The 57671-nt window shown below is 34.7% G+C and carries 56 protein-coding genes, 2 tRNA genes and 1 pseudogene (1 of these 59 running past the window's edge); 8 read left to right on the forward strand and 51 right to left on the reverse strand.

Annotated elements, in window-relative coordinates; genetic code table 11:
* Positions 1–303 precede the first annotated feature (303 nt).
* Positions 304–555, forward strand: coding sequence for a hypothetical protein (locus tag J3U35_RS04465; protein ID WP_267347839.1), 252 nt, complete (start codon positions 304–306; stop codon positions 553–555).
* 55 nt (positions 556–610) lie between these two features.
* On the opposite strand, the gene J3U35_RS04470 is transcribed toward J3U35_RS04465, so the two are convergent.
* The 17 genes from J3U35_RS04470 to J3U35_RS04550 form a co-directional block, all read right to left on the reverse strand.
* On the reverse strand, positions 611–2221 hold the full coding sequence (locus J3U35_RS04470) for a conjugal transfer protein TraG N-terminal domain-containing protein (RefSeq protein WP_267347841.1): 1611 nt from the start codon (positions 2219–2221) through the stop codon (positions 611–613).
* Positions 2222–2226: 5 nt separating this feature from the next.
* Positions 2227–2562: a hypothetical protein gene (locus J3U35_RS04475; RefSeq protein WP_267359823.1), complete on the reverse strand. Its 336-nt coding sequence runs from the start codon at positions 2560–2562 to the stop codon at positions 2227–2229.
* Positions 2563–2572: 10 nt separating this feature from the next.
* Positions 2573–3892: an integrating conjugative element protein gene (locus J3U35_RS04480; RefSeq protein ID WP_267347843.1), complete on the reverse strand. Its 1320-nt coding sequence runs from the start codon at positions 3890–3892 to the stop codon at positions 2573–2575.
* A gap of 1 nt (position 3893) precedes the next feature.
* Positions 3894–4826 carry a TIGR03756 family integrating conjugative element protein gene (locus tag J3U35_RS04485; RefSeq protein ID WP_267347845.1) on the reverse strand — a complete coding sequence of 311 codons (933 nt, stop codon included), beginning with the start codon at positions 4824–4826 and terminating at the stop codon, positions 3894–3896.
* Complete coding sequence (locus tag J3U35_RS04490; protein WP_267347847.1) at positions 4826–5230, reverse strand: TIGR03757 family integrating conjugative element protein; 405 nt, start codon at positions 5228–5230, stop codon at positions 4826–4828. Before J3U35_RS04490 ends, J3U35_RS04485 begins: the two co-directional genes overlap by 1 nt.
* Positions 5227–5619 (reverse strand): hypothetical protein, encoded by a 393-nt coding sequence (locus J3U35_RS04495; protein WP_267347848.1) that lies wholly within the window; start codon positions 5617–5619, stop codon positions 5227–5229. The genes J3U35_RS04490 and J3U35_RS04495 overlap by 4 nt, the downstream gene beginning before the upstream one ends.
* Positions 5619–8390, reverse strand: a complete 2772-nt coding sequence (locus J3U35_RS04500; RefSeq protein WP_267347850.1) for a conjugative transfer ATPase — start codon at positions 8388–8390, stop codon at positions 5619–5621. The genes J3U35_RS04495 and J3U35_RS04500 overlap by 1 nt, the downstream gene beginning before the upstream one ends.
* A complete protein-coding gene (locus J3U35_RS04505; protein ID WP_267347851.1) occupies positions 8390–8827 on the reverse strand; it encodes a TIGR03751 family conjugal transfer lipoprotein in 438 nt (145 codons plus the stop codon). Before J3U35_RS04505 ends, J3U35_RS04500 begins: the two co-directional genes overlap by 1 nt.
* Positions 8827–10251, reverse strand: a complete 1425-nt coding sequence (locus tag J3U35_RS04510; RefSeq protein WP_267347853.1) for a TIGR03752 family integrating conjugative element protein — start codon at positions 10249–10251, stop codon at positions 8827–8829. The genes J3U35_RS04505 and J3U35_RS04510 overlap by 1 nt, the downstream gene beginning before the upstream one ends.
* A gap of 1 nt (position 10252) precedes the next feature.
* The gene (locus J3U35_RS04515; RefSeq protein WP_267347855.1) at positions 10253–11077 is read right to left on the reverse strand and encodes a TIGR03749 family integrating conjugative element protein; all 825 of its coding nucleotides are present in this window, start codon (positions 11075–11077) and stop codon (positions 10253–10255) included.
* A complete protein-coding gene (locus tag J3U35_RS04520) occupies positions 11070–11738 on the reverse strand; it encodes a PFL_4703 family integrating conjugative element protein (RefSeq protein ID WP_267347857.1) in 669 nt (222 codons plus the stop codon). The genes J3U35_RS04515 and J3U35_RS04520 overlap by 8 nt, the downstream gene beginning before the upstream one ends.
* Entirely contained in the window at positions 11735–12097 is a 363-nt protein-coding gene (locus J3U35_RS04525) for a TIGR03750 family conjugal transfer protein (protein ID WP_267359827.1), read from the reverse strand. The genes J3U35_RS04520 and J3U35_RS04525 overlap by 4 nt, the downstream gene beginning before the upstream one ends.
* Positions 12098–12134: 37 nt before the next feature.
* Positions 12135–12497, reverse strand: a complete 363-nt coding sequence (locus J3U35_RS04530; protein WP_267347861.1) for a TIGR03745 family integrating conjugative element membrane protein — start codon at positions 12495–12497, stop codon at positions 12135–12137.
* A 23-nt stretch (positions 12498–12520) separates the two neighbouring features.
* Entirely contained in the window at positions 12521–12766 is a 246-nt protein-coding gene (locus J3U35_RS04535) for a hypothetical protein (RefSeq protein WP_267347862.1), read from the reverse strand.
* Complete coding sequence (locus tag J3U35_RS04540) at positions 12759–13073, reverse strand: RAQPRD family integrative conjugative element protein (RefSeq protein WP_267347863.1); 315 nt, start codon at positions 13071–13073, stop codon at positions 12759–12761. The genes J3U35_RS04535 and J3U35_RS04540 overlap by 8 nt, the downstream gene beginning before the upstream one ends.
* Positions 13074–13318: 245 nt before the next feature.
* Positions 13319–14179, reverse strand: coding sequence for a broad-spectrum class A beta-lactamase TEM-1 (locus J3U35_RS04545; RefSeq protein WP_000027057.1), 861 nt, complete (start codon positions 14177–14179; stop codon positions 13319–13321).
* 173 nt (positions 14180–14352) lie between these two features.
* Positions 14353–14910 carry a recombinase family protein gene (locus tag J3U35_RS04550; RefSeq protein ID WP_152953140.1) on the reverse strand — a complete coding sequence of 186 codons (558 nt, stop codon included), beginning with the start codon at positions 14908–14910 and terminating at the stop codon, positions 14353–14355.
* A gap of 163 nt (positions 14911–15073) precedes the next feature.
* Here J3U35_RS04550 and J3U35_RS04555 point away from each other — a divergent pair, with 163 nt between their 5' ends.
* Positions 15074–18079 (forward strand): Tn3-like element Tn3 family transposase, encoded by a 3006-nt coding sequence (locus tag J3U35_RS04555; protein WP_001143759.1) that lies wholly within the window; start codon positions 15074–15076, stop codon positions 18077–18079.
* Between the two features lie 35 nt (positions 18080–18114).
* Here J3U35_RS04555 and J3U35_RS04560 read toward each other — a convergent pair whose 3' ends face one another.
* The 20 genes from J3U35_RS04560 to J3U35_RS04655 all read right to left on the reverse strand — a co-directional run bounded on the left by J3U35_RS04560 (position 18115) and on the right by J3U35_RS04655 (position 36854).
* Positions 18115–18813: a TIGR03747 family integrating conjugative element membrane protein gene (locus J3U35_RS04560; RefSeq protein ID WP_267347869.1), complete on the reverse strand. Its 699-nt coding sequence runs from the start codon at positions 18811–18813 to the stop codon at positions 18115–18117.
* A gap of 5 nt (positions 18814–18818) precedes the next feature.
* On the reverse strand, positions 18819–20993 hold the full coding sequence (traD, locus tag J3U35_RS04565; protein WP_267347871.1) for a type IV conjugative transfer system coupling protein TraD: 2175 nt from the start codon (positions 20991–20993) through the stop codon (positions 18819–18821).
* A 38-nt stretch (positions 20994–21031) separates the two neighbouring features.
* Positions 21032–21556: a PFL_4695 family integrating conjugative element protein gene (locus J3U35_RS04570; RefSeq protein ID WP_267359829.1), complete on the reverse strand. Its 525-nt coding sequence runs from the start codon at positions 21554–21556 to the stop codon at positions 21032–21034.
* Positions 21556–22326 carry a TIGR03759 family integrating conjugative element protein gene (locus tag J3U35_RS04575; RefSeq protein ID WP_267347872.1) on the reverse strand — a complete coding sequence of 257 codons (771 nt, stop codon included), beginning with the start codon at positions 22324–22326 and terminating at the stop codon, positions 21556–21558. Before J3U35_RS04575 ends, J3U35_RS04570 begins: the two co-directional genes overlap by 1 nt.
* Before the next feature lie 9 nt (positions 22327–22335).
* Positions 22336–23133, reverse strand: coding sequence for a hypothetical protein (locus tag J3U35_RS04580; RefSeq protein ID WP_267347873.1), 798 nt, complete (start codon positions 23131–23133; stop codon positions 22336–22338).
* Entirely contained in the window at positions 23130–23699 is a 570-nt protein-coding gene (locus J3U35_RS04585; RefSeq protein ID WP_267347874.1) for a hypothetical protein, read from the reverse strand. Before J3U35_RS04585 ends, J3U35_RS04580 begins: the two co-directional genes overlap by 4 nt.
* Before the next feature lie 549 nt (positions 23700–24248).
* Positions 24249–24485 carry a hypothetical protein gene (locus J3U35_RS04590; protein ID WP_267347876.1) on the reverse strand — a complete coding sequence of 79 codons (237 nt, stop codon included), beginning with the start codon at positions 24483–24485 and terminating at the stop codon, positions 24249–24251.
* Positions 24486–24627: 142 nt separating this feature from the next.
* Positions 24628–25902 carry an AAA family ATPase gene (locus J3U35_RS04595; RefSeq protein WP_267347878.1) on the reverse strand — a complete coding sequence of 425 codons (1275 nt, stop codon included), beginning with the start codon at positions 25900–25902 and terminating at the stop codon, positions 24628–24630.
* A gap of 1 nt (position 25903) precedes the next feature.
* A complete protein-coding gene (locus J3U35_RS04600; RefSeq protein WP_267347879.1) occupies positions 25904–27928 on the reverse strand; it encodes a DNA topoisomerase III in 2025 nt (674 codons plus the stop codon).
* 336 nt (positions 27929–28264) lie between these two features.
* Positions 28265–28489 (reverse strand): helix-turn-helix domain-containing protein, encoded by a 225-nt coding sequence (locus J3U35_RS04605; RefSeq protein ID WP_267347881.1) that lies wholly within the window; start codon positions 28487–28489, stop codon positions 28265–28267.
* A gap of 63 nt (positions 28490–28552) precedes the next feature.
* Complete coding sequence (ssb, locus tag J3U35_RS04610; protein WP_267347882.1) at positions 28553–29086, reverse strand: single-stranded DNA-binding protein; 534 nt, start codon at positions 29084–29086, stop codon at positions 28553–28555.
* A gap of 65 nt (positions 29087–29151) precedes the next feature.
* Positions 29152–29577 carry a hypothetical protein gene (locus tag J3U35_RS04615; protein ID WP_267347883.1) on the reverse strand — a complete coding sequence of 142 codons (426 nt, stop codon included), beginning with the start codon at positions 29575–29577 and terminating at the stop codon, positions 29152–29154.
* Between the two features lie 2 nt (positions 29578–29579).
* Positions 29580–30113 carry a DUF3158 family protein gene (locus J3U35_RS04620; protein ID WP_267347885.1) on the reverse strand — a complete coding sequence of 178 codons (534 nt, stop codon included), beginning with the start codon at positions 30111–30113 and terminating at the stop codon, positions 29580–29582.
* Positions 30114–30133: 20 nt separating this feature from the next.
* Positions 30134–30799 carry a PFL_4669 family integrating conjugative element protein gene (locus tag J3U35_RS04625; RefSeq protein ID WP_267347887.1) on the reverse strand — a complete coding sequence of 222 codons (666 nt, stop codon included), beginning with the start codon at positions 30797–30799 and terminating at the stop codon, positions 30134–30136.
* Between the two features lie 123 nt (positions 30800–30922).
* Entirely contained in the window at positions 30923–32182 is a 1260-nt protein-coding gene (locus tag J3U35_RS04630; protein ID WP_267347889.1) for an STY4528 family pathogenicity island replication protein, read from the reverse strand.
* 10 nt (positions 32183–32192) lie between these two features.
* Positions 32193–32792, reverse strand: coding sequence for an STY4526/YPO1902 family pathogenicity island replication protein (locus J3U35_RS04635; protein WP_267347890.1), 600 nt, complete (start codon positions 32790–32792; stop codon positions 32193–32195).
* 14 nt (positions 32793–32806) lie between these two features.
* A complete protein-coding gene (locus tag J3U35_RS04640) occupies positions 32807–34441 on the reverse strand; it encodes a ParB family protein (protein ID WP_267355822.1) in 1635 nt (544 codons plus the stop codon).
* 13 nt (positions 34442–34454) lie between these two features.
* Positions 34455–35786, reverse strand: a complete 1332-nt coding sequence (locus J3U35_RS04645; protein WP_267347892.1) for a replicative DNA helicase — start codon at positions 35784–35786, stop codon at positions 34455–34457.
* A gap of 40 nt (positions 35787–35826) precedes the next feature.
* Positions 35827–36723, reverse strand: a complete 897-nt coding sequence (locus J3U35_RS04650; protein WP_267347894.1) for a ParA family protein — start codon at positions 36721–36723, stop codon at positions 35827–35829.
* Positions 36724–36777: 54 nt separating this feature from the next.
* Positions 36778–36854 (reverse strand) — tRNA-Ile (locus J3U35_RS04655).
* 221 nt (positions 36855–37075) lie between these two features.
* Between J3U35_RS04655 and J3U35_RS04660 the strand changes: the two genes are divergently transcribed.
* Positions 37076–37435, forward strand: a complete 360-nt coding sequence (locus J3U35_RS04660) for a DUF4156 domain-containing protein (protein WP_065557704.1) — start codon at positions 37076–37078, stop codon at positions 37433–37435.
* A gap of 53 nt (positions 37436–37488) precedes the next feature.
* Here the strand turns inward: J3U35_RS04660 and serC are convergent, their stop codons facing one another.
* The 6 genes and pseudogenes from serC to J3U35_RS04690 form a co-directional block, all read right to left on the reverse strand.
* A complete protein-coding gene (gene serC / locus J3U35_RS04665) occupies positions 37489–38574 on the reverse strand; it encodes a 3-phosphoserine/phosphohydroxythreonine transaminase (RefSeq protein WP_267359831.1) in 1086 nt (361 codons plus the stop codon).
* Positions 38575–38773: 199 nt separating this feature from the next.
* Positions 38774–40150 carry an argininosuccinate lyase gene (gene argH, locus J3U35_RS04670; RefSeq protein ID WP_267359833.1) on the reverse strand — a complete coding sequence of 459 codons (1377 nt, stop codon included), beginning with the start codon at positions 40148–40150 and terminating at the stop codon, positions 38774–38776.
* 291 nt (positions 40151–40441) lie between these two features.
* A pseudogene (locus J3U35_RS04675) lies at positions 40442–41659 on the reverse strand (argininosuccinate synthase); the annotation flags it as partial.
* Positions 41660–41781: 122 nt separating this feature from the next.
* Entirely contained in the window at positions 41782–42561 is a 780-nt protein-coding gene (gene argB / locus J3U35_RS04680; protein WP_267359835.1) for an acetylglutamate kinase, read from the reverse strand.
* Between the two features lie 71 nt (positions 42562–42632).
* Entirely contained in the window at positions 42633–43643 is a 1011-nt protein-coding gene (gene argC, locus J3U35_RS04685) for an N-acetyl-gamma-glutamyl-phosphate reductase (protein ID WP_267359836.1), read from the reverse strand.
* Positions 43644–43825: 182 nt separating this feature from the next.
* Complete coding sequence (locus tag J3U35_RS04690) at positions 43826–45289, reverse strand: aminoacyl-histidine dipeptidase (RefSeq protein ID WP_267359838.1); 1464 nt, start codon at positions 45287–45289, stop codon at positions 43826–43828.
* A 150-nt stretch (positions 45290–45439) separates the two neighbouring features.
* Between J3U35_RS04690 and gpt the strand changes: the two genes are divergently transcribed.
* The 4 genes from gpt (at position 45440) to proA (ending at position 49833) form a co-directional block, all read left to right on the forward strand.
* Positions 45440–45973 (forward strand): xanthine phosphoribosyltransferase, encoded by a 534-nt coding sequence (gpt, locus tag J3U35_RS04695; protein ID WP_220217131.1) that lies wholly within the window; start codon positions 45440–45442, stop codon positions 45971–45973.
* A 30-nt stretch (positions 45974–46003) separates the two neighbouring features.
* Entirely contained in the window at positions 46004–47260 is a 1257-nt protein-coding gene (frsA, locus tag J3U35_RS04700) for an esterase FrsA (protein WP_267359840.1), read from the forward strand.
* Positions 47261–47284: 24 nt separating this feature from the next.
* Positions 47285–48397: a glutamate 5-kinase gene (proB, locus tag J3U35_RS04705; RefSeq protein ID WP_267359842.1), complete on the forward strand. Its 1113-nt coding sequence runs from the start codon at positions 47285–47287 to the stop codon at positions 48395–48397.
* 182 nt (positions 48398–48579) lie between these two features.
* Positions 48580–49833, forward strand: a complete 1254-nt coding sequence (gene proA, locus J3U35_RS04710) for a glutamate-5-semialdehyde dehydrogenase (protein WP_267359844.1) — start codon at positions 48580–48582, stop codon at positions 49831–49833.
* Positions 49834–49880: 47 nt separating this feature from the next.
* Here the strand turns inward: proA and yegQ are convergent, their stop codons facing one another.
* Complete coding sequence (gene yegQ, locus J3U35_RS04715) at positions 49881–51224, reverse strand: tRNA 5-hydroxyuridine modification protein YegQ (protein WP_267359846.1); 1344 nt, start codon at positions 51222–51224, stop codon at positions 49881–49883.
* Positions 51225–51516: 292 nt separating this feature from the next.
* On the reverse strand, positions 51517–51708 hold the full coding sequence (locus tag J3U35_RS04720) for a thermostable hemolysin delta-VPH (protein ID WP_065557694.1): 192 nt from the start codon (positions 51706–51708) through the stop codon (positions 51517–51519).
* Positions 51709–52464: 756 nt separating this feature from the next.
* Here J3U35_RS04720 and J3U35_RS04725 point away from each other — a divergent pair.
* The gene (locus J3U35_RS04725; protein ID WP_267359849.1) at positions 52465–53610 is read left to right on the forward strand and encodes a type I restriction endonuclease; all 1146 of its coding nucleotides are present in this window, start codon (positions 52465–52467) and stop codon (positions 53608–53610) included.
* 299 nt (positions 53611–53909) lie between these two features.
* On the opposite strand, the gene J3U35_RS04730 is transcribed toward J3U35_RS04725, so the two are convergent.
* The 6 genes from J3U35_RS04730 to recR all read right to left on the reverse strand — a co-directional run.
* A tRNA-Cys gene (locus tag J3U35_RS04730) sits at positions 53910–53983 on the reverse strand.
* 336 nt (positions 53984–54319) lie between these two features.
* Positions 54320–54928 (reverse strand): YiiX/YebB-like N1pC/P60 family cysteine hydrolase, encoded by a 609-nt coding sequence (locus J3U35_RS04735; RefSeq protein WP_267359851.1) that lies wholly within the window; start codon positions 54926–54928, stop codon positions 54320–54322.
* A 91-nt stretch (positions 54929–55019) separates the two neighbouring features.
* The gene (locus J3U35_RS04740; protein WP_267359853.1) at positions 55020–55430 is read right to left on the reverse strand and encodes a DUF4878 domain-containing protein; all 411 of its coding nucleotides are present in this window, start codon (positions 55428–55430) and stop codon (positions 55020–55022) included.
* A 322-nt stretch (positions 55431–55752) separates the two neighbouring features.
* Complete coding sequence (gene truC / locus J3U35_RS04745; RefSeq protein WP_267359855.1) at positions 55753–56466, reverse strand: tRNA pseudouridine(65) synthase TruC; 714 nt, start codon at positions 56464–56466, stop codon at positions 55753–55755.
* A 13-nt stretch (positions 56467–56479) separates the two neighbouring features.
* A complete protein-coding gene (locus J3U35_RS04750; protein WP_267359857.1) occupies positions 56480–57298 on the reverse strand; it encodes a pyridoxal phosphatase in 819 nt (272 codons plus the stop codon).
* A gap of 123 nt (positions 57299–57421) precedes the next feature.
* On the reverse strand, positions 57422–57671 hold the end of the coding sequence (recR, locus tag J3U35_RS04755; protein ID WP_267352290.1) for a recombination mediator RecR. 356 nt of this gene lie beyond the right edge of the window; the window shows 250 of its 606 coding nt (coding positions 357–606); its start codon lies off the right edge, out of view; it ends in the stop codon at positions 57422–57424.

The raw sequence follows: 57671 nt of genomic DNA on the forward strand, positions 1-57671 counted from the left end.
CACTGGCAACGTCTGAGAATTAACGATCATCTTCTCGTTGTTTGCTACAAAAGTAGCTGAAAACAGTTTCTATTATAATGCAAATTATTCGCTAAATTCAATATTAAATTCAGAATCAACAGATAGTTATGTTATGCCCTTTTTCTTTTAGCCTTTTCAAGGTAGGGCCATTCCCATTATGGCCCATTACCATTAATATCCATTACCCTTTTACCCTTTGTTTTGCCATTTAAGCATTTTGCATTGACACAGAGCAAAATATATTTTATATATAAAGCATAAATTTTAATCAAAGACATAACAATGAAAAATAAAGATAAGTCAATACAATCAGACACAAGCCATAAAATGCTGTTTAATAGTGATGGATTTGAGATATTCATCAAATGTATAACTTTGTTATTTACATTTGTCGGAGCATTACTATTTTTTGTAGTAAAGCTTTTTGATATGTGGTGTGAAACCAGTACTAAAGAAGAAAAGAACAAAGATGAAATAGCATATTTCGATGATGATGGTCATGCTTACACAAAAGATGGTGAGATAAAGTGGTAATTATTTTAAATAACTGACATTTAGTATTTAATGCCAGTTATTTTGACGCTATTAATTATTTACTTTTACCTTTCGTTATTACTTTAGTTGCTATTTGACCACCTTGTTTAGCTTTATTTATTCCCTCCTTACCTGCCTCTAGCATTTTACTTGAATTTCTATCCATAAAACTATTTATTGCTACGCCCGTTTTCACTCCAGCCCACGACAAACTTCCTAGCAAAATTATAGGGAATCCAATAAAGATTATTGACGTAATAATATCAATTAAAGATTTATCACTTGTCCACCTATCAGTCATAAATTGAACAGCATTATTTTCATACATAATATTAATAAGTCTAGAGTCTAGAAAACGAGCAAGTTCCCAAACGAATGTTAAAAATATCAATGAAAATATAATAAATGTTAGCGTAATTACAGTTTTAGGCTCAAACCCTCCAATCAATATGATAATGGGTAATAAAATAATTACAGACATTAATAATACTGACTGTAGCATCGGAGCTGCTTGTCTTAATGCATCAACCTCTATGAATGTGGTCATAGACTTAAAAAATACACCAGTAGATGCAATTGCACTACCAATTTGTTGAGATACTGAAGGATCTTTATTTCCGTAATCAAGGAACATATAATCGGAGGTGGCCAACATTTTTTTGGCTGATAAAACCGAACGTAAAACAATTTCATCTCTTTCTTGTTGATTTGTTGTTATCCACTCCCAAAATGAAAATTTATTAATGTTAGGATTTATATTACCCGTTCTTGATTTTTCATTAGATTCAATCTTGATTTGTAGATTAATATTATCAATAATTTTCTTTTTTAATCCAACTTTACTATCGCTCCACCATGCTTTACACGAAGGATAACCAGTATAATCATCACCTGGTGTTAAACCGACATCTCTCTGCTCGTCATATGGCCAATCTTTTTGAGGTTTCTGAGCTCTAAAAGAATCATAATATCCTGGTGTATTTAAATAATATGATGACCCAAGCCATGTTACATCATTGATTAAATCATCTGGTAATTTAGGTAATTCAGCACTCAATTTATTAAAAGACGGGTTAAAACAAAATGAATAAAACTCATTCGCTTCTTTTTTCAAAATCGGATCTGTCACAGCTAATTCTGAAATTGTTGAACGAACCTCTCGTAAATCCGTATTACACGGTAATGTCGTAACTACAGATTGTGTAACACCAGAAGATAAAGAATGTACAAAGTACCACCAAATGGGTACATAGACTTGCTTTCCACTAAGTAGAATATTATTATGTTTAAATGATGAATTTTCTGGTGATATTTCGGCATAAGAACAATTCATTTTTTGTTGTGTAATTTTTCCTTCATCTATAACTGCTGAATATCCGCTATGTTCATAATGTAATACTCGAATATCAAGAGGGATTGAGGGATAACATGCAAAGAAAATTACAACCATACTTATATAAACGTAAGTTTCTAATCGAGTAACAATAACGTTTGCATGCTTACCTTTTAATTCACCATCTTCTCTAATTTTCATAAGAATGCTAAGCATTTTAAAAATAAATGGCAAAATAAAAATACCAGATGTTGATATAATGTTCCATATTCCGTTATTAATCAACCAAGCTAGTGACAATGTCACATAGTCAAAAAAACTCATTGCAGACATTTTAATTACCCCATAAAACGCATAAAGAGCATTGTTTCATTAAAACAAATTAAAACAACGCATATAATGCTGGTTTTGAAGAATAGCTTGTTGTAATCCTTCTGTTTTTCATTTTTAATTTTGGTTTTTATCATCTGTTTAAATTTAAATAAAAGAAAATAAATAAAACAATAAATGACTAAACGAATTACCAGAAAAAAACAATAATTGTTATTCAAAAATCCATTAATGGAAGCAACTTTATGTTCTGTTTCAAATGAAAAAATAGATACTATGCAACAAAGCAACCCAAGTAAAATAAAAAGAGAAATGACAAATTTAATAGCTTTTTTCTTATTCATATTTAGCCCATTATTTATTTGCATCAAAAGATTCATGACTGTCGATTGGAAAAATAATGCCTTGTTGCCTTTGCAATTTTCGCTCTTGTATGACTAATAAAGTATTTCCAGCAATAGATTTACGCATATCGTACTCTAATTTAATTTGATTCAGCTCCATATCCAGCTCATCGATTTGATCTATAATTTTAGATTGGGCTTGCTCATTTTTTGCGATGTTTGGCTCTTTACGTCCAGCTAAAATAATACGTCTTGCCATCATTGCCTCTTCAATAGTTCTAGACAACGCCATCTCGCTAGCTAAACGGCTCACTAGCACGACTCTTTCATTATCCTCTCGTAAAGTTTCAATTACGCTCCGAGTTACATTCACTGAACTCCCTTCCAATGATTCCAATTCTGCTTTATTAATTGGTTTTGTGCCATTTACTAGATCAACTAATTTTTTATAATAGAGTTCATAGTATTCTTGAGTTTTAGGGTTCAAACCTGTACCTGGTTTTCCTATATCATTATCATTTTTATTTTCACTATCAGTTATCATGGTTCGTTCACCGATTACATCAGTTAACCAAACTTGTGCGTCACTTGGTTTATTCCATGTTCTATATACTCCTCCCTTATCTTGCGCATTACTAACAGGTGTTGTATCTGTAACTGTTCTATTAATCAATGAGTTATATCCAGCTAATGCGACATCACTAGTTATGTTAATGGGGTGTTGTCCCTTTCCGCCTCTTTTTGATCCTCCTATCCAAGAGATACCATTTTTTCCGGCCTCATTATCAATTTGTTTATCAACTCTAATAGCATCAACTTTCTTTCCATTCAACATCTCGGCCATATTTTCGGCCTTAGCAGATTGAACCAAACTTGCAGAATCTGAATAATCAGTCATCTTTTCAGCTAGTTGCTTACAGCTAGTCTTAATATCGGAATAATCTAACTTTGCTTGTAACACCCCGTTTGTCAACAAATCATAAAGCTGAGGATTAGAGCGTTGAATAATCAAAGCGGGCAAACTGGCCACTGCGCCTTTAGCATTGTTAATAACCTCACTCATAATATTGTTAAAACCATCTGTCACACCGTTAAGTTGATTTGAAATTGTTGAGCTAATATCAAAATTACCGCACATCAAACTTGAGTTCCATTTGCCCATATTTATAATCGATTTGGGTTTATCAAATGTATATGTAGATCCCTTTACTGAACCACCTCCGATACGATAATAAAGGCTATCAGATATCCCCCCAGTTGAATTAGCGTAACTATATGCGCTAATTGTTAGTAATAATGTTGTTATAGTTATTGTTGTTTTTTTTGCCATATCATCCCCCAGAATCAATACTGTATAAAAATTTTTGCCCTCGTTTCTTACAACATGCATACGGTCTCCACAAAGCATAAACATAGGCCCCATCAATACTAGCTGTATCATCAATATTTGGAAAAATGCCACATGACATATTCAATGTTGGTGCCAGTTGTTGCCATTTATGATTTTTTGTATTTTCTTTAACAGGAGCCGGTGGCCAAAAACCATCTTTTTTGCGCTTAGTATAATTTTGAACAATATGTAATGAATTACTATTAGTCAGTACATCAGCACCACGTTGAACCACCACAGCCCCTGCTTTAAAATCATCATTTTGCGTAACCGCCCCTGCTCTTGGATAAATATTTCCCCACATATTAGAGGAATTACCAATCTCTCGTACGCCTGGAGACAATGCCTCTGGATATACTGATTCAACAAGTGCTAATCGCCATGCAATAAAATCAAGTTCACTCACGAAATAAGGATAAAATGGCGTTACCCCATTATCACAGTAGTAGCCCATACCTGACAGCATTTGAGAAAAAGCAGCACCGCCTGGATGCCCAATAGCTTGAACATCTTTAAAACGAATTTTTGTTCGATTATTTGCTTGACGATTATTTGTATCCCCTCCTCCTTGAATATTTGACCCTACTAATGAACTTGCTGATGATGTGATTGTATTAATTTCAGTCCAAGGATTTTTAAATGGTTGTTCATATGTAGACATAACAACATCAGGAATATAATGCTTCACTTTTACAGATGTTCTGATTTTGCATCCGTATGAGCAAAAAAGCCAAAAACATGTCCCTGCAATTTTATATTCAGTACAACTAGTTGAGAGAGCTGATTGAACTATTTGTTGAGTACTAATATAAGTGGCAAAACTCGGCATAGTAATTATGAGTCCAAGTAAACTAAATTTTATTTTTTTTATCATTATTTCCCCTCATTAAAATCATGAATTGCACGTGCCACATCTGTTATTCCGTAAATCACATTTTTTTCATTAATAACAATTGCAGGGTATTTTTTTATACCAAGATTAAATGCTTTTATAACCGTTTTTTGGGCTTCAATTATTTTAGATTCATACGTTTTCCACTCTGAAGAATTCAATTTTTTCTCAACATCCGAATAAGCATCATTAATATCACTAGATAACTCACCAAAAAAAGAATTCAAAAGAATTTCTGTACCATCTAAATCATAAATTTGACAATTATCATGACAATTTTTAATTTGACTTATTTGCTCATGATTAACGAAAACATCAATACTATGAATATCTGCCCCAATACATTGAAAACTTGCAAATACAATCAGTCCTAATATACGTTTCATGCATCAGCCCCCACAGTTAAAGTCATTAAATGTTTAATAAGCAAAAATGCATCAATCCAGTCAACAACATCAATACATAGACGTTTCCCTGTTTCAATATCAGCTAATTGTGGCCAATGGATTTTATTTAAATTAGGATTGCATGATACTTCAATTAAACACGCTGATTTTTTTCCTTCAAAAGCGATTAAAGCATATTGTTTATACAGTATTTCAAATTTGGTATGATCATCTACAGGTATACGGCACAAACGTAATTTAGTCGAAATTATGTCCCCAATTTTTCCTAATAATTCAAAACTGAATTCTTCAAAATCTTTACTATGAACAAGATTAATATTTGATTTTTTTAATGAAGTTGCATTAAATAAAAAAGTATTATCATTCATTATGAATCCTTAGATATTCGTGAACTAATACCTCGAGCTTCATCTAATTTTTCAGATACTTTAATAGCAGCATCTAGTTCGCTGATATTAAATTCTTTCATTAGTTTCATTCTCTCCGCTTTTTCATCCTTTTCGGTCATAGCTAGTGCTAAAAAAAGGCTTGGGGGAACGATTCGGAAAAGGCATTCTACATTTTTTGATAACACAACGCCCTCGGTGTACTGACGAGCAGATTTACAAGCAGAAGTGATCATTGAAATTTGTTCATCTGTTAATGCTTTAAAACGACGTATCTTCTCTGCTTCAGATGATTCTGTTACTAACATTTCCCACCACTCTATCATCGATAACAACTTTGATGCAGCATCAGGAAAATCTTCCATATTTTGAGTTGCTAACCACAACCATACTCCTAATTTACGCCACATTTTTGACGCTTTTGTTAAATAGGCTGCTGTAAGTGGTTTTACGGTAATAATATGTGACTCATCGGTAATATTAACGATAGCTCTTGATTGATGTTGATATTGTTCCCCCATATTATTTATGTGATTAATTAGAGAAATATATGCAATTGATAATTGAGCCTCATAACCTTCACGGGCAAAAGTCGCTAAATCGACATGAATCACATCAACATCAGGCCAAGATGTTCCCTGTTGGTTAAATATTTCACCTTCAAATCCTTGAGTGAACATACTTAATGATTCAGCCATTTCATATGCTTTTGCACGCCGAGCTTCTGGTAAATTTACATCTTTACTTAAAGAAAATAATGCATCTTGAACATCACTTGGAATAGCTTGCCGTTTTTCTGCATATGCAACTTGAGCGGCCATAACGATAGCCTGTCTAATCATTGCCCTATCTGAACGACGAAGCAACTCATCCTCTTTTTCTTCTCCACCTGTGATCATTAAACGTATAGATATTTCTATTTCACCAAGCACATCTCGTTGTGCATCTTCATCATCATTTTGTTCAAGTGCTTCACTAACAATATCATCACTCAAATTGTTTTCATCGATTTCAAACTGAATATCTTTATTTTGTAAAATTAAATGAGAATCAGCTAATGGATTAAGCACTACACCGCTTCCTGGTTTTAAACAAACTCGATAAACGCTTACTCCTTGTTGCTCCATAAAATCAACAAGAAGGCCGAAAGAATTACCCGTCTCGACAATAATCATTCGTGGACGATACATAGCAACAAGCTGAGCTATTTCGATATTTAGTGTTGCTGATTTACCTGCACCGGTTGGACCTAAAATAAGTTTGTGACCATTTTGAGCTTTATCAACCATAGGATCGTAGCTTAACGGCTCACCTCCTCGATTAAAAAAAGTTACGCCTGGATGACCTGTTCCAGTGCTCCTTCCCAAAACAGGTAATAAATTAGCCAAATGTTTGCACCAATTAAATTTAACGTATAATCGTTGTGGGTCATTTTGAGGGTTATAATTCATCGGCAACCATCGTAAAAACGAGGAAGCAGGAGCAACTTCATTAGCTTCAGCTACTGTGACAAGACCATTGTTGTTGAGTACTGAACTCAGTGCTTGTATTCTACGTTTTAATCCACTTATACTTGAATCCTTAACATAAAATGCAACAGAGCTGTAATACATTTTTTTACGTTGACGAATATACTCCATAGCTTCAGCACAATCTTCTTTAACAGACAAAGATTCAGCATTCTCACCAATCGCTTTACCACGAATAAAATTGATATGATCTTCTAGTTTATCTTGAGGATGAGTTACAATTGTTAAACACATCATTGTTGATTCTGGCAATACATCAAAAAGCGCATTTATTCCATCGGCTTTACTTGTCTCACCTGTAATATGGCCAATCTTGGGGGGAAGCTTTAATCTATCGACAACAACAACCGCATGTGGTGTATTATCAAAATGCCAGTAACCTTCTTTAATCTCTGGCTCACTATAAAAAAGGTTTTCTGCAAAATCAGTAATTATAGGTAACTCATCAATCTGTTTTTGCTCATCCATCAACTGCTTAATAAAGTTTTTTCCACCTTGTAACGGTGAGGGATTAAATATTTGAGCTAACCAACGAGAAACCTCATTTTTTCCCAATCTATTGACTACAATTCCTGCTCCTTTCAACGCAAGTGTCAAATTATTACAAACAATATCAAGTGATTCTTGTGGATTTAAATCTTCACGTTCTTTGGTACCGAGATATCGATATATAACCAGCCGAGTTTTTCTAATTTGTCCTCGCCAAAGTGTTTTAGTAACTGTATTATCAAAAAAAAGCCCATCTTTTTTAGTAATATTATCAAGATGCGCTTCCATTATGCTTAGCCATTTTTTTGTAAATTCAGTTTCTTTAGCATGTGGTTTAGGATATTGTCTTAATAAAGAGATATAATCTTGCAAATTATCCTCATCTTGACAAAAATATTGTATGATCCATGGATTAGTATCTCTTTCATCAAAAGTATCCTCGATACTATTTGTTACAATATCACTTATATCACGAAGTTTAGATATTGATTTTGCTTCAGTGCCATACGGAATAATTTCAAATACCGCACCAACAGAGCGACCATCTTCAAGTAAAATTGAATTGTGAACCTCATCAAATTCAACCCAAGGTAAATAATCAATAATTGATTTCTTCCCATTACTGGCATAAATGAAGTTTTTTTTATGCCTATGAGTCAAATTGCCTTGCCTTTTAGGTTTATCACTTACTTGAATTTCTTTTTGTAAACCTTTTTTCTTACTAAATAATTTCATTAGTAATTCTCCACTCTTTCACCATAGTAATTATCCACTCTTTCACCAGGCATAGCATATTGCACATCGCCATAGAATGAGAATGCAGTTGAATATCCTGGTACGGGTAATTTCCCATTAGTCAAATGAGGATAGACATACATAACTAAATCGGGGTTCGGTAAACGTTGAAAGAGATTATTAATTTCTTGTTCTGCTGTTCGTGTATGAGTCATCATTTCAACATTTTGGGTTAAATTATCAACTTCTCGTCTAAGTTGAAGTCGATTATCAAACAATTGAGAAGCACCTCCTCCTGTTTTTTTATTGTAAATATCACTCATTGTCTCACTGCTATGTGGAAACATTTTTTCTTTTGAAGTACTACAACCAGATAAAAATAGAGCTGTGACAAAAGTTAATAAAAGAATAGTCATTTTTTTTTGTTTCTGTTTCATTAATCAAGCACTCCAATTTTTTTAGTATTCATCTCATAATCAACAAGTCTGCCATCAAATAAATAATCAATTTGTAGCTCCTTATTAATGTGAATGGCAATTTCTTTACCTGGTGGAACATAAACTGCATCAAAAGTTTGCCCATAGCGTTTATTTAACCAATCAATCGTCTGATTAATTCCTCCACTCAGTCCTTTTCCTAAAACGTATTGACCATTATTACCAGTAACGGCATTGGTAACATTTGATCCATCTGTTACAACAGTAGTATTTTGTTGTGCCATTGCATCTGCCGCTGCTGCTGCTGTACCTAACCCTATTACAGTTGATAAATATTGGCTGGCATTAGATTTGACTTCACCTGAAACACATGGAATACCATATTCATCAGATAACCACCCAATACTTTCATCTTTATTGCCATTATTTTTTGAGTCAGGAATAGTGATAATTCGCCCATCATCAAAAACAAATGTAATTGATTTAACGTTACCTCTTACGCAAGATAGAACGTAATCACCGGATGCAGTCCCAGAAACAATTGCTCCTTCAACATGTGGTAATTCAATTCCATTTGAAATTAAATTATCTCGCCCTATCACGGCTTTAAACGGATACGGATCTGATACAACACCATCAATAGGAACTCGTCCAAGTAACGCTGTCATTGAAACAGAGCCGATTAGAGTTGAATTTACAGGTACTGTATAAAATGGTTGAAGATCTTTTTCTTCTTTTCGCTCGCCAATAGGCTGATTGATATTATCTTTATGATCTTTCAATTTTGAACGAATTGGGTCCTTCCCATTAAAACTGGACGGGAACTGAAATTCCGGCGCACTTCTACCTTTACTACTAACAATTTGGTCAGCAGGATTAACCCATTGAATTTCATCACTATTAGATATATCAACATTACTACTTGACTGACTTGCTTGTCCTCTTCCTATTGGGATTGAAACTGATTTTGAATCAACCGTTTCATTAGAACTAGATATGGTTGAGGTTGTTGTTAATTTATTAAGCTTATCTGTCAGAATTGAAACTTTTTTTTCTAGCTCTGAAGGCTCATTAGATTTGGAATCATTTGATGGAGGTTCTATCTTATACTGTGGTACTCTTGTTTTTTTCAAATTTTCATTTTCAGATTTTAAATTTTTAATTTCTTTTACTATATCAGCTTGATCCTTTTTTAACGTCTTAACTAGCGTCACTAAAGTCTGAACTGTATCTTTTTCAGTATCCCCAGTAATGCCTAGTACAGATAAATCTTCTTCATTCAAATCTGCTATTTCAACGATTTCATCAGTTACTGATGATGCTTGTTTTTTATTTTTATTCGAAATGACTACAATAAAAATCCCCACTAGGATTAAACTACCAACGATAATTGGTAACAATTTATTACCTTTGATTGTTGCCATATTATTCCCCTCTACCATTTAATTCAGGTAAAAATGCATTGATTACTTTACCTTTAGTAACAATATAAAGCATAGTGGTATCAGCAGGTTCCCCTTGAGGACCCAATATATTGTGTTGAAATGTTGCTGAATAAAAATTACCCTGCAACAGCCTTGCATCTAAATTGACATAACCTTTGCTATAATTAACTAATTTGATGGCTACAACTTCATAATTTTTTAGCCTCCACACTGATTTAGGCTCAGCAGTAATAGGAAGTTGTGGCACAAGCCTGGTTAATATTGGAGGCAAAGACATAGAAATTTGTTTAATACCAGGTACTTTTTCAATTGCTCGCAAGGGGGCATAATAATTTTGTGCTGCATATCGAGTAAGCAAAACTGGAGTAGGTAATGCTTGTTCATCATGTACAGTTGTATAATTTTCTTCTATTTTTTTTAAATTAGCTTCATCTTCAGTCGTGATTTTAATTGTTTCTAATTTCTTTTTGGATGGTCCATTTCCTGTAAGATCAATTAAAATTATTTCACCAGACTCGAGATCTTTTAGCATTAATCGAGTTTCAGTAAATGGCGCATTGCTTTTTAAATATAAAACCCCGCCTAGGCTTTGTACTCGGAGCTTAGCTTGTAACGATATGGGTAATCCGACTGATATATTTCTTTCTAAAATTACCATTCTTTCATCATTCTGATTAATAGTAATTTTGATAGGTGTTCTGTCCCATGTAATTAATTCAACAGCTATAGCATTATTAATTGACAATACAAAAATCAATAATGTCATGATCAATTGAGGAAGTTTTAAAATCATCTGATTATTCATTGTGTTCTCCTACAGACGACGTAAGTCTTAAAGGTTGGCTTGCATAACAATTAAGCTTTAAACCCCAAGGGTTTTCTTCAGGATTTGTATCACTTTTAACAACACTAAGTGGATAACGAACCATTGCTCGTTTAACGGCTTCCCCTTTGTAATATTCATCAATATATAAATCGAATGTTACAATCCACGCTTTATCCGATAAAATTTGTACTCTTGGCTCAAACTGATTCGTTTGATAATTTTTGATCTCTGAATTAATTCCACGTCCGTCAATTTCAGCTACATTTCTAACGCGCTCTCTTAGTTCACCGCCCTGTCGTCTTTCTTCATATTCATTCAATAGTACCACCTTGCATTGTGGTGTTAAGTACGGAGTGAGCTTATTTATATTACGTTTATAATCAATTTCTCCATTGCTTGGCCAGTTATTAAGTTGCTGAAAAATATAAAATGCAAATCCGTATATGTTACTAGGATCTATATCTGACCAAAGCCGAGTACTACCCGACCGAGTATCTGGTGGAATATGAATAGTCAAATCTTTAGGCGCTGAACGCCATCCCCAGGCCATAGCTAAAATAATTACAAGCAATACAATAATCACAAATCTCAGTGATTGGATGTGTTTATCTCTCCCAGTAAGTGCATGTAAATATTTCATTTTTGTTTTACCTTATTATATTTTCGTTTTTTTCGTCTAACGATAAATTGTTCATCATTAAAAATTAGATTATTTCCATTGAATCCTTTCTTTGCGAAAAACAAATCAATAGACCGTGAAAACCAAGTTTCTGGTTTACCTCGCTTTAATTTAGCGATTTTATTTCCACCAAAAAAAAGGGTTGGCAATGGCATGAAAACAATCGCTGAGGGAATTAACACCCAGCGACCAAATAAGATAAATAAGATAATTCCTAACAAACTACCAATAATTGTACCAACTCCAATCATCAATAATAATTCACGGACTGTCATACCTTTGTAAACTACTGGCATCCGATTAAGACGGTCTGGAAGCATTTTAATGTCGTTATCTTTCATCTTATTTATTTATCTATTAATTTAGCAATGTTTCAGCTGCCAATGTTGCAAACCAAATACAAGCAACAACTAATACAACACCTATAACAACTAAAGTACCAAATTTTGCCCACGAGCCTTTACCCTCGCCGATATTGTTATATTCAATTAGGATATTTTTTGCTGCGACAATAAAAGCACCGCCAACGATAATCAACCCTCCAACGGCGAAACCGTCATACATATATGCTTGCATATTGGGTAATAGCCCGCCTTTTTTACCCTGTGATGGGTCATCTATAGATGGCATTTTTGCCATTACATGTTGTCCCCATAAAGCTAACCCAAATAGAAAGATCTTACTTTTTATCTGAAATAATTCTTTTGCTTTTTTAAACATGAATTTTTTCTCCTTAAAAATTTTTATTGAAAATAAATAAAAGATCCCAGTATTAAAACAAAAACAACAGCTCGAATAATAACTGATGGCAACTCATCAATCTTTAGACCTTCATTCCCTAAACCTTTTAAGAGACAAAAAATAATGATAGCTACTATAAATAGAGCTATACCGATACATATTGCACCAAAAAAATTGAAGGATTGATCCATTGTGAATGTTGCACCATCTTCAAAAGCCTTAAGTGTTTTTTCGCTCATATCATTCATTTTGATATTCGCCTTCAATCACTGGAAAGTTAAGCGAACGAGGTTGAGATCTTGTCGGGGATATGTAGCTTTCAATACCTTGCATGACATGATCAATATCATTTTGTATTGCTTTATAGTTAAAATGATAACGTTCTGATTGCTCGGTTCCTGAAACAATTTCACTTTTAAGTAAAGATTGTTTAACTTGTTTGAGTTGTTTTAACACTAATGCGAGTTCTTCTTTTTCGTTTGCTACAGCCAAATCAGAGCTTAACAATAAAGATAAACCAACTATTGAAAGAATTATGTTAGGATGCTTTCGCATGTTTTTTCTCCAGTTTTGAACCGGATTTCTACTATAATGATTAATATGAAAAAAACATCAATTAAATCTTTTTTGATTTTTTAAAAAAAATTAGCTTAGGGGTCTGACGCTCAGTGGAACGAAAACTCACGTTAAGGGATTTTGGTCATGAGATTATCAAAAAGGATCTTCACCTAGATCCTTTTAAATTAAAAATGAAGTTTTAAATCAATCTAAAGTATATATGAGTAAACTTGGTCTGACAGTTACCAATGCTTAATCAGTGAGGCACCTATCTCAGCGATCTGTCTATTTCGTTCATCCATAGTTGCCTGACTCCCCGTCGTGTAGATAACTACGATACGGGAGGGCTTACCATCTGGCCCCAGTGCTGCAATGATACCGCGAGACCCACGCTCACCGGCTCCAGATTTATCAGCAATAAACCAGCCAGCCGGAAGGGCCGAGCGCAGAAGTGGTCCTGCAACTTTATCCGCCTCCATCCAGTCTATTAATTGTTGCCGGGAAGCTAGAGTAAGTAGTTCGCCAGTTAATAGTTTGCGCAACGTTGTTGCCATTGCTGCAGGCATCGTGGTGTCACGCTCGTCGTTTGGTATGGCTTCATTCAGCTCCGGTTCCCAACGATCAAGGCGAGTTACATGATCCCCCATGTTGTGCAAAAAAGCGGTTAGCTCCTTCGGTCCTCCGATCGTTGTCAGAAGTAAGTTGGCCGCAGTGTTATCACTCATGGTTATGGCAGCACTGCATAATTCTCTTACTGTCATGCCATCCGTAAGATGCTTTTCTGTGACTGGTGAGTACTCAACCAAGTCATTCTGAGAATAGTGTATGCGGCGACCGAGTTGCTCTTGCCCGGCGTCAACACGGGATAATACCGCACCACATAGCAGAACTTTAAAAGTGCTCATCATTGGAAAACGTTCTTCGGGGCGAAAACTCTCAAGGATCTTACCGCTGTTGAGATCCAGTTCGATGTAACCCACTCGTGCACCCAACTGATCTTCAGCATCTTTTACTTTCACCAGCGTTTCTGGGTGAGCAAAAACAGGAAGGCAAAATGCCGCAAAAAAGGGAATAAGGGCGACACGGAAATGTTGAATACTCATACTCTTCCTTTTTCAATATTATTGAAGCATTTATCAGGGTTATTGTCTCATGAGCGGATACATATTTGAATGTATTTAGAAAAATAAACAAATAGGGGTTCCGCGCACATTTCCCCGAAAAGTGCCACCTGACGTCTAAGAAACCATTATTATCATGACATTAACCTATAGTATCACGAGGCCCTTTCGTCTTCAAGAATTTTATAAACCGTGGAGCGGGCAATACTGAGCTGATGAGCAATTTCCGTTGCACCAGTGCCCTTCTGATGAAGCGTCAGCACGACGTTCCTGTCCACGGTACGCCTGCGGCCAAATTTGATTCCTTTCAGCTTTGCTTCCTGTCGGCCCTCATTCGTGCGCTCTAGGATCCTCCGGCGTTCAGCCTGTGCCACAGCCGACAGGATGGTGACCACCATTTGCCCCATATCACCGTCGGTACTGATCCCGTCATCAATGAACCGGACTGCCACGCCCTGAGCGTCAAATTCCTTTATCAGTTGGATCATATCGGCAGTGTCGCGGCCAAGACGGTCGAGCTTCTTAACCAGAATGACATCATCTTCCTCCACCTTCATCCTCAGCAAATCCAGCCCTTCCCGATCTGTTGAACTGCCGGATGCCTTATCGGTAAATATACGGTTTGCTTTCACACCTGCGTCTTTGAGTGCTCTGACCTGAAGATCAAGAGACTGCTGACTGGTTGAGACCCGAGCGTAACCAAAAAGTCGCATAAAAATGTACCTTAAATCGAATATCGGACAACTCATGTCTATTATTACAAATTTACGATTTAATAGACATATTAATGTAACAGTTTTACGATGTCCGATAATTTATAACATTTCGTACGGTTGCAAAAATGTTACTAAATGCCCGTCAGGCAGGGAGGCCGATATGCCCGTTGACTTTCTGACCACTGAGCAGACTGAAAGCTATGGCAGATTCACCGGTGAACCGGATGAGCTTCAGCTGGCACGATATTTTCACCTTGATGAAGCAGACAAGGAATTTATCGGAAAAAGCAGAGGTGATCACAACCGTCTGGGCATTGCCCTGCAAATTGGATGTGTCCGTTTTCTGGGCACCTTCCTCACCGATATGAATCATATTCCTTCCGGCGTCCGGCATTTTACCGCCAGACAGCTCGGGATTCGTGATATCACCGTTCTTGCAGAATACGGTCAGAGGGAAAATACCCGCCGTGAGCATGCAGCGCTGATACGTCAGCACTATCAGTATCGTGAATTTGCCTGGCCCTGGACATTTCGCCTTACCCGTCTTTTATATACCCGGAGCTGGATAAGCAACGAACGTCCTGGCCTGCTTTTCGATCTGGCGACAGGGTGGCTTATGCAACATCGTATTATTCTCCCCGGAGCCACTACGCTGACCCGGTTGATTTCAGAGGTAAGGGAAAAGGCGACGTTGCGCCTGTGGAACAAACTGGCACTGATACCGTCAGCCGAACAGCGTTCACAGCTGGAGATGCTGCTGGGGCCAACTGATTGCAGCCGCCTGTCTTTACTGGAATCACTGAAAAAGGGCCCTGTGACCATCAGTGGTCCGGCGTTTAATGAAGCAATTGAACGCTGGAAAACTCTGAACGATTTTGGCCTGCATGCTGAAAACCTGAGTACACTCCCGGCTGTGCGCCTGAAAAATCTCGCACGTTATGCTGGTATGACTTCGGTGTTCAATATTGCCAGGATGTCACCGCAGAAAAGGATGGCGGTTCTGGTTGCCTTTGTCCTTGCATGGGAAACGCTGGCGCTGGATGATGCATTGGACGTTCTGGACGCCATGCTGGCCGTTATCATCCGTGACGCCAGAAAGATTGGGCAGAAAAAACGGCTCCGCTCGCTGAAGGATCTGGATAAATCTGCATTGGCGCTCGCCAGCGCATGTTCGTACCTGCTGAAAGAAGAAACACCGGACGAATCGATTCGTGCTGAGGTGTTCAGCTACATCCCAAGGCAAAAGCTGGCTGAAATCATCACGCTTGTCCGTGAAATTGCCCGGCCCTCAGACGATAATTTTCATGAAGAAATGGTGGAGCAGTACGGGCGCGTTCGTCGTTTCCTGCCCCATCTGCTGAATACCGTTAAATTTTCATCCGCACCTGCCGGGGTTACCACTCTGAATGCCTGTGACTACCTCAGCCGGGAGTTCAGCTCACGGCGGCAGTTTTTTGACGACGCACCAACGGAAATTATCAGTCGGTCATGGAAACGGCTGGTGATTAACAAGGAAAAACATATCACCCGCAGGGGATACACGCTCTGCTTTCTCAGTAAACTGCAGGATAGTCTGAGGCGGAGGGATGTCTACGTTACCGGCAGTAACCGGTGGGGAGATCCTCGTGCAAGATTACTACAGGGTGCTGACTGGCAGGCAAACCGGATTAAGGTTTATCGTTCTTTGGGGCACCCGACAGACCCGCAGGAAGCAATAAAATCTCTGGGTCATCAGCTTGATAGTCGTTACAGACAGGTTGCTGCACGTCTTTGCGAAAATGAGGCTGTCGAACTCGATGTTTCTGGCCCGAAGCCCCGGTTGACAATTTCTCCCCTCGCCAGTCTTGATGAGCCGGACAGTCTGAAACGACTGAGCAAAATGATCAGTGATCTACTCCCTCCGGTGGATTTAACGGAGTTGCTGCTCGAAATTAACGCCCATACCGGATTTGCTGATGAGTTTTTCCATGCTAGTGAAGCCAGTGCCAGAGTTGATGATCTGCCCGTCAGCATCAGCGCCGTGCTGATGGCTGAAGCCTGCAATATCGGTCTGGAACCACTGATCAGATCAAATGTTCCTGCACTGACCCGACACCGGCTGAACTGGACAAAAGCGAACTATCTGCGGGCTGAAACTATCACCAGCGCTAATGCCAGACTGGTTGATTTTCAGGCAACGCTGCCACTGGCACAGATATGGGGTGGAGGAGAAGTGGCATCTGCAGATGGAATGCGCTTTGTTACGCCAGTCAGAACAATCAATGCCGGACCGAACCGCAAATACTTTGGTAATAACAGAGGGATCACCTGGTACAACTTTGTGTCCGATCAGTATTCCGGCTTTCATGGCATCGTTATACCGGGGACGCTGAGGGACTCTATCTTTGTGCTGGAAGGTCTTCTGGAACAGGAGACCGGGCTGAATCCAACCGAAATTATGACCGATACAGCAGGTGCCAGCGAACTTGTCTTTGGCCTTTTCTGGCTGCTGGGATACCAGTTTTCTCCACGCCTGGCTGATGCCGGTGCTTCGGTTTTCTGGCGAATGGACCATGATGCCGACTATGGCGTGCTGAATGATATTGCCAGAGGGCAATCAGATCCCCGAAAAATAGTCCTTCAGTGGGACGAAATGATCCGGACCGCTGGCTCCCTGAAGCTGGGCAAAGTACAGGCTTCAGTGCTGGTCCGTTCATTGCTGAAAAGTGAACGTCCTTCCGGACTGACTCAGGCAATCATTGAAGTGGGGCGCATCAACAAAACGCTGTATCTGCTTAATTATATTGATGATGAAGATTACCGCCGGCGCATTCTGACCCAGCTTAATCGGGGAGAAAGTCGCCATGCCGTTGCCAGAGCCATCTGTCACGGTCAAAAAGGTGAGATAAGAAAACGATATACCGACGGTCAGGAAGATCAACTGGGCGCACTGGGGCTGGTCACTAACGCCGTCGTGTTATGGAACACTATTTATATGCAGGCAGCCCTGGATCATCTCCGGGCGCAGGGTGAAACACTGAATGATGAAGATATCGCACGCCTCTCCCCGCTTTGCCACGGACATATCAATATGCTCGGCCATTATTCCTTCACGCTGGCAGAACTGGTGACCAAAGGACATCTGAGACCATTAAAAGAGGCGTCAGAGGCAGAAAACGTTGCTTAACGTGAGTTTTCGTTCCACTGAGCGTCAGACCCCGCTTACAAATATTTCTTAAATGAACCAAATGTAATGCTAATACTTAGACCAAATAAAAAAGCCATCGGTATAAATATCGTATTGGGATGGATTGAGAAAGGAACTGATAAATAGATAAGCCATGATAAAATTAACATGGGCTTTATCCACGCTTTAGAATGATAATATAGAAAACTTGATTCACGACCCGCTCCAAACCTTCGAATGTCTCGCCGAACAAGCCCATCGACGCAACCAACAATAGATGCAAGTATGAAAATAGGTATTGAAAGAATCAAAATAACTAAGCGAACCAAAAAAACCAATATAACATTAATAATGGCTTTCACGTAAACGCCTACTGAATTAATATATTTATATATAATAGAACTCTCATCGTTCACTGTTCCATCTATTATTTCAATTAATCCAGTTTTGATAGCAATAAATTGATATGCATTAGTAATAATATTTTCTGCAAAAACTAAAGGCTCAGACAAAATAAAACTATCAACAAAGTCTTTAGTCAAGTAACCAAACTCAGTATTAAGCATTTCTTTACTATGACTATCACCTAGTTCTGGCCAAAAAAATGTTATACCAATACATTCAATTACAATGCTTATAAGAAGTGAAAAAAAAAGGGTAGAAATTATAGAGACAATAAATCCTTTTTTTCTTGTTGTATTCGAATTAGTGTCCGATTTTTCAATATTAGCCATGATTCTTATTTATCCGAATTTAAAGTATGTAAAAAAGCTTTTTCATCATCATCAATGTCCAATGCTAAATGAACTGGTAATTCATTTTCCTGAGAACAATTAATTTCTGAATCATTATCTATTTCAGACTTTTCCCATGCTGAATGTGAACTTAACCACCAGTTTTCACCCGTTGAATAACTTTTGGCCATTTCTTTAGAAAGTGTATTGATGGAATCGGGCATCATAATATCTTGCTCTTTAGACGGAAGCGGCATGCGAACTTTATATAAAACCCCTCCGTTAGTCAGGACAAATGCTTGACCTCTAGGCAACTGTATTAGTTCTGACGGCTCTAGTAATGGCATTGACTCAGTGCTAATTCTGTCTTGAGTGCTCGAAGTAAAATCTGTTTTTGTATCAGGACTCGGTGTATCGCTTGCACCTGATACTACCGTATTTTTATAAATATCAACTTTAGGAAGCTGTGACGTAATAAGTTCTGCTGTTTTAGTTTCACGAACTCGTAGCATAATTATATTATTGAAATTACCTTGCACTTGCCCTGCTTTTGCGGCACTCCCCACTTTAACCTCAATATCTGAAATCGTTTGAGTGTATGCAGTAACATTTATTCCTGCCCCTCGGGCTTTGTTCACAAGTGGAATAAACTCATCTCCCATAATTTCATTTACTTCATCAGTATGTAAACACACATTGATTTTAGATCTATTCTCGCCCGGTAACCCATCATCAACACCATATTTATAAATATATCCAGCTATTGATACCAGATCTGCTAGCATTGAGTTTCCAACCGCAGATCCAACCACCGCATCTGACAGCGCATCAAGTCCAATATAGACAATTCCTTTTTTCCGAATAACTTGCTCCCAATCAAAAATTGGTCGTTCATCATTGATATCCAAGTAGTCGGGGGCTAATAATTGTGCAGTTTTTCCTGTTGTCAACTTCTCTAAAAATGGCATTAATGAAGCAACAATTTTATCAAAGTATGTTTTATCGTATTGAATTGCTGAACGCAAACCTTCAAGAACATCATCACGAATTTTTTTAGCAGCTATATAGTCATAAAGTGCTACGACAAATTTATCTCTTCCTCGCATTGCTAGTGAAACATTCTTGTCATTAATTTTTGTTGCCATTTCGCTAATAGTAATCCATGCTTTCGGATCATGTTTTTCAAAATAGTGCTGAGCATATTCTAAAAATAAAACATCCATATTGTTTGTATAACGATTGATTTGTATATAATCTGGTCGACGACCCAACTCAATTAAAGCTTTGGTAACAATATTAACAAATCGCCAAGCAAACTCTTTAAATGCTGCACTGTTCCCCTCTCCTGCCAGTGGAGCCGAAACCCGTTGTGCAACTTCAGTAATTCGACTAAAACGACCAATAGCATTATACCTAGCCGATATTTCTGGATAACCCAAATGAAATACATAAAACTCGTCTAATCTGCCGTTTCGTTTTGCTTCAGCATACATTCTTATTAATACGTCAGCATCTCCTTTAGGATCAATAACAATAACAGGATCACCTCTAGCTATATCTTGTGTAACAAGTACTTCTAACAGTCTTGTTTTTCCGACACCTGTTGTTCCCAGTACTAATGTATGACCTCCTCTATCCACAAATGGCATCATAATATCAATCTCATCAATTTCAACACCATGTAAGAATGGGTTTCCGCCAACTGGTGGTAATGGTTTCAATGGATTAAACCAACGATTTGAACTAGTACACTTTGCTATAAGGCTTTTTTCATGCTTTTGTTCCAATTGTCTAGCAGCCCTATATATAGGTGATGGTTGAACAAAACGTTTATATTCTTCTCGCCGACATAAGATAATTCTTTGTAAGTGTTTTTGCTCCCATTTAAACCCTCTTCCCAGAAAAAGAAATTTTTGGCTAACAGGGATTTGTTCACTTGTCAGAGAATAAAACGGTAAACGTTTTATATTACGTTTATAACGAATAATTTTTATACCTTGCCTAGCTCGATAAATGCCAAACAGAAGAAATGCCCCTGCAACACCAATATTAACAGAGGATGATAATGCTACTGCCCATGGTGCAAAAAGACAGATCCATGCACAAATGATAGATGTAACTGCACTATACATTTCAGAGGCAGGTCTGAATATCGTTTCAATACCGTGTTCATTACTCATGATTTAATATTTATATTATGTTAACATCTAGGAAAAACTTATTGTTCAACGCTTGTTGCTGTAACTAAAGCAGGATATAGTGTTAATTGAAACTTCTCTGCTAACTCATCACCAGGCATGGCATATATAGGGATTTTAGTAATAGATTTTAACATTTTAAGCTGATTGACATCATTTATGTTGACGGCGACCCCCACTAACCCATCAATCGCTTCTAGATCATTATTTCTTGCTTTTAACCACTCAATTGAAAGATCATCAGCACCTAAAATGATAAAAGGATTTAATGTGGGATAATCAACTTGATAAGACTCAAACCTACCTACAGAAAGTTTTTCGCTGTGGACAGGTAAATATGTTCCTTCATCAATTTTCATGTTTTCTGGAGCTAAAAACTGCTGTTGCTGTTTGCTATATTCATCTTGAGGATCTAACATATCATAATATATTCCCATTGAATTCCCGCCATAGTCCCTAATAACATTCAAATCAGCCATTGCAGAATGTGTAGTAGTTATAGAAATGATAAAAATTAAACTCAATGCTCTTTTGAATATAAACATTACAAATCACCCAATTCAATTTGTCTCCACTTACCATCTTGATTTTGTATCAAAATAGGCAAGGTATTTTTTCCTAAGTGTTCCCATTGACCATTATTGTGATTTAATGTAATTTCACCACTCTTTACTCTATCAAGAGGAAGATGATTTAGGTTGGCCCACTTTTGGACCGCTAGATCATCATGTTTGGTATTCAACAAATAAATATCAATTTCCTTGTTAGTTTTCAATGCTTTACCTAATAATATTTCTCCCCTGACATTATCATTAACATCGATAAATAAAACTATTCGTTCCCCCTCATAATTTAGAGGTGCGACAAAATTAGGATTATCATCCAGTTCGATGGGTAATGTGTTTGGATAAAGTTGCTTAAACATACGATTATAAATTCGTTGAAATTCAAGTTCTTTAGCAGTACGTTCAAATTCTTTTTTTACGAGAAGTTTTGCGTAATGTTCTCGTTCTTCTTCTGTTTCAGATTCAACGCCAAGAGTTGTTAGAGGATCAAGATTAGGAGACCAATATCGTCGCCCTTTTTCATTAATAAGGTTTTCATATTTTTGCCATTCTGTAACTGTTAATCCCCAAAAAGATGCTTTTTCTTTAATTTTCTCATCTTGCGTATTCCTAGATTCCTTATCAAATTTTTCAACTGATTCAGATTCAGTGGAATCGGTATTCTTAGAAACTAGGTGAGAATTAGCTAATAAATTCCAAGAAATAAAACTTAATAGCAATAACAAGCATATTTGTTTTTTTAGTATCATATTTACACCTTAATCTATCGTTAGAGTATAAGCTTGTTGCTTACTATTTATTAATTTCACCGAATTCTTATCAATTTTTGCAACTTTCCAAGAATCTAGCTGATCACCTTCATTTACAAATTTTAACGATGATAAAGATGTAGCATCTTTAGGTAGAAATACAGCCACTAACTCACCTGATCTAAATTCAATGCTAGACAATTGATATTTGAAATTTATTAAACTTGCTGCTTTATTCTCTGTATTTTTTCGTGTTGTATCTGTTGATTTATTATTATTTGATAGCATCATTGTGATTTTTTGGATGATTTGTTGTTTAAACTGTTCGAAAGATGTAGCAATACCATCTAATGATTCTTGTTGCATTTTTTGAACATTTTTAACTGCGTCTAATTCAATTTCAATATTTGTTATAGCTGTTTCAAGATTATCTAATTTGCTATCGAGATTTTGATCATTTAGAATTAGTTGTAATGACATTATATCCTGTTGACTACGTGCAGAGCGTGTATTCAAATTATCATAATCTACATTGATTTTTTTTTGCTCTAATTGAATTTCACTTAATTTTTTTTCTAATGCATTGATATTATTTACACTTACATTATTTGTGTTTACTTTTTCCAATAATTCGTTGTAGCTATTGGATATTAATTGATAATTATCATAGTTATTGAGAGATAAAAACAACGTTATCGCTATTAATGTAAAAAAAATTGCAAATACACCACATATCATAATTACCATTTTTTTAGTTATAGTAACTGGTCCGTTTATATTTAATTTATTTACTAACGTATCCTTCATTTTTTACTTCCTCTAATATCAATAGTATTTTTAGAATCTTTTGTTTCTATTATTTTCGGTGGGACTTTATAGGTATCAAGTTGAGGTTCTTGTTTAACTGAGGATATAGGTTGTTGTTTTCGAAAATATCCCTTTTTTAGTTGAAAGCAGATCTCTCGTTCTACATCGTCAACAACTAAATTCCAAGCAGGCCCAGCCATAACATATAGAGCATCATTTAATGAAATTGGTCCAATTTTATATTGAACCTTGGGTAAAGTACTTTCATAAAGAATATTGATATCTGAGTTAGTGCAAAGAGAATAGCCCGATTGGTTTAACACATATTCCATTCCATCTTTAACCGTTAAGTTTAAATTTTTAGGTAGTGAAATATTTATAATTTGCTCTAATACATATTTATGAGTTGGATCGTCTAGTTCAACAATGGTATATCGATCTGTCTGCAAAACTTGGGTAGACTTAGATTCTATTTTAGTTTTAGAGGCAATAGTTTTAGAGTTATTTGTACATCCCATTAATACAAATATTGGAAGTAATGCTAGCATAGAGATAGCGATTTTCATTGTATTTACCCTTAGATATATAATGTGTAGAAAGTAGAAAGGTAAAATGCAATCATGGATGAGTAAACAAATAAATCAATTCTGAGTATAACAAAAAACCCATTTATCAAAATGGGCTTCTTGTTTTTTTGTATATATATAATTAATATAATTAGAATTGAAGATAACTCAATAAAAGTGACGAAATGCACTTTCCCCTCAAAAATCATGCAATTTCATACACATTTTCGATTCGCTATTAAGTAAGCTGAGTTGAACCGAATAAATAAGTCTGTTTCTAAACAGTCTTATTTGGCACGCGTTAACGCACTAAGGGCTACTGATTTTTTACCATTCAGTTTTGGTGTTGTTATTAGTCATTATAGAACAAACAAGGTAAATACCACTGTTTTTCCTGCTACAATGGTATTTACCCTGAACTGAGTTCTTTATTGTATACATTTAAAAAATTGAAAAGTGAATCAAATAAACTCTGATAAACATAAAGCCCTATCGGTTTTTATGCATATGTTGTAACTTACACAGAGTTGTTACAATCATCCGTATATTTTATGGGTTTCTCTCTAGATTTTTCACTGCCTTTTGCATATCACGAAATAATTCAGGATCACCTTTAGTATCCCATATCATTACTGTCTCACCATTTTCAACTTGACTAAAAATCTCAGTAATTTGCAGTTCTATTTGATATTGTAAGATCGCACAAGCACGACAAAAATCAAAATCTTCATAATTATCAAAGTCATTCGGATGAATCCGATGAATATTTGATTTTTTTTGTTTCATAGATCATTTTACTCTCTAATTGGTTTAAGACGTTATATTAAACTTAGCAAAAGTCAATGTAAATAATAAATAAAACTAATGAGAAAAATAAAAAATCAAACTCATAAATCTAATATCAAATCTGATTGAATTAATCTTTATATTAATAGTCCGAATAATCCAACTGTGGTCCATTACGCTCATAAATTTCATTTCGAACATCCGAATCATCATCACATTCCTCTATCGCATTTTTTAATGACTTACTCAGATAGTTTCGGGCTTTAATGAGAGATTCTCCTGTTAAATCATCTTTAGTCACTCTTATCATCCCTAAAGCCACATTAATAATCTCTTTAATTTCGGCTGGAGTTGTTCTATCTAATGCATCCCCTAAGTCTTTATCACTGATATAGCAATCTTGCGGAAGATACATTTTGGCGCACTCAGCTGCAGCTTTACTTCTAAATGCGCTAACAGAAATAATTTTATCAATTCTACCAGGTCGTTTACTTATTCGAGGGTCAATTCTTTTAGGATAGTTAGTTGAAAATATAACATATGTACCAGCTTTATTCCTTGGTGTTAGACTACCATCCAAAAAACTAAGTACTGAAGCATTGGCTTTATATAATTCATCAATTTCCTCGGCAATAATTAGTGCTGGTCTTTGTTTTTTTGCTGCCTCTTCACAAGCTAAGAAAAAACTATCTCCCGTGGCATAAATAACCACAACATCATTTCTATGAATAACAGATAAAGCTTTAGCGATAGTGGTTTTTCCAGTGCCAGGAGGTCCAGTTAACAACACTTTTCTCATACCGGATTGACCATAACGGGTATAAAGATCAATTTCAGTAAAAAATTGGTTAAAATCATCCTCTAAAATTTTATATCTTGGATGATTAGAAAATCGTTTAAATTCTTCTAATGTTTTTGGTTGAACTCTCCAGTAGCAAGCTGAATTATTATAGTAAGATATTTCCCACACACCTTTTTTGGGTAAATTTCTTATGATCTTCTTTGTTCCTGTATCACAAATATCATGTAATAATAACAATGCTTTCTCTGTACCAATTGTGTATTCAATTGATACTTTAGAGTTCAATACAGAGCGTAAAATATGAACTGTATGCTCATTATTAAGTTTAATTCTAAAAAAACCCGATGCATCATTAAACATAAGACGTCGCCCTTTACCTGTTTTTATAACAACAGGTAAAGCATTTGATGACATTAAGGGAGATGGCAATCGCTCTATATCAAGAAGGCTACAAATTTTATTTTTACGTCGATTAATGAGAATATCGCTGATTTTACGAAAATAATCTGCATCTTTTACGAGGACACCAAAATCTTCTGGATAAAGACTTTTATGTAAATCAATGGCGTGTTGCCACATTGGTATTTTTTTTAGTGTTTTAGATTTAACGCTCATACTAATCATCCCTTCTTTTCAAAATAGGCTTACCTTTCTTGTCTGCAAAACATGTAAACTTACAGCCTTCTTTGTAACGTGAGCAACCAAACCACGTATATGATCCTTTTTTACTTTCACCTTTGCGTTTTATCAGTTCACCACTACTGCATTCAGGGCATCGAAACGATATTGCTTTAGTCGCATATGTGTTTTGAGCTAAAACGGTTGTTCTATGTGTTTGTATCAACTGATTTACAAAAATATATTGCTTACGCATAAATTCGCTTTGCTGCTGTTTACCCGAGGCAATATCTTCCAGTTCTTGTTCCCATAACGCAGTCATACCAGGATCTTTTAAAACTGAAGGTAAAGCATCTATCAATGCGTAAGCAATATTCGTTGCGATTATATTTTTCTTTTTTCTCTCAATATAGTTGCGTTTTTCAAGTGTACCGACAATATTGGCTCTTGTAGCTTCAGTTCCTATTCCTGATGTTTCTTTCAACATTTTTTTTAATTTTGGGTTTTCAACATATTTTGCAATTTGCTTCATTGCATCAAGCAAACTACCATCATCAAAATGTGCTGGAGGTTTAGTTTGTAATGCTCTAATATCCGTCTTTGTAATACTACAAATATCACCTGACAATAATGATGCTGGTAATTTTTGCTTATCATCAACATCTTCAGCATTTTCGATGTTTTCATTAACGAATAACATTTTCCAACCACGTTCAACTTGAACCGTTCCACGGGCCTGAAATTTTTCACTAGAGCTTGTTAAATTAACCACTGTTTTATCAACCTCACTATGCACCATGAAGTTAGCTAAATAATGACGTCGAATCAAATCGTAAACTTTAAGTTCATCGTCACTAAGCTGTGATAATTCAGCAATCTTAGCAGTAGGGATTATCCCGTGGTGGGCAGTAACTTTTTTATCATTCCAAACACGAGATTTGAGTTCTAAATTGACGCTTGTCAAAAACTTGGCCATTTCTGGGTCATTTTTCATAATAGCAGAGACTATCGTTCGAGCTTCATCAAACATTGACTCAGGTAAATATCCGCAATCAGTTCTTGGATAAGTTGTAAGTTTATGAGTTTCGTAAAGTGATTGTGCAACATCCAATACTTGCGTCATTTTCATACCGTATTTTTGGGAGCATGCTTTTTGTAAATCGCTTAAACTAAAAGCTAAAGGTGGGGCTATTTTAACTCTCTCAGTGTTAATATCTGTCACTTTTGCTTGTCCAGAATTTTGTATTCTCTGGGCTATTTGTCGTACAAATGATTCATTCAAACATCGCCCAGCATCATCGATATATTCTTTAGGGATCCATTTTGCATTGAATGATTGAGATGTTTTAGATAAATGAATATTAATATCGAAGTAGGGTTTAGGTTTGAAATTCTTAATTTCCCTATCTCTATCAACAATCAATTTCAACACTGGGGTTTGAACTCGTCCTACTGACAATACGCCATTAAATCCTGCATTTCGACCAAGCAAAGTGAATAATCTGGTACTATTTAAACCAACAAGATAATCTGCTTTTGCTCGTGCTTGTGCAGCTAAATATAGTGGATAAGTTTCACTTGCTCCCTTGAGATTGCTTAGTGCTTTTTTTATGGAAACATCATCAAGAGCTGATAACCATAACCGTTTTGTTACACCTCGCCAATTTAATCGTTCAAGAAGTGTCCATGCAATCGCCTCCCCTTCTCTATCTGGGTCTGTAGCAATCACAATCGTTTTTGCTTTTTTTACTAACGATTGAATAACTTTATATTGCTTTGATGTTGTCTTCTTAACATTATATAACCATTCTTGAGGTAAAATTGGCAAATGATCGATATTCCAATTTTTAAATTTTTCATCATAATATTCTGGCTCTGCAAGCTCAAGTAAGTGACCAATACACCAAGTAATACATGCTGAACCATCAGCACTACGATTAAACCCATTATCTTTTATCGTTACTCCGATATGATTTTGAATATCTTTTGCCTGACTAGGTTTTTCGCAAATAAATAAAAGCATAATATATCCTCATATATTTTAATTATATGAGAATATCAATTAGTTTATTGATAACTACATTTAAATAGAAATCAAATTGAATAAATTAAAATAATTTATTCAATTAAAACACATATTAAAATAACCAGCATATAAAAAAAGCGCAAACTTTGCGCATTTTACTTAATTTTAAGAAACGGATTATTCATTCAAGCTTTCATGTTTAGTGTATTATATTTTTTATTCGAGTAACCCGTTACTGTTAGTAATGATAAAATAACTGTAAGTATTAAAATCTTATCCAAAATTTATGATCCTTACTCTAAAATAAAAATGTCTACTGCCAATAACTTTCTCTTAGTCATTATTAGTAACTGGCTTATAACGACTAGGCCAAATTTTTTCTACAGGAACTTTTAAATATTCTGCAATAATTCTTTCGTATTTAGGGCAGTGACGGTATAACGCATTTCTCAATGTATCTGGACTTAAACCACTACTGCGAGACAATCCCCTTAATGTAAAGCCTCTGATTTTTAATTCACCCACTACTCTTGATGGAACCCAGTCTTTATTTCTCATAGCAATCTCCAATTTAAATCCTATCCACACCACTTTTATTGAATCATTAGTCACTTTTAATAACTAAATAACATGAATCATATGCCTTGGATACATCATACCGTATCGAGCAAAAGGTATATCGTCATCAAAATCCATTGACGGTTCATTAGATGGTGTTTCTTGCTGTTGTGCAGCTGCCGGCACTGAGGATTGATTATTTGCACTTTGTCCCAAATTTTGCGATGTAGTATCATCCAACTTACTATTAAGTCTACCTAGAATTTGTAATGTTCCATTAATATTAACCACGACCTCAGTTGTATAACGATCTGTTCCTGATTGATCTTGCCATTTCCGAGTTTGAAGCTGTCCCTCAATATAAACTTGCATCCCTTTTTTAAGATATTCGCCAGCAATTTCAGCTAATTTACCAAACACGACAATTCGATGCCACTCAGTTTTATCTTTTGCTTCACCAGTTTGCTTATCTTTCCAAGTTTCCGATGTTGCAATACTAAAATTTGTAACAGCTCCACCATTGGGTAAATAGTGCACTTCAGGGGTGGTTCCTAAATTGCCTACCAAAATTACTTTATTGATTCCTCGACTTGCCATTTTAATGCTCCTATATATTAAATTTGTTAAAGTTAAATACCATTACTAGGCATATTTTTCCTTATTTACATATCAAAGTGGTTATAGTAAATAACCCCATCAGCACACAACCAACCATTATTTGCAAGTGGAAAAATCAGAAAATTAACAGTCCCTTTTGATATCAATTTGCAATTATTTTCAGTTTTAAATATTAGCCATACATTTTGATTATTAAGTAATCCAAGATGATTACTTTCATTTATTGAATAACTTAAGGAAAATGCCCATGATATTATTAAAATAATAATAGCCAGTAAGTTTGATTTTATGCTTATAAGTAATACAAAAATAAATACAACTAAAAAAATAATATTGAATATGCTTAAAATACTTATTAATTGATGATTGGATAAATCGGTTGTTAGATAAAGAGCAATATTCGAAACTAACATCAATTGTATGCTTACCATAATAATAAAAAAAATTGACCCACTATTCTCTGTTTTCATTTTTACTTATCCATACAGGTTTTATCATCAAATTGATTCAACTCATCAAATTTAGGTAACATTTCATTGATTAAATGCCTGATTCGAATACATATCCTCATTTGAAAATTTAACGTTAAACGATCAACTTCCAGTTGCCGAATAAATTTTTTATCCTCATAACTCAAATTGTTTTGTTCCAAGGCATCTAATATCAATTGTTTTCCTTCAATTTCAGTACGACTGGTTTTACCATCAACAATGACTATTTTCTTATACTTCCAACTTAAATACACTGAACCATTGGATAAGCGTCTTTTTTTTAAATAAAAAGGTAAATACTTAATTGGTAATTTATCCTTTGTGTCATTGATGAGTCTTTCTGCAATATTTTCTAATCTAGAAAGGTAGGATTCAATTTCTTGTAAAATAGTTTCATATTCCCCCTTACCTTTAAAAGGCTTTAAAAGGCCTTTTAGGGATAGATATTGTTCTGCAAATTGATAATCTAATAGAGAAAGTGTATTTGCATATTCATCTTTATAAAACTTATTCATTAGATAAACACCTTATTAAGTTAGTTCATGATTGATATAGTTCTGTCTCGAATTTTATCTGCATTTAATATTTCTTCTGGTACAATTCCGAATAGCTCAATAGCTTTAGTTGCTAACGGGGTATTATCAACAAAATCTTTTCGAGTTACGCCTAGGCGTTTATATTTAGTTATATAAGTAATTAACGAACGTAATTCATGAGCAATCATATTTTGCCTATCTGATGCATCACCACCTTTGATTAATGAAATATGCTTAGCTAGCTGAACTTTTCGGACAAATAAATCAAATTTACACAGTAAAAATACTAATTGATAACCACTAGGTACATTAATAAATAAGCTCAGATCGACGGGTTTAACTGATGTCGCATCACTTATTTTAAAACCAGACGGTACTGATTTAAGTATTTCATCAATACGATAATTCTCAAGCTCTAATAATTTTTCAATTTTAGTAATATGTTCATAGAACTTAGTCAATCTAATGTCTGCATAGGGGTCATCAAGACGTGTTGCTATTTCAATAACTTTTAAATAAGCAATAGCTCTTGTCATACTTTGAATCGGATGCTTATCATCAGTTTTTTTTCTGCCATACCAGATTTGAATTGCGGGAACACTATGAAGCTCTATTCTAATATCGCTTCGTAAAACACCTACTTGATTGGTTTCAATTGTTTCCATGTAAATACTCCTATTTAAATAAAATAAATTTTAAGTAACAGTAAATTAACTACTCAGCTCACTGTTACCCCCCGTAACAGTAAATTAACTACTCAGCTCACTGTTATCCCCCGTAACAGTAAATTAACTACTTAGCTCACTGTTACCCCCCGTAACAACACTTTTAGGGTTAACCTCAAGTAACATATCTTTCAATGGGTTCAAAAGTTCCTCTATCTTTTCTTTGCTAATCACCCTCTTCTCAACAGGTAAGTTACTTAAAATTTTCTGTTTAGGAACTTCATCTGTTGGGGTATTTAACGTGATTAGTGATGTTTTCTGATTACTTGTTGGAATGAGGTTATATTCACCTCGAGCGGCTTTTTGTATATTTGTCACAAGATAAGCAGTCATATTTTTTATTTTAGTAATATCTTTCTGAGAGATCGTTTTAATTACATTATTGGCAATTTGTATATCTAAACTATTTTTAGTTATCGCACTGATAACATCATTCAATCCTTGCCCAAGACAAGCTTTGATATTATCTGGAATATCTAACAAAATATTACTATCAGTAGTACTACTATATAAACTACTAGTACTACTAGATGAATCATAACATGATGATTTTTTTGGTAGTTTCTTTTGGGAACTCTGTGAATTCAGACTCAGTTCACTTTTGGAACTTAGTTGTTTTTTACTTAATTCCTTTTGAAAACTTGGTGTTTTTTCACTTAGTTTCTTTTGGGAACTTAATAAATTCTGTAAATGATTGAGTAACGATGATGCAATATTATTAAAATTGTAATTTATATCGGTTTCAGTTTTTGCATCGTTAATGTGCAAAAAAATGTCTTTTTCTGATTGAGTGCTTTTATTGATATACGTGCTAACTAGATTGTATGCCAACATAGCTAATGATTTTGTAATGCTACTTTTATTTAGCATTGATGTTAAAATATGTATAACACTTTCATCAATTATCTTTTCAAGAGGCAGTGCTGTATTATGAAGAATATAAATATTACCCATAATTTGACCATTACTACTGCTTCGAATCATTCTAAATGACAACCAGCCTGATAAAACTAATCTAGAAAGTATTTCTCGCACAGTTTTTCTAGACAATGTACCTCCTTGGTTCCCCCACAACTTTTGTAAATTATCGTAAGTTGGAAAATAGTTACTGTGCTTGTATTTTTGTAGTTCAATATACAACCGTTGCCAAGCATATTTATCTAATGAAGTAATTGAATCGTCTTCTAATAAAGCTCGAGGCATTGAGTCATATTGATTGCCTGCAAAAAACATAGCAATCTTTTCATCAGAAGAATCGCTTTTTATCTTCTGTTCTACCAACGCATTGCGTAATGAGTTAATTTGATTTTCGAAATCTACCATAATTTTTGATTTACAAATTACTTGAATTAATTAATGGCTCTAGTTCTTTAATTACCGATGTCAATGTTAACGGTTCAATATTATCATCGCTCATTATAGAAACATGTTGAGTAATATCCATATAAACTAATAAACGATTTAAATCATCATTTATTAAAATATCGGAATTTTCATTTTTTTTAAGCTGCCATTGTTCCCAAATAACTATTTTTTCCGCATCGTCAGGTTTCCTAAAACGCCCCTTTGATACAGTTAAATCTTTAAGTTTCCTTGAGCAACTAATATCAGATGTTGATAATCCAAAATATTTATTTAAAATTTCTATAGATGCGCCTAGTGAATATGCTTTATCAATAATATGACTTCTTTCTTCAAATTCTTTTGCTCTTGCCAATACAACATCAAATAATTTTGTATTTATGGTAACTTGTATCAACAGCACTGGTGAGTTTGCAATATAAGTAATTTGTGAATAACTCAATTCTTTCATTTGCTTTAAATGTTCAATAGTAAATCCCATTTCAATTAATGACTGAATTTTTCCTTCATTAATAAAATTATGGACCATATTCAGGATCGCTAAATTTATATTGTTACTGACACTTACCATAATATGCCTCATATTTAATGTTGTTGGTTTAAAAACTCGTTATAAACTCGGAATAAACGAATAATTCGTAAAAATTTAATCACTACAAAATCATTGAATTCAGTGATTAAACAATATAGGCTAGCAGTTTTTTCAGTTGGTTCTGTAAGTAAGGATGATAACAACTCATATGCTATGCATTTTTTACGATCAGCTTCGTCTTCAATAGTAAGCTTGTTAAACGCAATGACGGGTAATTTTGATTTGTCATTCTCATCAATTGAAAATGCAAAAGATTCTTTATTAATTCTTAGCTCATCAAATATATCAAGTACATGCCCTGCTATATCTCGAAAAACATATTCATAATTAGTAGCTTGTTCTGGCAATTTCCATAAATCTAAAATAGGTGTTCTTTCTGTTTTACCATAAGTATTTAAATTAGCACTGAGGCTGTATGCATGTGGATTAATTTTTGCTAAATCTGTAGATTCAATTATTTCTTTTATAACTGAGTTAACATCAGTTCCGTCATGTACAGTAATATCGCCACTCGGTGAAACAGTATAAGAGGGTTCAGGATCATCATCGGATATTATTGTTGGATTTATCTCTTTTTTAAATGAAATTTGGCCAACTTTAGTAGATTGTTGGCTATTAACATCAGTTTCAGATGAAAAATCCTGTTGCAATTCATCTTTTTGTATTGCAGCAACTTTCAATGTATCTACTTCACCTTGTTCAGTATTAGCGTCATTTTTGCTAACATCGATTGGTGACAAGTTTTTCTTTATCCCTTTATGTTTTTTCTCTTCTAATTCAAATTCAAAAAGCTGATAGCTTATGTCCAGCAATTTTGCAAAATAACCAAACATCTCGTCTTGCAAACGGTCATAACTAAATAATTCGGGATCATAATCAAATTCACTTAATACTAAATTAAAACCTTCAACAAAAGCATTGTCATCATCATATTTTTCCGAACGTTTATATATATCCGAACATATACTTCTTAACATTAAAATTTTTTCTATTTGATTTCGACTCAATCCCAATTTCAGGATCTCCGGTATGTAGGGATACAAATAATCAACTGTATTGAGCATTTTAGTGATTAATACATAAGAAATAGGATACCCGTGATTTTTTAACCTTTCACTTAACTCTCGTGAAGAAAGTGTTTTGCCAGCTTCTTCTTCATACAAAACTTTACTCCTAGCAACGCCCAATGCTTTTTCTATAAATGTATAATCATTACGAAGTCCATTTTCGGTTAAATGTCCAACAATAGATTTCAGCTCTCCCCCCCAGGGGCGAAAAAGACAATTAATTGTATAAAAGCGTTTATCACCAGTTTCATCATACAATTCCTTCAAAATTTGTAATCGTGTATTTCCTCCATCTGAAATTACATACCCTTCCTCTCCTGGCATTTTTGTAATTACAGGTGCATTATCAAGTCCTTTTTTGCGAATAGATTCTTTAATATCTTCATATAATTCATTTTTTTTCAAGCGTGGTAATACCTTGCTAGGTCTTAATTCATCTAGATTTACTCGCATAGGCATTTCATTCAATGTAATTTTAGTGGTCGCCCGATCACCGTCGGGAAAACCTGTAGACATACGTTCACGCATAACGTCTACAGATGATTTTTGTTCTACCATCATATTAATATATTCCTTAAACTAAATTTTGATAATGCATATATGGCCCATCAAATTTGACTACTACTTTACCTGTAGCAGCATTACGAGCTTTGGCCACAATTAATTCACCTGTTCCTTTACATTCACTGTTTTCGTTATAGACTTCATCTCGATATAACAATATTACTGTTGTCGCATCTTGCTCAAGACTGCCAGATTCTTTCAAATCAGACAAAAGAGGATGTTTATCAGAACGAGATTCAACTGAACGGTTTAATTGTGAAAGCAGAACTAAGGGAATATTGAAATCCTTACAATGAATTTTTAGTTGTCTACTAATATTGCTCACTTCAACAGCACGATTTTCATTGTTTTTTTCACCTGATGACATTAACTGCACATAATCAACTGCTACAAATGTTGGTTGACCATATAAGCGTATATAACGCTGAACTTTACGTCTAAAAATACTAGGAGTTAAATGCGCATTATCATCAATAATAAGAAATTTTTTTAACTTCAATAAAATTGCAATTGCTTGAGAAATTTTTCCGTAATCACTATCGTCAAGATTTTTATTCTTTATATCGATAAACGGTACATGAGCTAATGCAGCTAATAATCGCAACATTAATGATTGTGAATCCATTTCTAAACTAAAAACAAAAATAGGTTGTTTAGGTAAATTTGGATTGTCATTAAGCGCTATTATTTGGTTGTATATCATTGAAATAAGAAACGCGGTTTTCCCCATAGAAGGCCTTGCTGCAATAATCGTAATCTCTTTGGGTTCCAACCCACCTATTTTAGAATCTAAGTTTTTAAAAAATGTTGGAATAAATGGAGAGTGTTCTGTTTCCAAAAATGTCATAAGATTACTCAACATTGCGGGTATAAGTTGCTCATCTTGATTATCTATGGCATGTCCCAGCTGAAAAAGTTCGGATTCAGTTTTTGCTATAATCTGATTACTGCTATCTGAATCACTAAATGATGCTTTTGAAAGATTTTTTATCAATGTTTTCGCAATATTATTAGCACTACGAGCTTTTGTATAATTACGTAAAATTGATACATAGTACTTATAATTTGTTGCTCTTGGTGTATCTCTAGTTAACTCAGCTAAATATGCTAACCCACCACAGCTCCTAAGTTTTTCTTCGGAAAGAGCCTGAGATACTGTCAAAATATCAGCATTCTTACCCTCTTGTATTAAAGAGACTATAGCATCGAAGATCAATTTGTGTTGTGGTATATAAAAATCATCCACTTTTATTTCAAATGAATCATCGATACTGCTATTATCGATTAATAATGCACCTAATACAGATCGCTCAGTATCATTAGAATAAAATTGCTTATTCATATAATCACCTTAATATTTATTAAAAACAGGAATAAAATGATTAATGAGTAATTTCAATTTTCATAAATTCGTCAAACTTTAACTTGTACTTCGGCAATAGGTGTTGACACAAATAATAAATATCTTCTTTGATACTTTGAGCCTGTGCTTTTGTTATTTTATAAGGGTGTTCTACTTTATTTGTTGGTTCGGTATAATGCTGAAACGCTGCTATACCAAGAGATGCAGCAACTTTGTAACTATTTTTCTTTTTAATATCTTTATCTAAAACAGTAATTTGAAAAGGTAGCTGTGACAGAGATTTGATTTGTTGGTTAAAGAGTTCTTTTATACGACGGCAATCGTTATTTTCTTCTACTCGGTTAAAAAAAGTATAGACGGGCGGTAATACAATGCCGTAATCAGTGAAAGGAATCAAACTTCTAAACAAATTAGAAATAGTACCACGTAGGTATTCTCGAACGCCTGGCATGGAAGGATCTAGCGGAGATAAAACCACATCAGAAGCAAGTACTGCCATGTTAACAGTTGGATCAATTGTTCCTACAGTATCAATGACTATAACATCATACTCACTTTTGAGAAGTTTTAAGCATGATTTTAGACGTATAATACCGTCGGCCGAAGCGTTTAAATGTGAAACGATTTCTTGTCTAACGCTGTTTGATGACATAACATCTAAATTTTTTGTTGTCGTCGCAGATATTAGTTTATCTAAATCTGTTTCATGCATTATAAGAAATTCATAAACGCCAAATGGCGCTTCTTTTTGCAATGGAAAATATGAACAAGCTGTTGGCTGCTCTAAGTCAAAATCTAATAATAATGTTTTTAAACCTGAATGAGCTATAAAAGCCGCAATATTAACCGCTGTAGTAGATTTGGTAGAACCGCCTTTCGTATCGGCTATAGTGATAACTGTTGCATTTTTTTTCATGATATTAACCCTTAAAAAATTAAAATTTATTAAACATTAAAATCATGATATTGATGGTGGCCCCTACTGGACTTGAACCAGTGACCAATCGATTATGAGTCGACTGCTCTGACCAACTGAGCTAAGGGGCCTTTAGTGATGTGCTACTAAGTTAGTAGGGTTGCGATTATAATAGACTTAAATCGATTTTGCTATAGTTAAATGCATAAATTAAGTCGGTTTGCTTATTTCTTAATCTTTAATCTATTGGATACTTTGGATTTTAATAACTGATATTTTTAAACCCATTAACCTGTTACAATGTTTTAGGTTATAATTAATGTTCTGTTGTTCTAATGGCTGAGGAAATATTATGTCTTGCAAAAAATTATTATTAGTTAGTTTAACAGTGTCTACAGCGTTATTTTTAAATGCATGTAGTAATTCTCAATATGAGCTTACCCAAGCTGGGCGTCAAGTTCAGTTTGTTGATACTAAACCAACGGCTAATTGCCAACTGTTAGGTAAAGCTGAAGGACGTCGTGGAACATTTTTTTCTGGTACAAAAACACATAGCGAACTGATTCGTGATGCTGCATCTGATTTGATGAACAAAGCTGCCGCTATGGGGGGAAATGTGATATATGATGCTCAAGATGCATCATTACAATATATCTCAGATGTTGCTCCAACTGATGCGGTTATGGTTGGTGACGTTTATCGTTGTAATTAAGATTGATTAAAAGGGGAAGTACTCCCCTTTTTTATTCACAAAATAAATTTTAATTATCCATTTTGAGCTTCAAATTGTTTCATAAACTCAATTAAGTAATTCACACCTTCAATATCCATCGCATTATAAATTGATGCTCGCATTCCACCGGCAATACGATGCCCTTTTATACCAATAATATTGGCTTGCGTTGCTTCACTAACAAACTTTTTATCTAACTCTTCATTGGGTGATAAAAACGTTACATTCATGATGGATCGATTATTTTTTGCCACAGTGTTTCGATAAAAGTCTGACTGATCAATAAATTGATAAAGTTGTTGCGCTTTAGCATGATTGCGTTTTGCCATCGCTTCTAATCCGCCAAGTTTTTTAATCCATTTAAAAACTAGACCTGACATATACCAAGCAAAGGTTGGCGGAGTATTAAACATAGAATCGTAATCGTTTAACACTTTATAGTCTAAAACGGAAGGCAGAATAGATTTAGCATGACCAAGAAGATCTTCTCGGACAATAACAATGGTAATACCTGAAGGACCTATATTTTTTTGGGCACCTGCATAAATGATACCATAACGGCTAACATCAATAGGTTGAGATAGAATACAAGAAGAAAAATCAGCCACTACAATTTTATCGTCAAAATTAGGTTCTTCAAATATTTCGACACCATCAATGGTTTCATTTGGGCAATAATGGACATATGCCGAATCACTATTTAAATGCCAATCAGACATAGGTTTAACAGATGTAATTCCTGCCTGTTTAATAACAATATTTTGTTCGATAACATTGCAATATTTTTTTGCTTCTTTAGCTGCACATTCACTCCAATATCCACTATTGATGTAATCAGCACTGGTTTTATTCCCTAAAATGTTTAAAGGAACAGCTGCAAATTGTGCGCGAGCCCCACCCTGACAAAATAATATTTTATAATTATTGGGTACTTTTAAAATATCACGCAAATCATTAGTTGCTTCAATCGCACATTGATCAAACTCTTTGCCTCGATGACTTAATTCCATCACCGAAGCGCCCGTATTTTGCCAATTTAATAATTCAGCCTGTGCTTGTTGTAAAACATCAGCAGGTATTTTAGCCGGACCTGCACTAAAGTTATAACTCTTATTCATTGCAATTCACTTTAATCCTTCAAAAAATAGACATACATTTTTACACTGTCTGGCAAGATATACAATCAGATTTTTATCAAGATCTTTTGAATAATCGCCGTCAAATTTGTTTTGTATATTTGATAAGATTATTGAGTAATAAAAACAGTGATAATATAAAAAGCCAGCAAAATACTGGCTCAACAGGTGGGATGACCAATTAAATTGCTAATTGTCGTTTAGCATTTTCAATCGCCATTTTTACTTGGTCTGGTGATACGCCCCCTTTTGCACAACGTTTGGCAAGACAAGATGCTAAAGACAAAATTGGGTAAACATCATTGTCGATTACCGAACTAAACGCTTTTAGTTCTTCTAATGAGAGTTCTTCTAAAGCTTTTTGTTTAGCGATAGCACCGACCACGGCCTCACCCACAATATGATGGGCTTCACGAAATGGTATACCTTTAGCAACTAAATAATCTGCCAGTTCAGTCGCATTTGAATAGCCTTGTTTGGCGGCTTCTCGACATCTATCGTTATTAATTTTGATATCTTCCAATACTAAAGCGGCCATATCTAAACATTCAAGCCATGTATCTAGAGCATCAAAGAGATGTTCTTTATCTTCTTGTAGATCTTTGTTATAAGCTAGCGGTAATCCTTTAAAAGTGACCATTGCACCAGTTAAAGCCCCCACAACTCGCCCGACTTTTCCTCGAATTAACTCTAAAGCATCCGGATTTTTCTTTTGAGGCATCAATGAAGAACCCGATGTAACACGATCAGACAATTCAACAAAATTAGCTTCACCGCTATTAAAAATAATCAAATCTTCTGCAAAACGTGATAGATGTACCATACCAATTGAAGCGTTATTTAATAATTCCAGAATATGGTCACGGTCAGAAACAGCGTCTAAACTGTTATTTGTTGCTTGAGCAAACCCTAACCAGCTTGCAAGCTCCTCCCGATCCATTGGATAAGCGGTACCGGCTAGTGCCCCACTACCTAATGGACTCACATCCAAACGTGTTAACGTATCTTGTAAACGGCTCACATCACGCGTTAACATCTCATAATAAGCAAGGCACCAATGCGCAAATGTAATGGGTTGTGCTCGTTGTAAATGGGTGTAACCTGGCATCACAGTATCTTGATGCTTGTCAGCCGTATTAACTAAAGATTGTCTTAAGTGATTAATGGCTGAAATCAACTGTTGAATTTCAGATTTGCACCATAGTTTTAAATCGGTAGTAGATTGGTCATTACGACTTCGTCCTGTGTGTAATTTTTTACCAAGATCGCCCACTTTTTCAATTAATTTTTGTTCGACCCAACTGTGAATATCTTCAGCATCACTTTCTAAAATTTGATGAGGATTGTGTTGAACACTGACTAATAATTCATTTAAGGCTTTTTCGAGTTTTTTTTGCTCATCATAGGATAAGACACTAACCGTGACCAATGCTTTAGACCAAGCTATAGATCCAATAATATCTTGCTCAGCAAGACGATAATCAAAGCGCAAAGAATCATTAAAATGTTTAAAACGTTGATCTGCTGCTTGGCTAAAACGCCCACCCCATAATGCCATACCTACCTCAAATATTTATTAATCAATTTTAATTGCTAAACAATCTGAATTTATTGTTCTTATTTTGTATAAAATAGCTAACAGACTATAAAAGAGATATATACAGGACATAGCCTATATATATCTTTTATCTCACTTATCTAGATCAATATCAAAAAATTACTTTTCCGATTTTTTTGTTGTTTTAGATTTAGTTACTTCTTTGGTTGCTGCTTTAGCTTTACTCTCCGTTTTTACCTTTTTTGGTGAATCAGATGTTTTTGTAGCAGCTTTAGCTTTTTTAGCTGGCTGTTTTTTCTTCTCTTCATTCAATGCTCGAATGCGTGAAGATAAAGAAAATAATCGAATAAAACCACCAGCATGGCTGTGATCATAAACCTCATCTTCTCCGAATGTAGCAAACTCTTCGTTATATAAGCTATTCGGTGATTTTTTCTGCACTGCGGTAGCACTGCCTTTATAAAGCTTCACCACAACTTCACCTGTCATATCCTCAGCTAATACATCGGCTGCTGCTTGAATAGAGCGACGATAAGGGGCAAACCAACGACCATCATAAACAACATAAGCCATTTCAAGACCTAACTGCTCACGCCATTTGAAACTATCACGATCTAAAATCAACTGCTCAAGCCCTCGCAAAGCGGTCATCATAATGGTACCACCAGGCGTTTCATAACAACCACGTGATTTGATTCCTACTAAACGATTTTCAATAATATCGACCCGACCTACTCCATGTTTAGCACCAATTTTATTCAATGTGGCAACACAGTTGTAAGGCGAAAGTTTTTTACCATTAACTGAAACTACCTCACCTTTTTCAATACCAATAGTTACAAGTTCAGGTTTATTTGGTGCATCTTCAGGAGAAACCGTCCAAGCCCAACAATCTGCGTTTGCTTGATTCCAAGTGCTTTCAAGAACGCCACCTTCGGTTGAGATATGCCAAGCATTTTCATCACGACTGTAAATTTTTTCGACCGTTGCGGTTGTTGGTATTTTTCTTACTTTTAAATAGTCAATTAAGGCTTCACGTGAGCGTAAATCCCACTCACGCCAAGGTGCTATCACTTTTAATTGGGGAGCAAGCGCGGTATAAGTTGTTTCAAAACGAACTTGGTCATTACCTTTACCTGTCGCACCATGGCAAAGCGTATCGGCGCCAACTTCTAACGCATATTCGACTTGTGCTTTAGCAATAATTGGACGTGCCATTGATGTACCAAGATAATAAGTTCCTTCGTATAAAGCACCGGTTTTTAAGACTGGGTAAACATAATCTTTAACAAATTCTTCTCGTAAATCGACCACTTTACATGCTACAGCGCCAGAAGCTTTGGCTTTCTTTTCTACATCTTTCAATTCTTTTGGATCTTGACCGACATTAGCCACTAACGCATAAACTTCACATCCACCATAATTTTCTTTTAACCAAGGAATAATAGCGGATGTATCTAAACCACCTGAATAGGCTAAAACGACCTTTTTTGTGCTACTTTTTTTCATGTTATACCCTTTCTTAATTAACGACGATCGACGAATAAGTTAAAAAATCTTGAAACCTACATCACTTTTTTTCTTAAAACAGTTATAATGATAACCGATGTAATATAATATTTGATCGCTATTTAAGCAATAATTCTTGTGCCCGTTATACCGGATTTTCCATTAAATAATTCAATCAGTTTATCCGGTTCTTTCCAACTTGCTATATCAATTCCCCTGCCTAACGCTTTAGCAGCTTCAAATGCAGAATTAACTTTAACTATCATGCCGTCAGTAATCACCCCATTAGCGATAAGTTGATCAGCTTGTGATTGTGTTAATGATTCAATGCGCTGTTTATTCTCATCTAAAACGCCAACTACATCAGAAAGCAAAATTAAATCAGCATCTAATGTTTTAGCTAACGCCACTGCTGCATGATCAGCGTTAACATTCATCATTTGGCCTTCATCTGTTATACCAATTGAACTTACGATCGGCAAATAACCATTTTTTATTAGAAGATTCACTAAAGTTGGATCCCCTACCTGAGCTTCTCCAACATACCCAAGCTCTTCCGAAATCTGCTTAACTTTGACGCTATCACCGTCCGCTAAACAGAGCCCTATACTTGGTATATGCTGTTTTTTAGCTTCAGAGAGTAAAGTGGTATTTGCGCTACCGGCAAGACTACCAACAATCACATCAATTTGATCTGCCGGCGTGACCCTTAATCCATTACGACGAACAACGGGGATCGATAACCTATCCATTAAGGAATCAACGACACTGCCCCCACCGTGTACAATGATTAAAGGACGGTTAAAATTCTGTTTATAATTACGAATAACTAAAAACAATTTATTGAGTGCATCTTTATTATCGAGTAGTACGCCGCCAAGCTTAATAATTAATGGTTTCATTTCAATTCCCTATTAACTTAGATTATCGTTAACCGCTATTCATCTTAATTTATCGATAAATATCCCAATTTTTAAAGTAACGCCGTTGTTTCATCAAAACCAAATCGAATATTCATACACTGCACAGCTTGTGCTGCTGCACCTTTTAATAAGTTATCTTCCACTGAAATTAAAATTAAATGTCGTCCTTTTAAAACAAATCCTATATCACAATAAGGTAATCCAACGACAGCTTTTAAAGCTGGCCAATCTTTTTGATAAACTCTAACTAAAGGCTTATCGCTGTAATACTTATTTAAAGCTGAAAGAATATCATTAGAAGACACATTGGCTTTTACAAGGCAAGTTATCGTTGCGTGAATACCTTGTTTAAAACATCCTAAATGAGGAGTAAAAATGACCTCTTGACCTAGATGCGTTGCAATTTCAGGTTGATGACGATGAGTAAACAATCCATAGGCATGTAAGCTGACTTCACAAAATAAATTATTATGTGAAGGTTTACGCCCTGCACCACTTACTCCACTTACCGCATTGATGACAGGTAATTGCGATTTATCTATTAAATCTTCTTCAATTAATGGCTTTAAAGGTAACAAACTGGCCGTTGGATAACAACCGGGAACGGCAATTAATTTTGCTTGTTTAATTGCCTTAAAATTCCATTCGGCTAAACCATAAATTGCTTGGTCTAACCATTGTTGATGTTGATGAGTAAAACCATAAAAATCTTGATAAAATGAGGAAGAATTAACACGAAAAGCACCCGACAAATCAAAAACCGTACAGTCGTGCTCTAAAAAATAAGGGGCGATAGCATGACTAACAGCATGCTCAGTTGCCAAAAATACCAAATCGATATCATTAATTAAAAAAGAATAATCTGAGGTTGCAATCAAAGGTAAATCAACCACCCCTTTTAATTGAGGATGAAGATTATAGTCTGAGATAAGCTTTCCCCCATCTTGACTATTTTCTGAAACCGTTAAAGCAACAAGTTCAACATGTGGGTGTTTAGTCAAGTAATAGGCTAATTTTGCACCTGCATAACCACTCGCTCCAACAATAACCGCTTTTAACATACCATTCCTATAATTTATTATTAAATAATGAATATATAGTAGGTTATTTATTAAACCGACACAAGTCCTAAAATGAATTTTTATTCACTTTTTGTGAATTTAATTTCATTTGTCGATATAAAGTAATGTTTAAGACAGTTAAAAACCTGCCGACAACGATCCGCAGGTTTTTTAAATTGATACTATTTTAAAAGTGTTGCTGATTTTAAAATTGCAATAAGTAGATCCCAATAACGATGAACGCTTTGAATGTTCACTTTTTCATCAGGAGAATGAGGAGATACAATTGTTGGCCCAATCGAAATCATATCCATATCAGGATAAGATTGCTTAAATAGACCACATTCTAGCCCAGCATGTATTACCATAATTTTTGCTTTTTGCGAAAAAAGTTCATGATATTTGTCTTTCGCAAGTTGCAACAAACTAGAATCTAATTTCGGTTCCCAACCAGAATAACCGCCACTAATTTCATAATTTGCATTGACTAATTGACTCAATGAAATTAAGGTCGAAACAACCGCATCTTTAGCAGAATCTACTTGTGAACGGATTAAAAAATTTACATAGAGTTGATTCTCTTTGATATTCACAATGCCTAAATTTAAAGATGTTTCAACGACGCCATGTATTTGATTACTCATTCTCACCACACCATTTGGTGCTGAGTTCAACCAATTGATGATTTTGTTTTGATGCTCGGTTGTTAATACACGTCTAACTTTAGTTTCATCAACATCACTCAAATTTATTTCAATATTTGGTTCAACGCTACCTAATTCGTTTTTTAAGGTCGATTTGTATTGCTGAATGATTGACTCAAGCTTAGGTAAATCTTGTTTATTCAATGAAATTTCCGCAAATGCTTCTCTTGGGATTGCATTTCGTAATGATCCACCTTGTATATCCGCCAATCGAAATGAAAAATCCTGAGCATACTCAGCCAAAAACCTTGCCATAAGTTTAATGGCATTACCTCGCCCAAGATGAATATCACACCCAGAATGCCCACCTTTTAAACCTTTTAATGAGATACGCATATAACAATCATGTTTTTCAGGCATAACAGCATAAGTAATCGCGAACGTTGTGGTAAAATCAACGCCTCCAGCGCATCCTGTAAATATTTCACCTTCATCTTCAGAATCGGTATTAATTAAATATTTACTTTTAAGCCAATTAGGTTGAAGACCAAATGCGCCATGCATACCGGTCTCTTCTGATGTGGTAACAAGCACTTCTAACGGCCCATGCTCAACAGTCGGATCAATTAAAACAGCTAATGCCGAAGCCAGCCCAACACCATTATCAGCTCCTAAAGTTGTTCCTTTAGCTTTGACCCATTCACCGTCAACATAAGCTTGAATAGGATCAGTCAAAAAATCGTGTACTGTGCCTTCATTTTTTTGAGGAACCATATCCATATGAGCTTGTAACGCAATTGAAGGACAATGTTCCAAACCTTTGGTTGCTGGTTTTGATAGCAAAATATTTCCTGCTTTATCGATTTGATAAGCAATATGATGAGAATTGGCAAAATCAACAATATATTTAGTTATCATTTGTTCATGATGTGAAGGATGTGGAATTTTACAAATATCATTAAAAATCTGCCAAGTAAATTTTGGCTCTAATGTGGAAAGCATAATATATCCTCAATATTAAGTGAGTAATTAATTAATGAGTGGTTTTTTTTGTGTAATCGCTCTATAATAAGGTGCAATTTTACATCTATTTTTAGTCCATTAATATTAATTTATTATATTTACACATTCGATTAAAATTGCGAGTTACTCATGTCAATAGAACAAAATTTAACTGAAGAAGAAATTAAAGCTAAAAAACAGCATAAAGCTGAAATCATCGCTGAAAAAGAAAAATTCAACGTTACCTGGGAAATGTTACAAGCCTATGGACGTCAACTTTCAAAACGTTTATTACCCGCAAATCAATGGAAAGGCATTATTGCAGTAAGCCGTGGTGGTTTAGTACCAGCTGCGATTCTTGCTCGAGAATTAAGCATTCGTTATGTTGATACTGTCTGTATTTCAAGCTATGATCATGACCATCAGCGTGAAAAACTGATTCTTAAACAAGCTAATGGTGATGGTGAAGGTTTTATTGTTGTTGATGATTTAGTTGATACCGGTAACACCGCTCACACCATTCGTGATATGTACCCTAAAGCACGATTTGTGACTATATTTGCAAAACCGGCTGGTAAACCTCTTGTTGATGATTATGTTGTAGATATTGAACAAGATACTTGGATTGAACAGCCTTGGGATACCGGTGTCATGTTTGTTAAACCAATTAGTGATCATGAATAATTAATCTATCATAAGGGATAATTGGCTGTTATGTCAGCGACTAAAAATCTATCAGAACAGATATTTAAACAGCAATATGATTATCCAGAAACTTCGGGGCTTATTAATCGTATTGATTACAGTGACGGTAGTAGTATTAGTCCGTTAGACGGCGACCTAGATTCAAGATGGTATAGAATTATCAATCCCATTTTGTGGTTTTGGCGTGGTTTGCCAAAGCTTGAAGTTGAAGCAGTTTTATCACGAATTGCTGCTTCAACTAAAAAACACACCAATGATAAATGGTTAGATTCAGTTATTGGTTATCAACCTGGTAATTGGATTTACGAATTTTTGAATCAAGCTGCTGAATGGTCAGCAAAAGCCGATGCTATCGATCCCACCAATTTAAGCGAAGACGATAAAAAAAATCTAAATACTTATTATTTGATTGCAAGTGAATATGCAAGTATTGCAAGCTATCCTCATTTTAAAAATGACGAGTTAGCGATGTATGCCCAAACATGTGCATATCAAGCTTATACAAAAGCACTCAATTATTCCCCTTATAAGATTAAAGAACTTGAATTCAAAGTTGAAGATCGGAATATCAAAACGCTACTTCATTTACCTAAAACTGAAGGTACTTGCCCTGTCGTTGTGATCTGTAATGCACTTGGTAATTTGCAAATTGATTTTTATCGATATTTTAGTGAATATTTAGCACCGCAAGGCATTGCGATGTTAACTGTGGATTTACCCAGTGTTGGATACAGTCGTAACTTCACTTTAACTCAAAATAGTAGTCAGATTCATCAAGCCATTATTGAGCAACTTTCTACCGTGCCTTGGGTGGATAATAATCGTTTAATTGTGGCAGGTTTTCGTTTTGGTTCGCATATTGCAACACGATTAACCTATTTGATGCCAAATAAAATAAAAGGATTATTTAATTTTACACCTTTTGTTCATCAAATTTTCACTGATAAAGAACTACAAAAGAATCTACCTAATAGCTACAAAGATATGCTAGCTAGCCGTTTGGGATTACCGCTAATATCCAACCAACAATTAGCCGCCGAATTAAATTATTTTTCACTAAAAAATCAGGGTCTTTTAACTCGAGCTTGCCCAGTTCCTGTGATGAATATTATTTTCGAAAATGATAAACTTAGTACCTTAACTGAAGCAAAACTTATTCATTCAGCCAAGCAAAATAAAATTATCACTATTCCAAAAACACCATTACAAAAAAGTTTACATCAAGCATTAACACAATCAGTAACATGGATGAAGTCTATTTTGTAATACCAGTATAAAATGAGTATTGTTATGACTAACATAAAACAGCAAGTTGTCGTGGTTAAATTGGGTACAAGCGTATTAACAAGTGGGACAAAACAGCTAGATCGTGCACGGATAGTAGAATTAATACGACAATGTGCAATCTTACATCAAGAAGGTCATAAAGTTATTATTGTAACGTCAGGTGCGATTGCTGCCGGACGAGAGTATTTAAACTACCCTAACCTACCTAATACGGTTGCATCAAAACAATTACTTGCTTCTGTAGGTCAAAGTAAACTCATCCAACTTTGGGAACAACTGTTTTCTATTTATAAAATTTATATTGGTCAAATGCTATTAACACGTGCAGATTTAGAAGATCGTGAAAGATTCCTAAATGCTCAAGATGTGTTAAAAGCAATGTTGGATAACCAAATTGTCCCCGTTATCAATGAAAATGATGCGGTAGCAACAGCGGAAATTAAAGTTGGCGATAATGATAATTTATCTGCACTTGCGGCTATTTTAGCAGAAGCTGATAAACTTATTTTATTAACTGATATCGAAGGTTTATATACTGCCGATCCTAGATCAGATAAAAACGCTAAATTAATTTCAGAAATCGAACAGATCGACGATCATTTGCGTAGCATCGCAGGCGATAGTGTTTCAGGGTTAGGTACCGGTGGAATGAGCACAAAAATACAAGCTGCCGAAGTCGCAGGAAGTGCCGGTATCGAAGTTGTGATAGCGGCAGGAAACAGATCCAATGTAATTATCGATATCATGAATAATAAATCGGTTGGCACCCGTTTTCTTGCTCAAAAAACACCATTAGAACATCGCAAACATTGGATATTTGGTGCACCGATAGCAGGAAAACTTATATTGGATGATGGTGCAGTTAATGCAATTTTAAATAATGGAAGCTCCCTTTTACCTAAAGGAATTATAAAAGTTGCACAAACCTTTTCACGTGGTGAAGTGGTTGATATATGCGATAAATCAGGCAAATCCATTGCCCGAGGAGTCAGTCGTTATAATAGCGATGCACTACAACAAATAGCAGGACATCACTCATTGGAAATTAGCCAAATTATTGGCTATGAATATGGTTCAGTTGCCGTTCATCGAAATGATATGATTATTAAATCATAATTTATTAGCAATCTTATTTAAATACAATACACTAATAATTATTAGGCTTAATAATTAAGATAAAATCAATTGATTTAAATTCATAAATACCAATAATAAGGCAGAAAATCAGCATAATGCTTTAAACGTATATTTTGCGTTTAACCAATATTAAGAATTAAAAAATCTAAAAAGGTCTCATCATGTTAAACCAAATCGGAAAAGCAGCAAAACAAGCTGCATACCAATTAGCACAATGCCCTACTGCTGCTAAAAATAAAGTACTTACGGGAATTGCCGATTTATTAGAAGCACAAAGTACCCTGATTCTAACAGCTAATGCGCACGATATAAAATTAGCAAAAGAACAAGGCTTAAGTGATGCTATTGTTGATCGTCTACTGCTAACCCCTGAGCGATTATCATCGATTGCCAATGATGTTCGTAAAGTTATCACATTGAAGGATCCTATAGGTGAAATTATTGATGGGTCAACGTTAGACAGTGGTTTAAAGTTACAACGTCACAGAGTGCCATTAGGTGTAATTGGTGTTATTTATGAAGCTCGTCCAAATGTAACCATTGATATCACCTCGCTTTGCTTAAAAACAGGTAATGCTGCGATACTCAGAGGTGGCAAAGAAACGCTCAAGACTAATATGGCGATTATTTCTGTTATCCACCAAGCCTTATCACAAGTTGGATTACCACAAACCGCCATACAATATATTGACAATCCTGACCGAAAATATATTAACGAATTACTTAAACTCGACAAGTATATTGATATGATTATTCCAAGAGGTGGCATGGCACTCCATCAGTTATGCCGTGAACAATCTACTATACCTTTCATTACAGGTGGAATTGGTGTTTGTCATATTTTTGTTGATGAAAGTGCTGATTTTGATAAAGCTTTAGCCATTATTATTAATGCCAAAACACAGCGGCCTAGTACTTGTAATACGCTGGAAACATTATTAGTTCATCATAAAATTGCACCAATGTTTATGCCGATATTAAGTCAAATAATGACGGATAATGAGGTTACCTTACATGCAGATAAGCGCACAATTGAAATGTTAAACTCAAATAAAGCTAATGTGTATCCGATAAAAGATGAAGAGTTACGTCAAGAATGGCTATCAAAAGACCTTAATGTTGTTATCGTCGATTCCCTCGAAAATGCAATAGAACATATACGAGAATATGGAAGTGGTCATTCAGAATCAATCTTAACCCGTACCCTAACTAATGCTGAACAATTTGTTAATCAAGTCGATGCAGCAGCGGTATATGTCAACGCCTCGACACGTTTTACCGACGGTGGACAATTTGGCTTAGGCGCTGAAGTGGCTGTAAGTACTCAAAAATTACATGCCAGAGGCCCTATGGGACTTGAAGCACTAACAACCTATAAGTGGATAGGTATTGGGGATGATTTAATTCGTCAATAAATCTGTATCAACTGTTCAGTAACACCTGACAGTTGATACTTCAATATTTAGTCAAAATTACGCATTAATAATGCATAATTTAAATCGATTTCTTCTGGGATTGGAATATAAACAATATGCCCATCACCTAATCCCGCTGGCACTGGTTGCCCTTTTTTATTCTCCATACGTTCAATAGTAAAAGTCATGTTACCTTTTGGTGTCATCATCTCAACACTATCACCCACTGAGAACTTATTCTTAACAATAATTTCCGCTAAACCATTTAGACGTTCACCACTAAATTCCCCCACAAACTGTTGTCTGTCGGATACCGAATGACTGTGAACATAATTTTGCATATCTTCATGCTTATGACGACGCAAAAAGCCTTCGGTATAACCGCGATGCGCTAAAGAATCAAGTTCAGCCAACAAACGAGGATCAAATGGCTTACCTTCGCTTGCAGCATCTATCGCTTGACGATACACTTGTGCCGTTCTTGCACAGTAATAAAAGGACTTGGTACGCCCTTCAATTTTCAATGAATGGACACCTATTTTAGTCAAATCTTCTACTAGTTCTACCGCTCTTAAATCTTTAGAATTCATGATATAAGTTCCATGCTCATCTTCGAATGCTTGCATGTATTCACCCGGTCGACCAGATTCTTCTAACATAAATACTTTATTTGTTGTTTGACCAATGCCAAGTGTAGGTTCAACTTGTTGTACCGGTATGGGCTCATATTTATGTACAATCTGACCTACTTCATCTTCTTTTCCTTCGGCAACTTTGTATTCCCAACGGCATGCGTTAGTACAAGTGCCTTGGTTAGAATCTCGTTTATTAATATAACCAGATAACAGACAACGCCCAGAATATGCCATACAAAGTGCACCATGGATAAACACTTCTAATTCCATCTCAGGAACTTTTTCACGTATTTCGGCAATCTCATCAAGAGACAGCTCTCGAGACAACACAACACGTGTTAGTCCCATTTGATGCCAAAATTTAACGGTTGCCCAGTTAACAGCATTGGATTGTACCGATAAATGAATTTCCATTTCCGGAAAATGCTCACGAACAAGCATAATTAAACCCGGATCAGACATAATGAAGGCATCGGGTTTCATATTGACAATAGGTTCAAGATCACGAATAAACGTTTTAAGTTTCGAATTATGAGGTGCAATATTCACCACCACATAAAACTTTTTACCCTGTGCGTGGGCTTCGTTAATGCCGATAGCTAAATTTTCATGATTAAATTCATTATTGCGAACACGCAAACTATAACGAGGTTGACCGGCGTAAACCGCATCTGCACCATAAGCAAACGCATAACGCATATTTTTAAGAGAACCGGCAGGCGAAAGTAACTCAGGTTTTGGGTATAAATTTGTCATTAAAAAATGCCTCTGATTTCAAGTCAGTATTACTCAGCAGTAATAGGTTAAGCAAAATAGGTGGGCATTTTACGCTTTAGGCTAGAGCTTGGCAAATTTATTTAAAGATGAACTTAACAAATCCTAACTTGATAGGATTTAATACGATTTTCATCAAAAATGATGATTAAATTCAAATCAAATCAAATTGTTCAAATAACTAATTCTTTAATGATTGGAACAACGATAAGAATATACCATATATCGTAAACTAGTAAATAAATGGTTTTCACTTTGTTTAACTATTCATCTTTTAGATTTCTTTATTAATAAGAGGGAAATACTCTTCCCAACGATACTCTCTGATTGGCATAGGCTTTTCGTTCACAAAATACAACACCAAAGCGGGTTTAATTCCATTCCAATTATCCACAAACTCATAGCCCAGAAGAAAACCATCTTTGATTAATTTTTTTGCTTTTGCATGATAATTAAAGTAGCTCATAGTTAGTCAAATCAAGAATACCTATATTTGACTATTATTTGTACTCTTTTTTGAGCAATATAGCAATCAGTTTAAACAAAAATTAATGAAAATAGCGTAAGATTAAGTTTCAAAATTTTATGAGGACACATTCTTAATTATAAAAAGCAAAATGACTGACATATTAATTATTCTCTTGATTATACGTTAAAAAAAATCGTATTTACTCCCCAAACTAATCGTTTTTTTATTGTGTTACAACTCAAAATTTGAGTCAAAAAATAAATTTCTTCAGTTTCCCAAAAAATTAAATAATTATCATATACATTACACAGCAATGAAATAATATATTTTAAAATTGTTAGATATTAATAAATCTTTTTAAATAGTATTGCACATTTTTTGTTTTACATTAAAATTTACAAATAAATCGTAAATATTGAAAATAATTGATAAATATTTATATATTTATTTTAAATATTGTTTCCAATAATTTTAAGACGATGCCTAAAAATAGGTCAGCAATCTTTCAAAGATAACTTGGCAAATGATTTATAGTTTTTTTGAATTTTTAAAGTAATGATATGAGAAAAATATCTATATTTCATAATATTTCTGTCATTAATTGATACTTTGTAAAAGTAGCAAAATTTACAACAAAATAATAATAAAAAACTTAGAAATAAATTTCAGATTAATCAATTTTCTAAAACAAAATTGATAATCGTATTAATGTTTAAATATGTTAGATACTAAAAATGATGCAAGGATAATATAATGAATAATTTCAAATCAAAATTGGAGAATCACTCAGAGCATGTCAAAAAAGTTGGTTGTCACTGCAATACAGAAGAAACAACTAAACAAGCATTGATACTACCTTTACTGGACATACTAGGGTTTACTCCCTACGATCCAACCAAAGTTAAAGCAGAGTTTAAAGCAGATTTTCCAGGGGAAAAAGCTAATGAACGTGTTGATTATGCACTTTTTTGTCAAAGTTTACCCGTAATGTTTATAGAAGCAAAATCATGGAATGAAGAATTAGCCAACCATTGCCCTCAACTTTCCAGATATTTTAATGCTACTCCAGAAGTCGCTGTTGCAGCTATAACGAATGGCAGAGAATGGAGATTTTTCACAGATTTAGAACAAAAAAACATAATGGACTCAAATCCTTTTTTAAAAATAAATATTGAAAAATTACAAGATAATGATTATGAGCAACTTTATCAATTTAGATATGATCAATTCAAACCAGAAGCGCTAAGAACGTTAGCTGAAGAAAGTATTTATTTTTCATTATTTACTAAAGCTATCGCTTCAACCTTGAGAGAATCACCCATTGATTTTGTCAAATATATTGCCAACAAATCAAATATATCTAGGCAACTAAACCAAAAGTTTTTGGATAGCATTACACCTATTGTACAAAAGGCAATTGAAAAAGCGGTAAGTAATATGGTGGTTGTTGGCTTAACAGGAAAAAAAGAACTAACCGATGATTTAACTAATAAAGATAATAGAGATACAACAATTGACGAAAAAGCCGATATTATAGATCCTGAAAATAGTAAAATTATAACTACATATTCTGAAAGAATGTTTTTTGAACATATAAACTCGATTATAAATGATAATGAATTAACTTATAAAGATACAGAATCTTACTTTAGTGTGCTTTATCAAAACAAATCTAATAGATGGATGGTTCGTTACTACGATAATAAGCAACGTCCTTCGATTCAGTTGCCAATTGTTCTCACTGAAAATATTAAAGAAGAAATAAAGAGAGCTAATTTAGAAATAGGTGCTGGAGATCAAATTATTATTGATAAACCAGAAAATGTATTGAGGATTTCTGGATTAATTATTGATGCATATGAATACACTAAAAATGATGATAATTTTAAAAGAAAATAGTCATAATAACTTGTAAGAGCCCAACTAAGGGCTTTTCCCAGTTAAAACTTGTAAATAAAATTAACTTAATTAAATCAATAAATAATATCAATCATGATATTTCATCAAATAGAATGAAGCACCTTAGATAAGTAGTAGATTTAATCAAAACCGATATAAAACCCAATAAAGATGAAGAGCTAAAATACATCAACCTTAAACCCGCATATAAAAAACAATTTATTTTAACTATATATTATTCGTGGAATATTTTTTTGATGCTTATCTATTTTGAAATACTGATTTATTTAATAATTTAATGGAGGCGCGTCCCAGAATCGAACTGAGGTAGACGGATTTGCAATCCGCAGCATGGCCACTCTGCCAACGCGCCGTTGAGGTCTAACTGAATAGGTGGCAAATATTAGCATTGGCATGTTTATACGTCAAGAATAAATAGTTTATAATTACAGCAGTCACAAAAGTTATTTAATCTTACTGCTCTTTTCGATAATTATTCATCCAAATTTCAACACATAATAGATATAAATATAAAAAAATATTTAGTAATCAGCAAAAATCATCTAGTCTATTGTGTTTTAAAAAAGGTATTTACCTGCTTACGGATTTACTAAAAAGGTGGTTGATAACGACTGATGTCAGTACTTAAATTAATAAAGCTAATAACCATGATTTATCAGAACGTTTTTTACAAGCTTTGTCTATCTGATTAATTTTCAGAATAGTGATAGATCCATGTGATACCCTCATAGTCTGCGAAGGCACTCGGAAATAAGTAAATGCCATTGAATAAAGGAAAGTTAGCATACTTCCATTCTAAATTAAACTGCGGATAGATTTTGACAATGGCGTCATAAAGCAATGTAGTGCAATATAAATGATCTTCATCACGACTAGCTAGTACAAACGGAGCACCTTGTTTAGTTAATAGTTCTGCAACTATCAATTGTTGTTGTTGATCAGATAAAAAATGGGGTCTTGCTATCGCATACTTCTGCGCAAGTGAAGGCGTAGTAAATTCTTCAATTGTTGAAATAATAACTTGATTTGGTAGATTTTCATTATCGCCCGTTGTTGCATGAATTACTCTAACTTCTGGCTCAGTTGCAATAATAAAACCAATATGAGAAAAATCACCACCGCCTAATTGATTAATAACCAAGCTATCAATTTGAACACCTTTGCGAAAAATCCAATCCCCTACTTTTATAAGTGGAATAAAGTTAGATTTAGCATCTAAAGAATCAGCTGATACCGTTTTTGTCACTAAATTAGAACAAAACAGTATAACAATAAAGACATAATGGCAAAATTTCATGACAATTTAAAAATTAGTTAATTATAATTGAAAAAGGGTAACCATTGATTTACCCTTTTTTATTTTCGTTATTAAACACTATTCTTATGATTTATTTCATATTGACAAGCCATTTACCATCAATCTTTATCAAATCTAAACTAGATTTCTTTTGAGAACCATCTTTAAATGAAACAGTGACTTCAACTTGAGCTTTTGTTTTATCGGTATTATATTCAGCAGGTGAACTAACGATTTTATCAATTCCGCCATAGTTTTTTGCCATTTTTGCAGATTCATCTAAAACACTCTTAAATTTACTTTTTAATAGCATTTTTACATCAACACCATCTTCTTGCATATCATCAGAAATATACAATAAATCCATAAAGGTATCCATATCAACGCTATAACCAGCTTTTGTAAATTTTTCTCCAACGGCTTCTGGAGAATCATTATTGGTACAGGCAAAAACCATAAGCGATAACATAAAAATACCAAAAAATTTTACAACTAATTTCATTTTTTTTTCCCATTAACAGAATATTAACGACATAAATCTATTCGAATTCCTTTTCAAGGTAGCATAAATCGATTTACAAACTTGAAAAGGTACAAAATCATACTATGTAATATTTTAATTGAAAAGAAATAAGTAAAATTTTATTAATTATTCTTAAGTAATCAAAAACAAAATCGTTATATTAAATTACATTTTAATACTTTATTTACTCCGTTTTTTAAATGGACTTAATGACCCTGTTCATTTGTATTATTAATAGAAATTAAAGCTACTTGCACTAAAATAACGCCAAATTATTTAATAAAAAGATAAAATGAATTGATTAAATCAATTCAAAATTTTTCAAAATAGATAGCCAGTTATTATCTAAATCAGCTTTAATCGTGATTGGACACTGCGTTAGTGGGTGAATAATATTAAGTGAACTTGCATGTAACATTAGTCTTTTAATACCAAAGTAAGCAGTAAAGGCTCGATTTTGATGAAGATCACCATGTTTACTATCACCTAAAATAGGATGAAATATATGCTTCATGTGGCGGCGTAATTGATGTTTTCGACCGGTTTGGGGTTTTAATTCCACAAAACTAAATCTTGCTGTATCAAATTTACCAACTTTAATCGGTACTTCGATCTTACTGATACCCCGATAAAAGGTAATTGCATCTTGTGCGGGTTTATTCGGTGTCGAGAACTTATCGGCAATTTTATCCAGCTCCTCAACTAATGGATAATCAATTATCGCCTCACCTTCAACATAACCCCGAACAATTGCATGATACGTTTTTTCAATTTGTTTAGTTGCAAACTGTTGTGACATTAAACGAGCGGTTTCGCTAGATAAAGCAAACAATAATACCCCAGATGTAGGACGATCTAAGCGATGAATAGGAAACACATGTTGCCCAATCTGATCGCGCAAAGTTTGCATGACAACCGTTGTTTCATGTTTATCTAACCAACTGCGATGCACAAGCCAACCGGATGGCTTGTTAATCGCAATTAAAGCATCATCTTGATAAAGAATTTCGAACATTATTTAACAAATACTATAAAAACAGTTTTTCAAGTTCACTCGCAATACTGGTACTGTTATTGTCACCAATAACATGGTCGGCTTTGGCTTTCACTTCATCATCTGCGTTGCCCATCGCAATACCCAGCCCCGCCAACGTCAACATTGAAATATCATTATAGCTATCACCAAATGCGACGATTTCACTAAGATCGATATTTTCGTGTTTAGCCCAATGCATTAAACCATTTCCTTTTGTATTGCCCTTCACGGCGACATCAGCGCGATTCGACCAAGACCATTCGCACGAAAATTGATTAAGTGCTTCAACAGCATCCGAAAATTGTCGTAATGCAGGCAGATCATGACTACTTGTGGCAAATTTGTAAACCGCTCCTGCTTCGTCAATTACTGTGTCAAAGCTATCTACTTTTTTAATCTCAGGTTGTAAAAATGAAGGCAACGAATTTACCCATTTAAAAAAACCTTCTAAATGATCATCGAGCACTTCATAAGTCATCATTTTGTCAGTGTAAATAAGCGTATGAATACCATATTGATTGACCAAATTAAGCAATGTTTTTGCTTGCTCTTTTGTCATGGGTTTACCGGCAAATGATTGCTGTTTTTCAAAATCATACAGGTAAGATCCATTACAACAAATTGCAGGTGTTGATAATTTAAGTTGATAATAATACGGATAAATAACAGAATGGTGACGACCAGAAACTAAAATAACTTTAACACCTTTGGCACTGATTTTTTCAATCATCGCAACTGTCTCAGGTAAAATTAGACGATTACTGGCAAGTAAAGTACCATCCATATCAAAGGCAACGGCTTTATACTTCATTTTATTCCTCTTTCTATCTTCAAATAACGATTCCTACACCCATTTACATCATTCGATTTTGGCTAATTGAACGAATGATTTGGTAACTAATTAGAAAACACTGATGCTTAATCTACAACCGATTTACCATTCAATTTTTTGACGACCAACAAACGAGTGCGATAACGTTGTACCGTCTACCATTTCAAGTTCTCCACCAACTGGCACGCCATGAGCGATACGGGTTGCCGTTACATCAAACTCTGCACACATTTGAGCAATATAGTTGGCGGTTGCATCCCCTTCAACTGTTGGGTTCGTCGCTAAAATAACCTCACTAATCGTTTCTGAAGATAGTTTGTGCTTTAATAGATCAAGACCAATATCAGTTGGA

This window comes from Gilliamella sp. B2717, assembly GCF_026536675.1.
GTDB lineage: Bacteria > Pseudomonadota > Gammaproteobacteria > Enterobacterales > Orbaceae > Gilliamella > Gilliamella apicola_I.

Excerpts from the sequence above, each read along its gene's own strand:
- argB (WP_267359835.1), bottom strand. The coding sequence starts at position 42,561 with ATGAAACCATTAATTATTAAGCTTGGCGGCGTACTACTCGATAATAAA.
- J3U35_RS04640 (WP_267355822.1), bottom strand. The coding sequence starts at position 34,441 with ATGATGGTAGAACAAAAATCATCTGTAGACGTTATGCGTGAACGTATG.
- J3U35_RS04660 (WP_065557704.1), top strand. The coding sequence starts at position 37,076 with ATGTCTTGCAAAAAATTATTATTAGTTAGTTTAACAGTGTCTACAGCG.
- J3U35_RS04550 (WP_152953140.1), bottom strand. The coding sequence starts at position 14,910 with ATGCGACTTTTTGGTTACGCTCGGGTCTCAACCAGTCAGCAGTCTCTT.
- J3U35_RS04690 (WP_267359838.1), bottom strand. The coding sequence starts at position 45,289 with ATGCTTTCCACATTAGAGCCAAAATTTACTTGGCAGATTTTTAATGAT.
- J3U35_RS04740 (WP_267359853.1), bottom strand. The coding sequence starts at position 55,430 with ATGAAATTAGTTGTAAAATTTTTTGGTATTTTTATGTTATCGCTTATG.
- yegQ (WP_267359846.1), bottom strand. The coding sequence starts at position 51,224 with ATGACAAATTTATACCCAAAACCTGAGTTACTTTCGCCTGCCGGTTCT.
- J3U35_RS04615 (WP_267347883.1), bottom strand. The coding sequence starts at position 29,577 with ATGAAAACAGAGAATAGTGGGTCAATTTTTTTTATTATTATGGTAAGC.
- J3U35_RS04510 (WP_267347853.1), bottom strand. The coding sequence starts at position 10,251 with ATGGCAACAATCAAAGGTAATAAATTGTTACCAATTATCGTTGGTAGT.
- J3U35_RS04645 (WP_267347892.1), bottom strand. The coding sequence starts at position 35,786 with ATGAATAAGCAATTTTATTCTAATGATACTGAGCGATCTGTATTAGGT.
- J3U35_RS04575 (WP_267347872.1), bottom strand. The coding sequence starts at position 22,326 with ATGATACTAAAAAAACAAATATGCTTGTTATTGCTATTAAGTTTTATT.
- J3U35_RS04525 (WP_267359827.1), bottom strand. The coding sequence starts at position 12,097 with ATGCTTCCAGACCGTCTTAATCGGATGCCAGTAGTTTACAAAGGTATG.
- J3U35_RS04635 (WP_267347890.1), bottom strand. The coding sequence starts at position 32,792 with ATGGTAAGTGTCAGTAACAATATAAATTTAGCGATCCTGAATATGGTC.
- J3U35_RS04590 (WP_267347876.1), bottom strand. The coding sequence starts at position 24,485 with ATGAAACAAAAAAAATCAAATATTCATCGGATTCATCCGAATGACTTT.
- gpt (WP_220217131.1), top strand. The coding sequence starts at position 45,440 with ATGTCAATAGAACAAAATTTAACTGAAGAAGAAATTAAAGCTAAAAAA.
- J3U35_RS04485 (WP_267347845.1), bottom strand. The coding sequence starts at position 4,826 with ATGATAAAAAAAATAAAATTTAGTTTACTTGGACTCATAATTACTATG.
- J3U35_RS04620 (WP_267347885.1), bottom strand. The coding sequence starts at position 30,113 with ATGAATAAGTTTTATAAAGATGAATATGCAAATACACTTTCTCTATTA.
- J3U35_RS04530 (WP_267347861.1), bottom strand. The coding sequence starts at position 12,497 with ATGTTTAAAAAAGCAAAAGAATTATTTCAGATAAAAAGTAAGATCTTT.
- J3U35_RS04720 (WP_065557694.1), bottom strand. The coding sequence starts at position 51,708 with ATGAGCTACTTTAATTATCATGCAAAAGCAAAAAAATTAATCAAAGAT.
- J3U35_RS04650 (WP_267347894.1), bottom strand. The coding sequence starts at position 36,723 with ATGAAAAAAAATGCAACAGTTATCACTATAGCCGATACGAAAGGCGGT.
- J3U35_RS04630 (WP_267347889.1), bottom strand. The coding sequence starts at position 32,182 with ATGGTAGATTTCGAAAATCAAATTAACTCATTACGCAATGCGTTGGTA.
- J3U35_RS04735 (WP_267359851.1), bottom strand. The coding sequence starts at position 54,928 with ATGAAATTTTGCCATTATGTCTTTATTGTTATACTGTTTTGTTCTAAT.
- J3U35_RS04750 (WP_267359857.1), bottom strand. The coding sequence starts at position 57,298 with ATGAAGTATAAAGCCGTTGCCTTTGATATGGATGGTACTTTACTTGCC.
- J3U35_RS04520 (WP_267347857.1), bottom strand. The coding sequence starts at position 11,738 with ATGAAATATTTACATGCACTTACTGGGAGAGATAAACACATCCAATCA.
- serC (WP_267359831.1), bottom strand. The coding sequence starts at position 38,574 with ATGAATAAGAGTTATAACTTTAGTGCAGGTCCGGCTAAAATACCTGCT.
- J3U35_RS04570 (WP_267359829.1), bottom strand. The coding sequence starts at position 21,556 with ATGTTTATATTCAAAAGAGCATTGAGTTTAATTTTTATCATTTCTATA.
- J3U35_RS04560 (WP_267347869.1), bottom strand. The coding sequence starts at position 18,813 with ATGGCTAATATTGAAAAATCGGACACTAATTCGAATACAACAAGAAAA.
- frsA (WP_267359840.1), top strand. The coding sequence starts at position 46,004 with ATGTCAGCGACTAAAAATCTATCAGAACAGATATTTAAACAGCAATAT.
- J3U35_RS04540 (WP_267347863.1), bottom strand. The coding sequence starts at position 13,073 with ATGCGAAAGCATCCTAACATAATTCTTTCAATAGTTGGTTTATCTTTA.
- proB (WP_267359842.1), top strand. The coding sequence starts at position 47,285 with ATGACTAACATAAAACAGCAAGTTGTCGTGGTTAAATTGGGTACAAGC.
- J3U35_RS04490 (WP_267347847.1), bottom strand. The coding sequence starts at position 5,230 with ATGAAACGTATATTAGGACTGATTGTATTTGCAAGTTTTCAATGTATT.
- J3U35_RS04585 (WP_267347874.1), bottom strand. The coding sequence starts at position 23,699 with ATGAAAATCGCTATCTCTATGCTAGCATTACTTCCAATATTTGTATTA.
- J3U35_RS04515 (WP_267347855.1), bottom strand. The coding sequence starts at position 11,077 with ATGAATAATCAGATGATTTTAAAACTTCCTCAATTGATCATGACATTA.
- J3U35_RS04535 (WP_267347862.1), bottom strand. The coding sequence starts at position 12,766 with ATGAATGATATGAGCGAAAAAACACTTAAGGCTTTTGAAGATGGTGCA.
- J3U35_RS04725 (WP_267359849.1), top strand. The coding sequence starts at position 52,465 with ATGAATAATTTCAAATCAAAATTGGAGAATCACTCAGAGCATGTCAAA.
- argC (WP_267359836.1), bottom strand. The coding sequence starts at position 43,643 with ATGTTAAAAGCGGTTATTGTTGGAGCGAGTGGTTATGCAGGTGCAAAA.
- J3U35_RS04475 (WP_267359823.1), bottom strand. The coding sequence starts at position 2,562 with ATGAATAAGAAAAAAGCTATTAAATTTGTCATTTCTCTTTTTATTTTA.
- J3U35_RS04545 (WP_000027057.1), bottom strand. The coding sequence starts at position 14,179 with ATGAGTATTCAACATTTCCGTGTCGCCCTTATTCCCTTTTTTGCGGCA.
- J3U35_RS04470 (WP_267347841.1), bottom strand. The coding sequence starts at position 2,221 with ATGTCTGCAATGAGTTTTTTTGACTATGTGACATTGTCACTAGCTTGG.
- truC (WP_267359855.1), bottom strand. The coding sequence starts at position 56,466 with ATGTTCGAAATTCTTTATCAAGATGATGCTTTAATTGCGATTAACAAG.
- J3U35_RS04580 (WP_267347873.1), bottom strand. The coding sequence starts at position 23,133 with ATGAAGGATACGTTAGTAAATAAATTAAATATAAACGGACCAGTTACT.
- J3U35_RS04465 (WP_267347839.1), top strand. The coding sequence starts at position 304 with ATGAAAAATAAAGATAAGTCAATACAATCAGACACAAGCCATAAAATG.
- J3U35_RS04500 (WP_267347850.1), bottom strand. The coding sequence starts at position 8,390 with ATGAAATTATTTAGTAAGAAAAAAGGTTTACAAAAAGAAATTCAAGTA.
- J3U35_RS04595 (WP_267347878.1), bottom strand. The coding sequence starts at position 25,902 with ATGAGCGTTAAATCTAAAACACTAAAAAAAATACCAATGTGGCAACAC.
- J3U35_RS04505 (WP_267347851.1), bottom strand. The coding sequence starts at position 8,827 with ATGAAACAGAAACAAAAAAAAATGACTATTCTTTTATTAACTTTTGTC.
- J3U35_RS04605 (WP_267347881.1), bottom strand. The coding sequence starts at position 28,489 with ATGAGAAATAAAGACTGGGTTCCATCAAGAGTAGTGGGTGAATTAAAA.
- J3U35_RS04495 (WP_267347848.1), bottom strand. The coding sequence starts at position 5,619 with ATGAATGATAATACTTTTTTATTTAATGCAACTTCATTAAAAAAATCA.
- J3U35_RS04480 (WP_267347843.1), bottom strand. The coding sequence starts at position 3,892 with ATGGCAAAAAAAACAACAATAACTATAACAACATTATTACTAACAATT.
- proA (WP_267359844.1), top strand. The coding sequence starts at position 48,580 with ATGTTAAACCAAATCGGAAAAGCAGCAAAACAAGCTGCATACCAATTA.
- J3U35_RS04625 (WP_267347887.1), bottom strand. The coding sequence starts at position 30,799 with ATGGAAACAATTGAAACCAATCAAGTAGGTGTTTTACGAAGCGATATT.
- J3U35_RS04555 (WP_001143759.1), top strand. The coding sequence starts at position 15,074 with ATGCCCGTTGACTTTCTGACCACTGAGCAGACTGAAAGCTATGGCAGA.
- traD (WP_267347871.1), bottom strand. The coding sequence starts at position 20,993 with ATGAGTAATGAACACGGTATTGAAACGATATTCAGACCTGCCTCTGAA.
- ssb (WP_267347882.1), bottom strand. The coding sequence starts at position 29,086 with ATGGCAAGTCGAGGAATCAATAAAGTAATTTTGGTAGGCAATTTAGGA.
- J3U35_RS04600 (WP_267347879.1), bottom strand. The coding sequence starts at position 27,928 with ATGCTTTTATTTATTTGCGAAAAACCTAGTCAGGCAAAAGATATTCAA.
- argH (WP_267359833.1), bottom strand. The coding sequence starts at position 40,150 with ATGGCATTATGGGGTGGGCGTTTTAGCCAAGCAGCAGATCAACGTTTT.